Here is a 56,313-nt window from a genome sequence, read left to right on the forward strand (position 1 = left end):
AGCGGCGGCAGCAATCTGCTCGGCGGCACTGACCAGCATCTGAACACCAACCTGCAGCTGTACACCGGCGGCGTCAAATATCAGATCACGCCGAACTGGTCGTTCAATACGTCGGTGAGCTACAGCAAGTCGACGCGCGACCGTAACGAGAGCACGCTGACGCTGCTGAACCAGGCGGGCGACTACTCGGACAGCCGCTGGAACGGCGACGAAGGCCATCAGGACATCTACTGGCAGGGCATGTTCGAAGGCAAGGCGAAGACCGGCATTTTCAGGCACGACCTCGTGTTCGGCGCGTCGTATCAGCGTCAGACCAACGACTACAGCGCCGTTTCGCACTTCTTCACATTGGGCGACGGCAACCTGTATCAGCCGAACCCATGGCGCTACTACTCGGGCGCGGGTCTGGACAAATACCGCGACAGCCAGATCACGCAGAAGTCGCTATTCGCCAGCGACACGATCCAGTTGACCGAGCGCTGGTCGGTGCTCGCGGGTCTGCGCTACTCGAACTACGATCAGGAGAGCTACAACCTGAGCGGCGGGCGCGTGTCGCAGTACAGTCAGAATGGCGTGCTGACGCCGACCGCCGCGCTGATGTACAAGCTCGAACCGCATACGACGCTGTACGCGAGCTATGTGGAAGCGCTGGAGCAGGGCACGATTGTCGACCAGATCTATGCGAACGGCGGCGCGTTGCTGCGTCCGCTGCGCTCGCGTCAGTACGAGATCGGCATCAAGAGCGAACAGGAGCGCTGGAGCGCGACGGCCGCGCTGTTCCGCATCGAACGCGGGGCCGCTTACGCGAACGAACAGAACGTCTATGTGCAGGACGGCAACTCGATCTATCAGGGTCTCGAAACCGCCGGCAGCGTGCGGCTCGGCCGCAACTGGCAGGTGGCCGGCTCGATGTTGCTGCTCGACTCGTGGTACGCGAAGGGGCAGGCGTATAACGGCAATCGCGTCGCGGGTGCGCCGCAGTTCGTCGCCGCCGGTCGGGTGACTTACGACGTGCCGCAAGTGCCTGGACTGCAAGTCGGCGCGGCCGCGAAATTCACCGGCAGCACCAAGGTGCGCCCGGCGGGCGACCTGGAAACGGGCGGCTACATGATCGTGAACGTCGGCGCGAACTATCTGACCCGTGTGGGCGGCCACGATGTGACGCTGCGCGCGGCGATCGACAACATCACGAACCGCCGCTACTGGATGTATCAGTACGCGAGCTACATTGGGCCGGGCGAGCCGCGCATGGTCAGTGTGAACGCGAAGATCGATTTCTGACCGCAGTGGGGTCGGTCCGCCGGCCCGCTGACACTACTCGTTGATGAGCCGATGACCGAACGGACCGCGACGGGTCGAACCGTCGCCGCTCCGGACGGCACCGGCGAGTCGAGCGAAGCGGCACCCGCAGCGGTCCGCTTTGCACCGACGTTATCCGACCAACCGCACTTAAGCCGCCACCAACGCCGACAACTTGCTCACCGTGTCAGCGCAAGCGCGCGCCGCTTCCGCGCCCTTTACGAGGAAGTGCTCGCGGAAGTACTTCACATGTTCTTCACCATGGAAATGGTGCGGCGTCAGCACCGCCGAGAAAACCGGTGTGCCGGTTTCGAGCTGTACCTGCATCAGTCCGTTGATGACCGCCTGCGCGACGAATTCGTGCCGGTAAATCCCGCCGTCGACTACCAGACCCGCAGCGACGATGCCCGCATAACGGCCGCTTTGCGCGAGACGCTTTGCGTGCAGCGGAATTTCGAAAGCGCCTGGCACTTCGAACAGATCGATATCGCCGGCGCTATAGCCGTACTCCTTGATCGCATCGAGGAACGAGACCTTGCACTGATCGACGATGTCGCGATGCCAGCATGCCTGAATGAATGCGAGACGCGGACGCTCGTTGGAGGAAACCGCACCTGCCGGTGCGTTGGAAAAGAGAGGTTTGTTCATGGACTTCAGCCTGTTTTGTGTGAACAGGGCGTAGAACGGCCGCGTTCCCGCCGAAGCGAGATGCTGGACGTCCTGTTCTCTTTCATCCGGACTATGACCGTCGGCCCCGGAATCCAACCGGGTCTGCTGACCTCTGCTCGACTGCCGTAAAGGCTGCTCAAACAGAGCGCTCGCGGGCTACGTCTTGCGAAAAGACGATTACCGCCGGTGGGGAGTTGCACCCCGCCCCGAGAACGTGTTCGTTGACGAACGGGCCGTACGTTACCACGAATGCCGGCAGTTTGTCGGGTAGCCGCTCAGCCGTCGTGGTCACTCGTCAACGCGGCCGCGACCCGCTCGCGTAGTGTCGGCAGCATCTCGCTTTCGAACCACGGATTGCGTTTGAACCACGCGATATTGCGCGGCGACGGATGCGGCAGCGGCATCACCCGCGGGCCGAATTCGGCCCAGCGCACAAGCGTATCGGTCAGCGTCGGGCCGAATGCGTCGCCGAGTCCGAAGCGTTGCGCGTACTGGCCGATCAGCAGCGTGAGCCGCACCGACTTCGAATGCGCGAGCAACTCGCGATGCCAGCGGCTCGCGCATTCGGGCCGCGGCGGCAAATCTCCGCTCGCTCCGCGGCCCGGAAACAGAAGCCGACTGGCACGATCGCAAATTTCGACGGGTCGTAAAACGTCGCGTCGTCGACGCCGAGCCATGTGCGCAGCCGCGCGCCGCTCGCGTCGCTCCACGGCACGCCCGACGCATGCACCTTGGCGCCCGGCGCCTGGCCGACGATCAGAATGCGCGCCTGGGTTGAGGCCACCAGCACCGGACGAGGCGCATGCGGCAGCAGCGGCGCGCATAGCGTGCACGCGCGGATCTCGCGAAGCAGCAGGTCGAGCGACGCGGGGGAGTTGGAGCGTTTGTTCGTAACAGCCATACGGGGCAGGGTGACGGTCCGCGCGACGTGCATCGGATTGTGTCGTAAATGATGGGTCGTAAGCGGTGGGTCGTAAGTCGTGGGGCGTGGATCGCAAATTGGCTCACGCCGATTCCGCAGCCAGGTAGATCAGCGTGCCGTCGGCTTGCGGCTCGGCGCCGGGCGTCATCGTGGCAGCGGTAGTGTGCTGCGCATCCATGATGTGCAGCACGGTTTCGCCGTGCATCAGCAGATAGTCGGTGATGATACGCCGGTGACAGCGCCACCAGACCGCCTCCGAACACATGATCGCGCAGCGTTGCCGGTGGCCGAGCGTCAGCAACTCCGACAAGCCGTCGCGAAACGTGTCGCTCAGCGCGTAGTCCGCGTAGTTGCGAAACGCCGGGTGCGTCCAGTACGTATTCGGCGACGGCATGTCGTCCTTGCGCTTGCCGCGTCGTCCGCCGAGCGCCGCGAGATGCACGTAATCGATTTGCGCCGGTGCGAGCGAGGCCGGCAGCGTATCGCGATTGAACTGCGGATTGGTGCGCGAGCGCGGAATGCTGCGCACGTCGACCAGCAGTTCGATCCGCTCGCCTTGCAGCAGCGCGATGAATTCCTGCAACGCGCGGGTGGAGTGGCCAATCGTGTAAAAAGCTGGGGTCATCGGTGACCTCGCCGGAGAGTTAAGGCGACGCACGGCACCGGCTTGCTGCACTTGCCGCGCATGAATAGCACGGTCCGCGCAGATGCGGGTGCAGACGCGCGGCGCAGCGAGGACGGTGCCGGTCGTACCGAAACACCGCGCAAGAATCGTGCTGCCCCGTGCGGCCCGCTTGCGTTCATGTTGCGCTCACGTTGCATCCAGGTCCCGCTCAGCCGCGCACGCACAAAGCAGCGGTGTTCAGCTCGGCGGCGCTGGTCAGCGCCGGCGTCAACTAACGATAGATCGCCGCGCCAGCCGCGTAAACGCGAGATTGCCGCGTGCCCATAAGCGACGCGGCAATCAAAACTGCAATCAAAGCTGAAGCCTCAAACCCTCAAACCCAAACCCTCAAAGCCAGGTCCCCCCCTGACGCTCATTCGGCTCCTCCGACAACGCGTCGAAATCGTGAATCCAGTCGAGGTGGTGCAGCACCTTCTCGCGTGAGCCGAGCCGCGCATTGCGCTCGGTCGCCGCGGGACCGTCCGGCAGATGCAGCACGTCGGCGGTCGAAATTGACGCGTACTGAACCTTGCGAGTGCGCCCGCGACGCAGACGTTCGTAGGATTCCTGCGCTTCGCGCCAGTTGCCCGGACCTGCCTTCGCGAGTTGATCGGCCAGCACCACCGCGTCTTCGATTGACTGATTCGCGCCCTGCCCGTGATGCGGCACTAGCGCATGCGCGGCATCGCCGATCAGCGTCACGCGGCCCTTGCTCCAGCGGCCGAGCGGCGGACGGTGGAACAGACCCCAGCGCTGGCTGATCGGTACCGCGCTGATCATCTGCACGACGGCCGGATGCCAGTTCCTGAACTGACGCAACTGCTCGCCTTCGTTAGCCGGCATCACCCAGTCGCGCGACGGCCACGGCGACGGATGCCGTTCGACCAGCAGGAAGTTCTGATCGCCGTTGTCGCCGATCGGGTAGTGCAGCAGGTGGCCGCCCGGCCCGACCCAGAACTGGATCGTTTCGGGATCGGGCAACAGATCCATGCGCTCGGCCGGCACCACGCCGCGAAAGCCCGAGCAACCGGAATACAACACGTCGTCATAGCCGAGCATCCAGCGGCGCGTCAGCGAACGCGCGCCGTCGGCGCCGATCACCAGATCTGCGCTCGCGCGTCCGCCGTTCTGGAACGTCAGTTCGACATGGTCGGCATGCTGGGTCAGATCGACGAGCCGATGGCTGAGCTTGATATGTTCGAGGCCGACCGCGCTCGACAGAATCGCCTGCAGATCGGCGCGATGAATGCCCCAGTACGAGCCGCCGAATTGCCCGCGATAGTCGGGCGTGCCGCGATGATGACCGATCACCTCGCCGCTGCGGCCGTCGCGATAGACGAGGCCGGGCACTTCGGCGACCACCTTCTCGAATTGCGCGCGCAGACCCATCCGGTCGTAGAAGCGCGTCGCGTTGGCCGACAGCGCGACGGCCGCGCCGACTTCGCGCAGCTCGTCGGTCTGTTCGTACAGTTGTGCGTCGATCCCATGCTCGCGCAGCGCGAGCGCGAGTGTCAGACCGCCGATACCGGCGCCGACGATGGCGATTTTCAGGTCGTGGTGCTTCATGACTATGTCTCCGAGATTCAGATTTATAAGCGACGAGGGGCCGGCGCGTGCCGCCGGGGCGTCGAATGCTTGCGCCGTGAGGTGAAGCCATTCTCGGTGGCCGGGTCTCATTCCACAATAAAATGGATGGAATCTGCTTCATCACTAATTTGAATGATCGATTTCAACGATCGACGGAAGGCCTGAATCATGGAACTGAGCGAGATCGACCTTAATCTGCTGTTGCTGTTTCACCGCCTGATGCAGGAGCGGCGCGTAGCGAGCGTGGCCGAGCAGATGAACATGAGCCAGCCCGGCGTCAGCAATGCGCTCGCGAAGCTGCGGCGCCGGCTCGGCGATCCGTTGTTCGTGCGCGGGCCGGGCGGCGTGGTGCCGACGCCGTTCGCGCTGCGTCTCGCGGACCCGGTCGCGCAGGCGCTCGCGACGCTGCGCGCCGCGCTCAATCCGGTGACCGGTTTCGATCCGTTGCGCGCGAGTCGCACGATCACGCTCGGCATGACCGATATCGGCGAAGTGGTGTTTTTGCCCGCGCTGCTCGAGCGGCTGGCGCGCGAGGCGCCGGGCGTCGTGTTAAACACGGTGCGCAATACCGGCGTGAACCTGGGCGAACAGATGGCCGACGGCCGCGTCGATCTCGCGATCGGTTTGCTGCCGCAACTGAAGGGCGGTTTCTATCAGCGCCGCCTGTTCGATCAGCGCTACGTGTGCCTGTTCCGGCGCGGCCATCCGCTCGAACAGGCGCCGCTCACGCTCGCGCGCTGGCGCGACGCCGAGCATCTGGTGGTGGTGTCGGCCGGCACCGGCCACGGTCAGGTCGAGGAGTCGTTGAAGCGGCGCGGCGTGCGGCGGCAAGTGCGGCTGACCGTGCCGCATTTCATGAGCGTCGGCTATATCCTGCAACGTACCGATCTGATCGCGACCGTGCCGGAGCGGCTTGCGTTGCAGCTCGCCGAGCCGTTTTCATTGAGCATGTGCGGTCTGCCGGTGTCGCTGCCGGGCGCGCCGATTCATCTGCTGTGGCACGAGCGGGTCCAGCAGGATGAAGGCAATCGCTGGCTGCGCGGCGTCGTCGCCGAGCTGTTCGCCGATTCGCGCAAGCCGGCGCGAGCGGTGAAGGCTGCGCAGGCGTAGAGAGCCGCCTGCCTCTAGTGTGACTGCTGCCAGCTCAGAACCGGATGGGTCGCGCCGGCCGGCATCGTCCAGACACCGCCCGGGCCGAAGTCCCAGCCGACGAAGCTGGCCGGATCGCTCATCTGCGCGGTCGTCAGGCCGTTCGATGCCGGCAGTTGCGGGCCCGTCCCGGCGCTGACGCTGCGCGTGGTCGTGTCCTTGTCCCAATAGACGTTGCTCGCGATTCCCGCGTTGCCCTCCGGCGCGTTGTACCCGGCGATGCCGCCGAAACTGGTGGGCGTATCCGGCGGCGAGCAGCAATAGCCCTGCACCAGTCCGGCCGCGAACGATTGCTCGATCGTACCGGCGTTGGTGAAAGCGATGCCGCCGGTGCTCAAGCCGCCATACGAGACGCCCGTTGCATACGATTGCGAAATCGTGCCGCCGTTGTGGCCCACGAGCGCACCGGCGTCGCCATGGTTGCCTGCGCTGACCGGGCCGGTTGAATAGGATTGCGCGATGGTGCCGAAATTGGCACCGACCAGTCCGCCCAGCAAACCGGCCGAGCCAACCGACGCGCTGCTCGACGAGCGTTCGATCAATCCGTCGTTGCGTCCGACCAGCCCGCCGAGATACGCGCCTTCGAACGACGCGGAAAAGCGGCCGCCGCTGGTATAGGCATACGTAATCAACCCCTGGTTCTGGCCGGCAAGAATGCCGAGCGGAAGTCCTTGCGGATAGTAGGAATTGGTGCCGACCGTTGCATTGGTCATTCCGACGTTGCGCACGACGCCGCTCGGACCGATCACCCCGAACAGTCCATACGCCGGCGTCGTCGAAGTCTGCGTCGATTGATCGAACTGAGTGAAGCGGTCGATCACGTGGCCCATCCCGTCGAATTGGCCGGAGAACGGCGTGTCCGCGTTGCCGAGCGAGGCGAACGGGCCCGACGGGCTCGCCGCGCCGGCGTCGAGATCCCTGCCGAGCGCGTAAGCGCCGCTGAGATCGAGCGCGACGTTCTGCAAATCGGTGACCGAATTGACCAGCTTGTAGGCGGTCACCTGAGTGACGAGGCCGCTATATGGCGCAGCGGTCCACGCGCTGTTCGCGACGATCGTGCCGGGGCTGTAGCTGCCGTTCATGTCATAGAACGCGCTGACGATTCCGGTGCTGCCCGACCAGTCGATGCTGCCCTGGTTGGTCACGCTGCCGTTGTTGTCGATCCCCGCCGCATCGGCGCGCAAGCTCAGATTGCCACTGCCGGTGTTGCGCACGGTCGCGCCGGCGGCGATCGCGACGTTGTGCGCGGCCGCGAGTACCAAGGATGCCGAACCGTTCCAGCTCAGATTCGACGCCACCGTCAGATCGCCGCTCGCACCGTTCGTGCCGGTCGCGCTGGCATCGACCGAGGTGCCGGCGTTCAGACTGCGCATCAACGCGCGCGAGGCCGCGCGATCGATCGTGAAGGCCGGCGTCGATACGTTCCACAGTCCGGCTTTGACCGCCGCGTCATGGGCGAAGCTCAGCGATGCGGCGAGCGTATCGACGGTGCCGCCGCTGCCGTCGCGATTGGTTGCCGTTACGGTTCCCTGCTGGGTGACGCGGCCCTCGTCGGCGACCAGCCAGATGTGGCCGTCGCGGGTCGCGGTGCCGGTCGCGCGGATTCGCGAGCCGTTGCCGGCGAGCGCGTAGATATTGCCGTCTGCTGCCGCGAGCGCGATCTGCGCGGCTTGGGTCGCGCCGCTGTCGATCACGCTGCCTTTGCTGCCGGTCTGCACGAGTATCTGTCTGCCGCTCGCCCAATCGGCCAGCACCACCTGCTGGCCGACTGCGTATTCGGCAGTGCCGTTCGGCGCGTCGACGGAGCCGCGGTTCAGCACGACATTGCGTGAGATCAGAAACACGTCGCCGCCGCTCGAACTGATCCTGCCGAGATTCACCACATCGCCGGTCGAGGTGCCCGCGAACGTCAGCGTCCCGCCATTGATGAACGCGGTGTCGGGCACGTCGAGCGTCGAGGCGAGAAAGCGCCCGCCGGTACTGACTACTCCGCTGCGCCCGATAACGATGCCTTGCGGATTGATCAGATACACGTCGCCGGTGGCGGTGAGGGTGCCGAGGATCGTCGACGGTGCGCAGCCGCTCACGCGATTGAGCGTCGCGCCCGAACCGTTGTTGAATGTGACGGTATTGCCGTTGCCGATCGAGAAGCTGTGCCAGTCGATCACGCCGCGCGTCGAGCCGGGCTGCGTGACGACGAGCGAATTACCCTGGCTCGCGATGCCGCCGCTGCCGGCGACGTAGTGGCCGCCTTGCGGCAGTGCGCCGCCGGCGAAACCTGGCTGCGCGACGGCAAAGCCGGCGAGCGCGACCCCGGACCAAAGCGTGATGCGCGGTCGCGAATGTGGATCGTGGGGGGCGGGCAGAGATGGGCGAGGTGAGGGCGAGAGCGACATACATCCTCCCTTTGCGCGCAGCGCGGAACGCACGCCGACGCGCCGGGTTCGGACCGGAGCCGGCTGCGCCATGGCTCAATCAGTGAGCGAATATTAGTTACGTTGTCCTTGCTATGCCAATAGATGTAATCGCGGGTCGGCGCGTATCGATTTAGGGTTGGCTATCGAATGGAAGGCGCGCGCAGGCGCAGCAAGCGGTGGGCCCGAGGCGTGTGAGGCAGGCGGCATTGCGTAGCGCTCGCGGCATCCTGCGAGCGCATCGATAGTCAACCCACGAATCACGCGTTGAACCGAACACTCACGAGCGGTAGACGTTCTCGCAGAATCCGGCGCTCGCCCCGAGCTTCCGCGATAGATCAGCGGCCGTATCCAGTTGCGGGCGATCCAGTTCGCCCGACGCATGTGCCGCGTTCAGCCGGGACGCCGGGCCCGAAAGCGTGAGTGCCGCCATGAACTGGTCGCCAGCGCCGAAAACCGGTACCGCGAACGCGGCTGTATGCACGTCGCGTGCGCCTGCCGTGAAGAGCGGCAGCGCAGGCGGCTTGTCGTATATCGGCTCGCCGAGTCCCCAGTAACGGATGACCTGGGCGATAGCCGTGTCGTCGAGCGGCAGCGTCGTTCCGGCGAGCCGGGTTTCGCGCAGGCCCTCCGAAGGCTCGACCCTGAACAGGCAAAGCCGCCGACCGTTGTCGTGCACGTAGTACGATGCGCTTTCTTTCGTCAGCGCCGCCAGCGCGTGCAGCGCGGGCTCGACGACCGACGACAGATGGAACGACTGCTCGAACAGTTTGCCCAGATACAAAAGCCGGTGTCCGAGCGAATAGTTGCCCGCCTGCGAGCGCACCACATAACCCATGCGTTCGAGCGAGTTCATCAGTCGATAGACGGTCGTTTTGTGCATGCCGGACGTTTGCGCGAGCATCGCAAGCGATTGCGACTCAGCGCCCGGCTTGAAACAGTCCAACAGCGACAACGCCTTTTCGACCGCGGCCACACCGTCGTTTCCCATCTTCCCCTCCCGTCTTCCATTGGTAGGCATTGTACACAGTAAAACGGCGTTTCATACCGTAAAAGGGTAAACGCCGATGTGCCGATTTCGCGCCGTTCGCTATAGTGATTTCACTCCGTACACCACTGTTGTACATAGTACAACGCTCCAGACCGAGGTGAAACTCATGAGCACGACATCCGCAAGTACTTCATTGATCAATCGCAACATCGAACGCGTCACGCCGGAACTGGTCGAGGCGGCTGCCCGCTTTCAGGCCGCGATCCTCGCCGACGTCGCCGGACGTCGCGGCACGGTGCACGGCCGCGTGCAACCCCTCGCGCGGACCATGAAAGTCGCGGGTCCCGCGGTGACGGTCGAAGTGCGCGTCGGCGACAACCTCGCGATCCACGCCGCGCTCGCGATCGCGAAGCCGGGCGATGTGATCGTGGTGGACGGCAAGGGCGATATCTCCTGCGCGCTGCTTGGCGAGATCATGGCGGCACAGGCGAAGGCGAGCGGCATCGCCGGGATCATCATCGATGGCGCGGTGCGCGATGCGCACGAACTGGCCAACGGCGACTACCCGATCTTCTCGGCCGGCCTCAATCCGTGCGGCCCGACCAAAAGCGTCGCGGGTCGCGTGAATGCGCCGATCTCGATGGGCGGTGCGCCCGTCAACCCGGGCGATCTGGTGGTCGGCGACGCGGATGGCGTGGTCGTGATTGCACGCCACGACGTCGCCCGCATCATCGATCTCGCACAGAAGAAGCTCGACATGGAAACCGCGCGGATCGCCGCGATTCACAAAGGCGACGTGCGTCCGGGCTGGGTCGAAAAAGAGTTGCGCGCAGCGGGGATGCTGGCCGAAGGCGAGGCGCTGTGATGCAGACCCGTTCGCAAAAACCCGTCGTCCTCGTGACGGCCGCCGACCTCGCGCCGCAAGCGCTCGAGATGCTGAGCCAGTTCGAAGTCGTGTTCGCGGGCAAGCAGCCCACCGAAGAAGACCTCGTGCAATTGTGCGCGGCGACCCGGCCGGTGGCGATCATCGTCCGCTACGGCAAGGTGAACGCGCGGATCATGGATGCCGCCGGGAACCTGCAGGTCATTTCCAAGCACGGCAGCGGCATCGACGTGATCGATCAGGCAGCCGCGGCCGAGCGCGGCATTGCGGTGAAAGCGGCGGTCGGCGCGAACGCCGCGGCGGTTGCCGAGCACACGTGGGCGTTGATCCTCGCGTGCGCGAAGTCGGTCACGCAGCTCGACCAGCGCATGCGCGCAGGCCACTGGGACAAATCCACCCATAAGTCGATCGAACTGGACGGGCGCACGCTCGGCCTCGTCGGACTGGGCGCGATCGGCCGGCGCGTTGCCGCGATCGGCGCGGCGTTCGGCATGCGCGTGCTCGCGTGCGATCCGTACGCGCAACAAGCGCCCGCCGGAGTGGATCTGGTGCCGCTCGACACGCTGTATGCGACGTCGGACGTGGTCTCGCTGCACTGTCCGCTGACCGCCGAGAACCGCCGGATGCTGAACCGCGACACGCTCGCCCGCTTCAAGCGCGGCGCGATTCTCGTCAACACCGCGCGCGGCGGGCTGATCGATGAAGCGGCGCTGTCGGACGCACTCCTGAGCGGTCAATTGCACGCGGCCGGACTGGACAGCTTCGATGTCGAGCCGATGACCCATCCGCACCCGTTCCAGCAGATCCCGAACGCGATTCTGTCGCCGCATGTCGGTGGCGTCAGCGATGCCGCCTACGTGAACATGGGCACGGGCGCCGCCGCCAATGTGCTCGCGGTCATCGGCGAACACGCGCGCAACGCAGCCTGAAGTACGCAACGCAAGGTCCACCATGTTCTATCTCATCTCGCCCGAAGTGCGCACAGCCGAAGTGTTCACGCGCATGCCGGAGAAATTCCGCAGACCCGAGGTCCAGACCGAATGGGCGCGCGCCAATCGCGGCGGCCTCGCGACCGATTCGTTCCTCGAGGGGCCGGTGTGGGACCCGGACGGTTATCTGTTCGTCACCGACATTCCTCACGGCCGCGTATTCCGGATTTCCGCTTCGGGCGAGTGGGAACTCGTCGTCCAGTACGAAGGCGAGCCGAACGGGATGAAGCGCTTCGACGATACGCATCTGCTGATCACCGACTATCGCAACGGCCTGATGCTGCTCGACATCGTGCGCGGCGAAGTGCGGCCGTTTCTCGAGCGCCGCAACAGCGAGCGCTTCAGGGGCGTGAACGACCTCACGTTCGATTCGAACGGCAACCTGTACTTCACGGACCAGGGGCAATCGGGCCTGCACGATCCGACCGGCCGGGTCTACCGGCTGTCGCCCGACGGCAAGCTGGACATGCTGCTCGGCAATTGCCCGAGCCCGAACGGGCTGGTGCTGTCGCCGGACGAGAAAGTGCTGTTCGTCGGCATGACGCGCGGCAATAGCGTGTGGCGGGTGCCGCTGCAGGCGGACGGCTCGGTCAGCAAGGTCGGGCAGTTCTTCACGTCGTACGGCCCGAGCGGCCCGGACGGCCTGACCATCGATTGCGAAGGACGCCTGCTGGTCGCGAACCCCGGGCTCGGTCGCGCGTGGGTGCTCAATCATCGCGCCGAGCCGGTCGAAATTCTGACCAGCCCCGAAGGCGCGTCGCTCACGAACCTGTGCTTCGGCGGCGCCGACATGAAGACGCTGTACATGACCGAATCGGTATCGGGAACGGTGCTCAAAGCCGCGATGACGGTTGCCGGAGCGTTGCCGAAGCGGGCGAAGCAGAGCGCTTGACGCGCGACGCGTGACGGGCCACGCGCCCGTCCTATATCAACGCATCGCGTCGACAGAAGCGCGATGGAGGAGGCAAGCATGACCATTTCGCACACCTTGCGTGGCACGAGCGGCGACAGCGCCGCACAGCCCGCCGACGCACCGCCCGTCCAGCGCATCTCGGCCGAAGACTATGCGGCCAGCGAGCGCACGCTCGCGAAAGCATTCCGGCGCATTCTGCCGTTCATCTTCATCTGTTATGTGATCAGCTATCTCGACCGGACCAACGTCGGCTTTGCCGCGCTGACGATGAACAAGGACCTCGGCCTGACGGCCGAGCAGTTCGGGTTCGGTGCGGGGATGTTTTTCATCGGGTACTTCCTGTTCGAGATTCCCAGCAATCTGATCATGCAAAAGGTCGGCGCGCGCGTGTGGATCGCTCGCATCATGATCACGTGGGGTCTGTTTTCGATGGCGACCGCGTTCGTCGTCGGCCCGAAAAGTTTTGCGGCCGCGCGCTTTCTGCTCGGCGTCGCGGAGGCCGGCTTTACGCCCGGCATCTACCTGTATTTCACGCACTGGTTTCCGGGCAAATGGCGCGCCAAGGTGACCGCCGCGTTCCTCGTCGGCATTCCTGTCGCGAACATGGTCGGCTCGCCGGTTTCAGGCGCGCTGCTCGAACTCGGCGGCCTGCACGGTTTGCGTAGCTGGCAGTGGCTGCTGCTGGTCGAAGGGGTGCCCGCGGTGATTCTCGGCATTGCCTGTCTGTTCGTGCTGGCCGACCGTCCCGAGAAAGCGAAGTGGCTCAGCGACGAAGAGAAGTCGTCGCTCGCACGGCGTCTCGCGCTCGAACAGCGCGACATCGGCGCGAAGCACGGCAGCAATCTGCGCGATGCGATGACCAACTGGCGCGTGTTCGTGCTCGCGTTCATCAACTTCTGCGGGATCGTCGGCTCGCTCGGCGTCGGTTTGTGGATGCCGCAAATCATCAAGCAGTTCGGCGTCGAACATTCGGTGGTGGGCTGGCTCACCGCGATTCCGTACGCGCTCGGCGCGGTGGTGATGCTGTGGTGGGCGCGCGTTGCCAATCGCTCGCAAAACCGCATCCCGTATGTGGCGGGCGCGCTGGTCGTCGCCGCGCTCGCGCTGTGTGCCAGCACGTTCATCGATACGCCGGCGCTCAAGCTGATTGCACTGTGCTTCACGGTCAGCGGCATTCTCGCGTTCCAGGCCACCTACTGGGCGATTCCGTCAGGCTTCCTGACGGGCCGCGCGGCGGCCGGCGGCCTCGCGCTGATCGTCTCGGTCGGCAACCTCGGCGGTTTCGTGGGGCCGTCGATGATCGGCGCGCTCAAACAGCTTTCCGGCGGCTTCGCCGTGCCGCTGCTCGCGGTGTCGGGTGTGCTGCTGCTCGGCGCGTTGACCATCGCGTGGCTCGGCGATCCGGGCGCGAACGCGGGTGAAGCGCGCTCCGCTCGCGGCGCCTGATTTGTTCTCTACCAAAACCAAACCATAAACGTTCTTCGGAGACTCCATGTCGTTCAATAAAAACAGCCAGCACGTCAACTCGAAATCCCGCTCGATGCTCGGAGCTGTCGCAGCCGCGGGCGTGAGCCTCTTGTGCGGCGCCGCGCACGCGCAAAGCAGCGTCACGCTGTACGGCATTGCCGACGTCGGCATCGAGTACACCAACAATACAAGTGCTGGCGGCTCACAGACGCGCATGGTGTCGGGCAACCTGTCGGGTTCGCGCTGGGGGCTCAAGGGCGCCGAAGACCTTGGCGGCGGAATGAAGGCGATTTTCCAGTTGGAGAGCGGCTTCAATATCAACGACGGCACGACCGCGCAATCGACCCGCGGTCTCGGCACGAATCCGGCCACGACTTCCAGACTGTTCGGCAGGCAGGCATGGGTCGGCCTGTCGTATCGCGGCCAGCAGTTGACGTTGGGCCGGCAGAACGCGCTGCTCTATGAACAGGCGGTCGCTTTCGATCCGATGGGCGCTTCGTCGCGCTACTCGGTGCTGTCGCTCGACTACGCGACGGCCGCCCGTATCGACAACTCGGCGAAGTACACCGGCGTGTTCGGCCCGGTGACCGCGCAGGCGATGTACAGCACGCGCTACGACACCGGCTACGGCACCGAAGTGCCGGGCGCGCAAATCACCGGGCGTTTCTTCAGCGGCGCGCTCACTTTCGCGCAAGGTCCGCTCGCGGCGAGCGTGTCGTACGAGCAGCGCAACAGCAACACCGTCGCGACGAACACCGCCACCGAGCGTCGCGCGACGGCCGCCGCGTCCTATGTGTTCGGACCGGTCAAGGGCTTCGCCGGCTATCGCTATCTGCGCGCGTCGAATGCGTTCCTGCCGGTCAATCCGATCCGCGTCGCGAACGGTTCCGACGCGAGCGCAGCGAACCTGTACTGGGCTGGCGCGCAATATTCGATCACGCCCGCGTTCGTGCTGACCGCAACCGGCTATTACCAGGACGTTCATTCGACCGGCGCGGACCCGTGGCTGGCGGTGCTGAGCGCGGATTATCTGCTGTCCAAGCGCACCGACCTGTACGCGACCGCGGCCTTCGCGCGCAACAAGAACAACTCCACGCTCGGCGTGAACGGTTACGGCACGGTCGCGCCCGGCTATAACCAGACCGGCGTGGTGATCGGCATGCGCCAGAAGTTCTGACGGGCGACCCGATGCAGATCGTTCACGCGCCCCATTTGCCGATCCGGCCCGACTGGCTCGCGTTACGCGACGAGCCGGTGCTCGAACCGGAACTCGCGATCGTCGATGCGCATCACCACCTGTGGGACCGTCAGAGCGGGCGCTATCTCGCCGACGAGTTTCGCAACGATGTGAGCAGCGGTCACCGGGTCGTGTCGACGGTCTACGTGCAGTGCCGCTCGATGTTGCGCGAGCACGGTCCGGATGCGCTGAAGCCGCTGGGCGAAGTCGAGTTCGCCAACGGGATCGCCGCGATGTTTGCTAGCGGCGCATACGGACCGGCGCGCTGCTGCGAGGCGATCGTCGGCGGCGCGGATCTGACGCTGGGCGCGCAACTGCAGGCTGTGCTCGAAGCGATGCTGGCGGTGTCCGGCGGCCGTCTGCGCGGCATCCGCAATCCGCTCGCGTGGCATGCGGATCCGGCGGTGAGTTCGAGCCCGGTCACGCCGCCGCGCGATCTGATGACGAATCCGGCGTTTCGCGACGGCGTCGCAATGCTCGGCCGCTACGACCTCGCGCTCGACGCGTGGGTGTATCACACGCAACTCGATGAACTGTACGAGCTGGCGCGCGTGGTGCCCGACGTGACCGTCGTCATCGACCATTTCGGCGGCCCGTTGGGCGTGGCGGCGTACGCGAAGCAGCGCCCGGGCGTGCTCGCCGAGTGGAAGCACAAGCTTGCGCGTCTCGCCACTTTGCCGAACACGCGTATCAAACTCGGCGGCGCGGGCATGAACGTGTTCGGCTTCGATTTCGCCACGCGCGAGCTGCCGCCGTCGTCGGAGCAACTCGCCGCGGCGTGGCAGCCGTACTTCGAAACCTGCGTCGAACTTTTCGGCACGAATCGCTGCATGTTCGAAAGCAATTTCCCGGTCGATAAGGGAATGTTCAGCTACCGCGTGCTATGGAACGCATTCAAACGACTGGCGTCGGCGATGTCCGCCGATGAAAAGGCCGCGTTGTTCCACCGGACCGCGGCTTCGACCTATCGCCTCGCTATTGCGGGAGACAACAGATGAAAACGAGCGGAACTGCGGCGGCAGCCGAATTCGACACGACTAAACAAGCAAGCGGATTCAGAAGCATCACCGGCGTCGAGTGGCGCTCGCTTTCTCTCGCGGGACTCGGCTGGACCTTCGAAAGCTACGACTCGTTCCTGCTGTCGCTGCTGCTGCCGACACTCGCGCTGCAGTTCGGCCTGAGCAAGGCGCAGCTCGGATTGTTCACGAGCATTACCGCGGCGGGTCAGATCGTCGGCGGCATCCTGTTCGGCTACGTGTCGGACCGGCTGGGACGCGTGCGGACCGCGCTGCTTTGCATCGGTATTTACTCGCTGTTCTCCGGCCTGATCGCGTTCGCGCCCAACGAGCACTGGTTCGCGACGTTGCGCTTTTTCGGCGCGCTCGGCATGGGCGGCACCTGGACCGCGGGCGCCGCGCTGATTGCGGAGACCTGGCACGCGAGCCGGCGCGGCAAGGGCGGCGCGCTGATGCAGATGGGCTTGCCGGTCGGCGCGATTCTCGCGATCACGCTGGCGGGCATCGTCAGTGGTGCGAATGATGGGCTGGCCGGACATGGCTGGCGACTGCTGTTTCTGATCGGCGCGTCGCCTTTCTTCATCCTGTTCTGGGTCGCCCGCAAGACGCCCGAATCGCCGATCTGGCTGGAACGCCAGCGCGCCGTCGCAAACCCTGAAAAGCGCGCCGTGGCGAACGGCGACAAGCTGAACGTGCGTGGCCTGCTGACCGCGTTCGGCTTCATCTTCTTTTTGCAATACCTGTACTGGGGTGTTTTCACGTGGACGCCGACGTTTCTCGTCACGGTCAAGCATCTCGACTTCGTGCATAGCCTGAAGTTCGTGCTGGCGCTGCAATTCGGCGCGATCTGCGGGTTCCTGCTGTTCTCGGCGTGGGTGGACCGGCTCGGCCGGCGTCCGATGTTCCTTGCGTATCTGCTGGTCGGCGCGGCGGCGGTGGGCGTGTATATCGTGTCGACGAATGCGTGGCTGTTGACGGCGGCGATCTTTCTGACCGGCTTCAGCGTGAACGGCATCTTTGCGGGAGCGGGGCCGTTCCTCGCGGAGATCATCGGCAATACGGCATCGCGCGGTTTCTACATGGGTCTCGCCTACAACGGCGGACGGCTCGGCGGCTTCCTCGCGCCGCTGGTGATCGGTGCGCTGGCGTCGACCTCGGGCGGTTTCGTGCTGGGCCTCGCGACGACGATCGTCGCGTTCATCGCCGCGGCGGTAGTGGTGTGCTTCGCGCCGGAAACGCGCGGCAAGGCGCTCGCATGAGTGCGATACCGCAAACGGGACTGGTCGGCAGGTTGTTTCCGGCGCTCGCGGAAGCTTCGCTGCGGCGCTATCTGAGCGGGCAGGTCGCGTCCGTGCTCGGCAGTTGGACCCAGAACGTCACGCTGAATCTGCTGATCTATCACCTGTCCGGCTCGGCGGCGATTCTCGCGTTGCTGAACTTTTTACTGTACGGGCCGCAGTTGATCGTCGCGCCGGTGGCCGGCTCGCGCATCAGTTCGGCCAATGCCAAACGCGCGACGCTGTGCGTACTGACGGCGTCGCTGCTGCTCACTAGCAGTCTTTTCACGCTATCGCTGTTCGGCGTGCTCGGCGTGAAACTGATCCTCGCCCACGCGCTCGCGATCGGCGTGTCGAGCGCGATCGAGACGCCGGCGCGCCAGGTGCTGCTGCTCACGAGCCTGCAGGATGCGGCGCATACGTCCAACGCGGTCGCGATGAACACGATGGTCTACAACGTGGGGCGCATGGTCGGCCCGACGATTGCTGGTTTCGTTTATCCGACGCTCGGCGCCAGAGCCTCCTTCGTCATTTACGCGCTCGCGCTTTGCTTCATGGCGACGTGTGTGCGCTCGATCGCCACGGCCTCGACGCGCCGGCTCGCGCGCGCGGAGAGCAGCCTGCGCGATGCGGTCGGCTACGTGATGTCCGACGCGTTTTCCGCGCGCTATCTGCCGATCCTCGCATGCATCGGTTTGTTCGCCGGCAGCTATCAGACACTCGTGCCGCTGCTCGCGGACAAGGGCTTTCACGACGCGGCCCGTTTTACCGGCGTGTTTTTCGCGTGTGCCGGAGCCGGTTCGCTGAGCGCGGCGCTGTTGCTGTCGTCGGCGTTCGGCCCGCCCGCGTCGCGGCGCTTCATTGCGTGGGCGCCGTGGTCGGCCGTCGTCGCGCTCGCGGCGCTCGCGGCGACCACGCGCGCGGCCGGATCGATCCCGGCCTTCTTCATGCTCGGCTTCAGCCTCACATTCGCGGCCACGTCGACCAACGCGACGATCCAGCGGCAGTGTCCGGATCACGTGCGCGGCGGCCTCGTCGGCATGTACGGGATGGCCTACAACGGCACGATGCCATTCGGCTACCTGCTCGTCGGGACTGCTTCGGAGGCGCTCGGCGTGCGGCACACGTTCGCGGCGATGGCGGTGATTCTCGCGTGCGGTGTAACCGCCGTGATCGGCTGGCAACGATTCAGGAATTCGCGCTTCGGCGCATAGTAAACGGAGACAACAATGCACACTGAATCCATGGAAAAGTCCGCGCTCGAGCGCCGGACCATCCGCAAGGTAGTCTGGCGACTGATTCCTTTTCTGATGGTCTGCTACCTGCTCGCTTTTATCGACCGGGGCAACGTCGGCATGGCGTCGCTGCAGATGAATCACGACCTCGGCATGTCGCCGAGAGTGTTCGGCTTCGGCAGCAGCCTGTTCTTCATTTCGTACTTCCTGTGCGAAGTGCCGAGCAACCTCGCGCTACAGAAGTACGGCGCGCGGCTCTGGATCGGCCGGATCATGTTCACGTGGGGCCTCGTGTCGGCGGCGACCGCGCTGGTGCACAACGCGACGACGTTTTACGTGCTGCGGTTTCTGCTGGGCGCGGCCGAGGCCGGCTTCTTCCCCGGCGTGCTGCTGTACCTGTCGTACTGGATTCCGGCGTCGTATCGCGCCCGCATCGTCGCCACCTTCATGGTCGCGATTCCGGCCGCGAGCTTCATCGGCTCGCCGATCTCGGCACTGCTGTTGCAGATGGACGGGGTGTGGGGTTTGCGCGGCTGGCAGTGGCTGTTCCTTCTCGAAGGCATTCCGACCGTGCTGCTCGGCATTGCGTGTCTGTTCATGCTGACGAATAAGCCCACCGACGCGAAGTGGCTCGCGGACGACGAACGCAGTTGGCTCGTGAATGCGCTCGAAACCTCGCAGCAGACGCCGAAAAAGGTGCCGTCGCTGCCGCTCACCAAGCTGTTCCGCAACCGCTATGTGCTGTGTCTCGCGCTCGTCAATACCTGTGCGTCCGCGGCCGGCAGCACGCTGGCGGTGTGGCAGCCGCAACTGCTCAAGTCGTTCGGCTTGTCGGTGATGCAGACCGGTCTGCTCAATTCGGTGCCGTACGCGGCCGCCTCGGTGCTGATGGTTTACTGGGGCCGGCGCTCGGACCGCGTTGGCGAACGCCGCTGGCATACCGCCGTGCCGATGCTGCTGATCGGTCTGGGCCTGTTCGCGACGTCGCTGAGCGGCTCGCTGCTGCCGACGGTCTGCATGCTCACCGCGGTGCTGGTCGGCGCGTATTCGTTCAAGGGACCGTTCTGGGCGCTCGCCACCGGCATGTTGTCCAACAGCACGGTGGCCGCGGGGCTCGCGACGGTCAATGCAATCGCGAACCTGCTTGGCGGCGGCTTGATGGTGAACGTGTACGGATGGGTGAAAGAGGCGACGGGCAGCTACGCGCTGGCGTTGATGCCGCTGGCGGTCCTCACGCTCGTGAGCGTCGCGACGCTGTTGCTGCTGACCCGCCGCGCACACGCGGGCGCGGTCGGCGGTACGACGGAGACCGTCTGACGATGCGGCCGATAGCCCGACGTGAATTCCTGCGGGTCGCCGGCGCCGCGCTGGCGAGTGCCGCGTTGCCCGCGCTGGCCGGCGCGGAGCAAACGTGGTCGAGCGGCACGCAGCAGCCCGCGTTCAGGTTGCCCGAAGGGGCGATCGACTGTCACATGCACATCTATGACGACCGCTTTCCGGTCGCGCCGGGCACCGCGCTGCGTCCGCCGAATGCGACGGTCGCGCAGTACCGGCTGTTGCAGGCACGGCTGGGTGTGACGCGCAATGTGGTGGTGACGCCATCGACGTATGGAACGGACAACCGCTGCACGCTGGAAGCGCTCAGGCAGTTCGGCAACAATGCGCGCGGCGTTGCCGTGGTCGACAATTCGGTGAGCGATGCGCAATTGCACGAACTCGATAGCGGCGGCATCCGGGCGATTCGCTTCAACCTCAGCTATCCGGGCGCGACCACGCTCGACATGCTCGCGCCGCTCGCCGCGCGTGTTGCGAATCTCGGCTGGCACATCGAACTGGTGGTGCAGGGCGCGCGGCTGCCCGAGCTGGAGTCCCACCTGTCGGCGCTGCCGTGTCCGCTCGTGATCGACCATATCGCGCACGTTCCGCAACCGGGCGGGCTGTCGTCGGATGCATTGCGTACCGCGCAGCGCCTCGTCGATAAGGGCAATACGTGGGTCACATTGTCGGGGCCGTACGTCGATAGCAAGACGGGCACGCCTGGCTACGAAGACGTTGCGCCCGTCGCCAAAGCGCTGATCGAGAGGGCGCCGGAGCGCATGCTATGGGGTACCGACTGGCCTCATCCGACGCAGAAGACTCAAAAGCCGGACGATGCGAGCCTGCTGGATGTCATCGCGGGTTGGATCGGAAGGGCGGACTGGCAGCAACGCATCTTTGTCGACAACCCGGTGAAGCTGTACCGGTTCGCGTAGCGTTGCAAGCGAGCGGCCCGCGCAACCCTCTCACGCGTCGTTGCGTTCGGCAAGCCACGCGCGCCAGCCGCCCAGCGTGGAAATGTCCTCGCCGGACTCGACGCCGTACGGCTCGCACAGAAAGCCGCTGACCCACGCACCGTCGGACAGTTCGACTTTGCCGAGCGCAAGCGGCGACGGTATCGTCGCGAGAAACGAGCCGAATTCCGCACTCGGCATGTCCCACACTTCGACGGCAATGCGCACGCCTTGCGCTTCGCTTCGCCACAGGCCGGGGCGGCGCGTGCCGTCGGCCGACGCGGGCAGCGCGCACAAACGGTAAGCGGGCGCGGTCTGCGTCTTTTGCACGAGATGAGCGCGGCGCGAAACGAGGTCGCGGTTCAACGGCAGCCCTTGCATATGCGCACCGCACACGGCGACACGCATTCGATCGTGGCTGGCGGCGTTGCGCTGGCTCACCTCGATCGCGTTGCCGCCGACGCATTCGATGCCGCTCGCGCGCTGCAGCAGCTCGGCGACCCCGAGCAGATATTGATCGGTGAACGCTCGCCCGAACACCGTCACGCCCCACGGCAGACCGTTCTGCATGAATCCGGTCGGCGTGGCGACAGCCGCATAGTCCAGCAGATTCATGAAGTTCGTGTAATAGCCGAGTAGCGAGTTCGGCGCGATCGGGTCGCGCGCCAGTTCGGCCAGTGTCACCGGGCGCGGATAAGCCGGCGTCAACACGAAGTCGAGCGGGTCGAGCGCTGCGTCGCAGACCGCTTTCAGATGCTGCAACCGATATTGCGCGCGAAAGAGTTCGACCGCGCGCGCGGCGGGCGCCTTCTCGAGTACATCGCGGATCACCGGCAGGACCGCGTCCGGCCGGCTCGTCATCAATTCGCCGGCCACGCTGTAGCGCTCCGCGACCCATGGACCCTGATACAGCAATTGCGCGGCTTCGACGAACGGCGCGAAGTCGATCTCGACCGCTTCGCCGCCGGCCGCCTCCAGCAGCGCGCGCGCCTTTGCGAACAACGCCGGGCTTTCCGCGCAGCCGGCGAATTCGAGCTGCGCCGGCACGCCGAAGCGAAATGCGCGCGGCGTGCCGAACGCGGACGCGCCGTTCCATTGCGGATTGTTGCGGCTGTACGCGTCGCGCGGATCGGCCTGCGCGGTCAGCGCGAACAGTTCGCTGGCTTCGGCGGCCGTCGCCGTGAAAAAGGTCACGCAATCGAGCGTGCGGCACGCCGGCACCACGCCGGCGGTCGACAGCACGCCGCGGGTCGGCTTCAGACCGACGAGATTGTTCAGCGCGGCGGGCACGCGTCCGGAGCCGGCGGTGTCGGTGCCGAGCGCGAAGCTCGCGACGCCGAGCGCGACCGCGAGCGACGAGCCCGCGCTGGACCCGCCCGACGGATAGTCCGGATGCACGCTGTTGCGGCACTTGCCGTACGGCGAGCGCGTGCCGTTCAGGCCCGTCGCGAACTGATCCAGATTGGTCTTGCCGAGCGGTATTGCGCCCAGGCCGATCAACTGCGCGACCAGCGTCGCCGATTCGGCCGGCGTGTACGCGAACGCGGGACAGGCGGCGGTGGTCTCGATACCGGCGAGGTCGATGTTGTCCTTGATCGCGAACGGAATGCCGTAGAGCGGCAGGCTCGCCGCGCCGGGTTCGTCGAGCCGCGCGAGGAAAGGCTCGATCTCGCTGTCGGTCAGCAGATGAATGAACAGATTGAACTCGGGATTGAGCGCCGCGGCCTTCTCGCGCAACTGCGCGATCAGCTGGCGCGGTGTGAGCGTGCGTTCGCGATAGGCGCGGCGAAGCGTCGGCAGACGCAGATCGAATGACGGCATGATGGTCCGTTAAGTGAATTTAGTGGCGTTCAATGACTGCAACACGTTGTCCCGCGCGCACCGGCGAGCCCGGCGCGACATGGATCGCGCCGACCGTGCCGGCGCAGGGCGCGCAAACCGCGATTTCCATCTTCATCGATTCGATCACGAGCAGTACGTCGCCGGCGGCCACCGTGTCGCCCTCGGCGACCTTCACTTGCCACAGACTGCCGGCGATCTCGCTGTCGACCGCGATCTCGCCGTCCTTCAGCGCGGCAAGCTGTACTTCCTCGGCGACGGGCGCGTCGATGCTGTCCTCGACTGCCCCCGCTGCGCGCCAACGCTCGCGCTCCGCGTTGAACGCCGCCTGCTGGCGCGCGCGGAATGCGTCGATGCTCGCGGCTTCGCGAGCGAGAAACGCCTGATAGTCGGGCAACGACAGTTGCGTTTCTTCGATCCGCAGCGGATAGCGGCCGAGCGGGAAGTCCGCGCGAATGCGCAGCAGTTCGTCGGCAGTGACTTCGTAGAAGCGGATCTGATCGAAAAAGCGCAGCAGATAGTGCTGTCCGCCGAAATCGGCGACCTGACGATAACGATTCCACATCTGCAACGTGCGGCCGACGAACTGATAGCCGCCCGGACCTTCCATCCCGTACACGCACAGGTACGCGCCGCCGATCCCGACCGAGTTTTCCGCGGTCCACGTGCGCGCCGGGTTGTACTTGGTCGTGACGAGGCGATGACGCGGATCGAGCGGCGTCGCGACTGGCGCGCCGAGGTAGACGTCGCCCAGACCCATCACGAGATAGCTCGCCTCGAACACGATCCGCCTGACCGCGTCGAGCGACTCCATATCGTTGATGCGGCGAATGAACTCCAGATTGCTCGGGCACCACGGCGCGTCCTTGCGCACGGTGGTCATGTACTTTTCGATCGCGAGGCGGCACGCGGGGTCGTCCCACGACAGCGGCAGATGGACCACGCGCGACGGCACGCGCAGGTCGCCCTGCAACAGCACGCGTTGCCAGCTTTGCGCGACGACTTCGAGCAGGCGGGCGAGCGGCAATTCGTCGGGGCGATAGTGAATCTGCAGCGAGCGGATGCCCGGCGTCAGATCGATCACGCCGGCCAGCGCCTGGGCTTGCAGCGACTGCATCAGCGCATGGCCGCGAAAGCGCGCGACGAGGTCGAGCTGCGCCGGTCCGATTTCGAGCAGCAGATGCGTGTCGCCCGACAGACGCGCGACGAGCCGGTCCTGGTCCGAGCCGGTATCGAGCACGATCGGCGACGCGAGCGCCGTGGCCGCTAGCAGCGGCCGCTCGCGTTCGATGTCGAGGCTGTCGATTTCGTCGCGACGCCGGCGCGCGGCGTCACGCGCCGCGTCGATCGAGACCGGCACGAAGCGGACCTTGTCGCCCGCCTTCAACTGACCGATCTGCCACAGGTCCGCTTCGATGATCGTCACCGGACACACGAAGCCGCCCAGGCTCGGGCCGTCCGGCCCGAGAATCACCGGCATGTCGCCGGTGAAATCGATTGCGCCGACCGCGTAGGGATTGTCGTGAATGTTGGATGGATGCAGACCCGCTTCGCCACCGTCCTCGCGCGCCCACTCCGGCTTCGGTCCGATCAGGCGCACGCCGGTGCGGCTGGAATTGAAGTGGATTTCCCATTCGGTGTCGAGAAAGCGCTCGATGTAGCGTGCGCTGAAGTATTCGGGCGCGCCGTGCGGGCCGTAGATCACGCGGATCGTCCGAACCTTGTCGAGCTTCGGGACCTCGATGAGCGCATCGCCGGCGAGCGCATCGTCGAGCGGATACAGATGCAGCACGTCGCCCGCGCGGAGCGCGCGGCCGCCGTGCCCGCCGAACTGGCCGAGCGTGAAAGTGCTGCGGCTGCCCAGATAGCTCGCCACGTCGATCCCGCCGCGCACGCACAGATACGCGCGCGCGCCCGCGCCGCCGATCGTGCCGAGCGCGAGCGTCGAGCCGGCCGCGATGTGGAGCGTCGTGTGCATCGGTTGCGCGACGCCGTCGAGCAGGACCGGCAGCGGCGCGCCGGTGACCGCGATCACCGCGTCGGTATTGAAGCGCAGCGTGGGGCCGCTCATCGTCACTTCGAGCGCGGCGGCGTCGGCGGCATTGCCGAGCAGGCGATTGCCCAGGCGCATCGAGCGCTCGTCCATCGGCCCCGAAGGCGGAATGCCGACTGCCCAATAACCGAGCCGGCCCGGATAGTCCTGGACGGTGGTCAGCGTTCCGCCGCTGAGCACTTCGACCGTGCACGCGCGATAGCGAAGCGTCTCGAGGCAGCGCGTCCACGGCTCGCCGGAAGCGAACGGCGCGTCGGCGAGAATCTGGCGCAGATAGTCGCGGTTCGTCTCCACGCCGTACAGACGCGTATCGGCAAGCGCGCGGTCGAGCGCGTGGCGTGCTTCGTCGCGCTCCGGCGCCCACGCGATCAGTTTCGCGAGCATCGGGTCGAAGTACGGCGGCACCTCGCAGCCGGCTTCGATCCACGTGTCGATGCGCAGCCCGTTGCCGTCGGCCGGCGGAAACGCGACGTCGGTCAGCAGACCGGGGCTCGGTTTGAAATCGCGGCCGGGGTCTTCCGCATAGAGGCGCGCCTGGATCGCATGGCCGCGCGGCGCGAGCTGCGCGGCGAGCGTTGCCAGCGGCGCCAGCGTGCCGGCGGCCAGTTCGATCATCCAGCGCACCAGATCGACGCCCCACACCTGTTCGGTGACGCCGTGCTCGACCTGCAGACGCGTGTTGACTTCGAGGAAATAAAACTGCTGCGCGGCGCTGTCGTAGACGAATTCGACGGTGCCCGCCGAGCGATAGTCGACCGCTTTGGCGAGCTTGATCGCGGCCGCGCACAGTGCGTCCGCGATCCCGTCGGGCAACGACGGCGCCGGGGTTTCCTCGAGCACTTTCTGGTTGCGCCGCTGCACCGAGCAGTCGCGCACGCCGAGCGCGATCGCGTCGCCGCGGCCATCGCCGAACACCTGCACTTCGAGGTGCCGCGCTCGCTCGATGTACTTTTCGAGGAACACGCCGGCATCGCTGAAGTTGTTTTCGCCGAGTCGCCTGACCGCGTCGAAATGCGTGCCGAGTTCGGCGGCGTTCCAGCACACGCGCATCCCGATGCCGCCGCCGCCGGCCGTGCTTTTCAGCATCACCGGATAGCCGATCGTGGCGGCCGCTGCGAGCGCCGCGGGCAGATCCGCGAGCAAGCCGGTGCCTTCCAACATCGGCACGTTTTGTTGCGCGGCGATTTCCCGCGCGGTGTGCTTCAGGCCGAACGCGCGCAACTGGGCGGGCGTCGGTCCGATGAACGCGATCCCGGCCGCTTCGCACGCTTCGCCGAACGCGGCGTTCTCCGACAGGAAGCCGTAGCCCGGATGAATCGCCTGCACCTGTTCGCGCCGGGCGATCTCGAGAATCTTCGCGGTGTCGAGGTAGGTGCTCGACGCGGGGCCGTCGCCCAACGCGTGCGCGATCGGCGCTTCGCTGACGTGCCGGCTCGCGCGGTCGGCTTCGGCATAGACGGCGACGCCGGTCACATCGAGCGCGCGCAACGTTCTGAGGATGCGGCACGCGATCGCGCCGCGATTGGCAATCAGGATCTTCTCGAACATGGAAGGAAGGGTGATCCGGAGGCGGGCCGTCCCGCCGTGAACAGGGCGAGCCGCGGTCGTCCGCGGCTGCGGTCGCATCAGCGACCGGTTTGATTCAGTTGATCGCGCGTGAGCGTGCAGCAACGTCCCGCGCGCACCAGCATCAGCCGGTAGAGCCAGCTGCGAATGCGCGTCAGTTCCATATGAGCAGCTCGGCGGGCGTCGGGTTGTACGCGTTGCACGGGTTATTCAGTTGCGGGCAGTTCGAGATCAGCACGATCACGTCCATCTCGGCGCGCAACTCGACGTATTTGCCGGGCGCGGAAATGCCGTCTTCGAACGTCAGACCACCTTCGGCCGTTACCGGCACGTTCATGAAGAAGTTCACGTTCGCGCCGATGTCGCGCTTCGCGAGCCGGCCGTCGTGCGCGCAGGCGCGCAGGAAGTTGTCGCGGCAGCTGTGCATGTAGCGCTTCTCCAATGCATAGCGCACCGTGTTGCTCTCCTGCGCGCACGCGCCGCCGAGCGTGTCGTGACGGCCGCAGGTGTCGGCGACGATGGTCAGCAGCGGATTGCCGAGGTTCGAATACAGCACCGAACCGGTGCTCAGGTACAGGCGCTTTTGGCGGCGCAACGTGCGTTGCGGATCGAAGCGCTCGCGCGGATTCGCGGCACTGTAGAAGAGCGTGTCCACCGCCTGGTTGCCTTCCAGATCGACGATGCGCAGCGTCTGTCCGGCCTTGACTTCATGGAGCCACGGTTCGCCCGCGGCGAGCGTTTCGCGATGGACCGCGTGGTCCGGATGTTTGTCGCTGACGGTAAGCGTGCTGGTCATGGGGGCTCCGCTCAGAGAAAGAAGCGTTCGGTGTTGATGAAACCGCGCACGTTTTCTGCGCAGGCGGTACGGCAGACTTCGGCCACTTCGGGGTGCGCGTCGCGCAGTTCGAGCTTCACGCGCCGGGGCGCATATTCGGGATACGGGTCGAGCGGATGCTGGATCGACGTGAGCACGACCAGCGTGTTCATCGGCGCATACAACTCGACGTAATCGCCGGCCTTCGAATTGCCGGGCACGAACGCGAGCGCGCCTTCGTCGCTGACGTCGACGCGGCTGAAGAAATTGAGCGTCATCAGCAGGTCGGACACGTCGAGTCCCCACTTGCTCATTTCGACGAGCAGGTTGTCGGTGCCGTTGCGATAGAAGCCGTTGCGCAACTCCTGATAGCGGCCCGCGCCGTAGCGTTCGAGGACTTCATCCGCGTTCGATAAGCCGCCGATGCTGTCGTGCCAGCCGCACGTGTCCGCGACGATCGCGGCGAGCACGCGGCCCATGTCGGAGTACAGACAATGCCCGGCGGTGAGTTTCGCGGTGTGCTGACACTTCAGCGAATCGGGCAGGTTCAGGCGTTCGCTTTTCTCGCTCGCATTGACCATCATCGCGCTGACGTTCGCGCCGCCGACCAGATCGGTGATGCGCAGCGATTGCCCGCGTTTGACGATGAGCGACGTGTGTCCGCCGCCGGGAACGATTTCTTCGAGTAGTACGGTCATGGGATCGAGCTTCCTGTCAGTCGGAGACCAGTTCGATATGGGTTGCGCGTTGCACGGCGGCCTGCGCAAGATGAATCGCCGACGCGCGCTCGCGCGTGCGCTCCAGCGGAATGTCGTAAGTGATGCGCGCGCCGTACGCGCCGGGCGCTTGCGGATCGACGCGGACCTTGTCGAACACCAGCACGCGGCTGCCCAGCGTGAAGCCTTCTTTCAGGTCGTGCGTGACCATGAAGATGGTCAGGTTCGCTTCGCGCCACAGCTCCGCCAGCAACGCGTGCATGTCTTTGCGGATGCCCGGATCCAGCGCGCCGAACGGTTCGTCGAGCAGCAGCACGCGCGGCTTCATCATCAGTGCCTGGGCGATCGCGAGCCGTTGCTGCATGCCGCCCGACAGTTGCGCCGGATACTTGTCCAACGCCGCGCCGAGGCCGACGCGCGCGAGCATCGCGGCGGCGGCGTCGCGGGCCGCGCGGCGGCGCGCGCCGAATAGCCGGCCGGCGAAGCGCGCCTGCGACAGCTCGGGGCCGAGCATCACGTTGCGCAGCACGCTCAGGTGCTCGAACACGGAATAACGTTGAAACACGACGCCACGGTGCGCATCCGGTTCGGCCGGCAGCGCTTTGCCGTCGAGCAGGATCTCGCCGCGCGTCGCCCGTTCCTGGCCGAGCAGCAGCCGCAGGAACGTCGACTTGCCGCAGCCGGACGCGCCGACCAGCGAGCAGAATTCGCCTTCCTTGACGGTGAGATTCAGGCGCTCCAGCACGACCTGATCATCGTATTGCTTCCACACGTTGCGCACTTCGATCATCGCGTGTTTCCTCCGAACCATGGGAAGCACCATTGAGTGACGCGCCTTAGCAACTCGTCGGTGAGCCACGCGAGCAGCGTGATCCACGCGACGTACGGCAGGATCAGGTCCATCGACAGATAACGCCGCACCAGAAAGATCCGGTAGCCGAGGCCGTCGGTCGATGCGATCGCTTCGGCGGCGATCAGAAACAGCCATGCGGCGCCGAGCGACAGCCGTAGCGCGACGAGCAGACGCGGCAACAGTTGCGGCAGCACCAGACGCAGGATCAGCGTCCAGCTATTGGCGCCGAGCGTTTGCGCTTTCACCCACAACTCCGCCGGAATGTCGCGAGCGCGGGCGTGCAGATCGCGAATGATCATCGGCGTGATGCCGACCACGATCAGCACCACCTTCGATAATTCATCGAGACCGAACACGATGAACAGAATCGGCAGCACCGCGAGCGGTGGCACCATCGAGATCACGGTGATGAATGGCGACAGCGTCGCGCTCGCGAGTGGAAACGAACCGGTCGCGAGCGCGACGACGAGTGCGATCGCCGCGCTGACGACGAGGCCGATGCCGAGCCGGCGCAGGCTCGACGCGGTATCGGTCCACAGCAGATATTCGCCGGTGCGCCGGTCTTCGCTGAACGCGGCCGACTTCATCGCATCGCTCATCTGCGCCGCGCTCGGCAGCAGCTTGTCGTCGGGGTTCTGCGCGAGGCGCAAGGAAGAGCCGCTGAAATAGACCACGAGCAGCACGACGAACGGCAGCAGGAGCAGCATGAGCCCGCCGGTCCTGCCCGGATGTCGATTGATGAGTCGCATGGTGACTGCCTCGTTTGTCGAGCGTGCAAACAGGAATGTCAGAGCTTGCCGGCTGCGGCCATCTCGACGTAGGTCGGATCGAAGCGCAGCTTCACGTTGTTGCCGCTGCCGACCAGCACGCCCTTGTCGAATGCCATGCCGACGGCGTCCGCGCTTTTCGCGTCCTGGCCGAGCAGACCGTGGTCGAAAGAGAACTTCGCGACGCGCGACATGATCTTCGGCATCTCGGGGCTGGTGACGAAATCGAGCGCGGCCTTCGGCGTGTAGAAGAGGGCGGTCGTCGACAGTTGACCGCGGAAGTTGGCGAGGTCGGTCCCCGAGGCCTTCGCCATCGCGGTGAGCGCGCTGGTGGACTCGGCGGAATTGCCGTGCATCAGCGCGACCATCTCGAACCAGGCGCCGGTCAACGCCTTGCCGAGCGCGGGGTTGTCTTTCAGCGTCTTCGTGTTGACGACCATCATGTCCATGATCTCGCCGGGGATCTTGCTCGAATCGAACACCTCGGTGACGTTCGGCTGCGCCTTCAGGTCGGCGAGCATCGGATTCCACGTGACTGTGTTGCGCACGGAGGGCGTCGCGAATGCGCCGGAGATGTCGGCATCGGACGTGTTGACGACCTTCAGATCGCGCTCGCTCATGTGCGCGCTTTCGAGGGCGCGCGCGAGCAGATAGTGGGAGACGGAGAACTGCACGAGGTTGACCTGCTGGCCTTTCAGGTCGGCGATCTGTTTGCCTTTGCCCTTCATCAGCACGCCGTCGTTGCCGTTCGAGTAGTCGCTGACGATCAGCGCCGTCGAATCGACGCCGCCCGAAGCCGGAATGGTGAGCGCGTCCATGTTGGTCATCGCGCAGCCGTCGAACTTGCCGGCCGTGTACTGATTGATCGACTCGACGTAGTCGTTCAACTGCACGACATCGACGTTGATGCCGTACTTCTTCGCCCACTTCGACACGATGCCTTGCGTTTTGGCCTGACCCCACGGCATCCAGCCCGCGTAGATGGTCCAGCACACCTTGAAGTCGTTGCGAGGCGCGGCGAACGCGGCGCTGGAAGCGAAAGTGGCGAGTGAAACCGCGGCGATGCCGAGACAGCGAACGAGCTTGCGCATGAGGTAGACCCCGGAGGTGACAGTTGGCGACGGATAGGGAGCAGCGCAAACATCGCGTTCTCTCCCGGGCTTTTATCCCGCCGTGTAACCTCACCGAGGTCGACGGCTCTCGGACCAGCATCTGCTTCGAGCAGATCGGAACCCTAGCCGTCCATTACCAGATTGTTTGTGAACCGGAGAATGCGCCGGCTCCCTGCGTGCTTCTCTAAGCGGGAAGCGTGCCAGGGGTGTGCGCGGGGTGTGCGGCGATGTTGCGGGGATTTTTTGCCCTGCGGCGGTGAAACCCGTGCACTCGAACGTATCTGCGTGCACCCGAACGAGGCATCGGCTGGCGCGACGGTGCACGATCCGCGAGATTCACGTTGGGCGTCGAAAATCAGTCAAGTCCACTGGAAAATCGAAATCGCCTCGCGCATTTCGTTGGCCAAAGTTTTCATCAGTTCGGCGGCGGGCAGCACGCGAGACAACCCGACTCCCTGACCGGCCCAATGTGCCGCATACTGCGTGCTACCCGCGGCGGTCGCCGCTGCAAGACAGCGTTAGATTGCCTGACTCAGTTTGGGCCAGAAATCGCCATTCGACATTAGCGGGCCAGGTCGTTCAGCCGACTGCTATCGCATTGATCGCACCCTTCGCAACAGCAGTATCTTTAATCGATCAGCCTTTCAAGCAAATGAGCCGCCGCCTTCAGCAGCCGGCGCTCTTCCGGGCTCGTCTTAACGAGCAGCCGCTCGGTTAGCCAGTGCTCGCGCGCGGCTCTCTCTCGGGCCATTTGGCGCTGCCCGGCGTCGGACAGGTACACGAGGTAGGCGCGACGATCGTCGGAGTTCTGTTTCAAGGTCAAAAGATTTTGCTCGACCAGTTTCATCACGATCAGCCGCATCGTTTGATGCGTCACATTCCTACGTTCGGCCAGCGTCGCAATGCTTACCGGCCCCGTGCGCTCCAAGGCGGCGAGGGTTTCGTTCTGGGCGTTGGAGCCCGTGCCGCTTTGTTCCCTGGCACTTTTGACGAAACGGCTCACCACCTCGCGGAGGGACTCAGCAAGAAGCGCAGCCTCAGTGGCGTCGGACGGTTGTGTTGTCGCCCGCTTTGACTGACTCATGTCGCGAGACCTCCCGCTTGCCGGAGTTGGGCCACAACCGCGGCGAGCGTATTGACACCCCAGTGCTCGAAGTAGCGCCCATCGCGGATGTGAACGATGTCGATCACGTCGATCGCAACATCCTTACCGGTTGCTTCGATGCCAAGCAGAGATCCGACGTGTTTTCCAAGGATGGTCTTTCGCGTGATCACTTTTTCGCCATCGCAGAGTTGCTCGTGAATGCGCACTTGCAGACCTCCGATGGCAGGACGCAACACGGTGGCAAAGGTCCTCCACATCGTTTCGGCATCGCGTTGTGCTTCAGTCGGTGCTGACCAGTTGACAAAATCCGGCGCCATGAGTGCTTCGAAGGACTCACGATTGCCGTCTTGGATAACCTCGCGATTGAATCGCTTGACGATGGTTTTCAAGATCGTTGCTGTTCATACCTCGTCCGGTCGTCTTGACGCAAATGGGCGGAGACGCATCATCGGATGCTATACAGCATAGCTGTATATATCAAGGTGGGGGCTTCCTTTGCGATATGGGGGGCGGCGATGGATGGGCGGACGGTAACACGCCGGAAAGCAGTCATCCGGATTCGCCCGCAGGAAGACAGCTGGGTCTTGGACCATCTTTATGTTCTGCCGGAACACCAACGGAAAGGAATTGGGGCGGCTGTCTTGCGGGATGTCTTCGCGCAAGCCGACGCGAAACGCGTGCCAATCCACTTAGGGGCCTTGCGCGGCAGTGATTCAAACCGCTTCTACCAGCGGCACGGTTTCATACAGACGGACGAAGCAGAATGGGACATCTATTACCTGCGTCAGCCACGTCGGACTAATGTAGAAAACTAGTTTGGCGCGGCATTCGGCGGCCCTGGCCAGTCGTTGGTGTCGGCTAGAAGTTCAGGCATCGCCAAGACCGACCGCGTGCTGCCGCGTTCAGCCATGGGCGATCATCCGAACTCCAGAATTGGAATCGGTGACAATTGGGTCGCGGGGCTTACAGTGCTTATTAATTGAACGTCGCCGCCACGCGTCGTCTTTCAGAGTTGCCCGCGCCGGGAACAGATCGCGTTGATCTGCATTATTGCGAATTGCTCCCTCGCTCCAGGCATGTTGTGGATGATGCACTCGTGATAGGCCTTCTCACGCGGCAGCAGCATTTCGCTGTTGCGATACAGTGCATAGCATGATCGCTGAATATAGCTCGACGCAACTTGATTGCGCGCGTCGCGCAAGCCGACGAGTAAACAATCGTCATATGACGACCCGCTATCCGCCAATGCAGGGCGCATTGTTATTAATCCGGACACGCATATTGCGGCCGGGAAGATAAAAGTTCTTATTATGCTCATCGGCATTGCGCATTTCTCAATTCATGTGATTTGCCCGGAATGGGCATACATCGAACCGGTTTAGACAAAAGTTTATCAAAGTAACGCGTATCCGATCTGACCATGCTTGAATGCCTTTCTTGCTCGATGCGATTGCCGGTCGACCGATCCCGCCAATCAAGCGGGCTTCCGGGTCCGGCCACAAACTGTCGACCGGCAACGTGAGCCGTCTGGAATCGCACGCGTTTGTGCGAACGGAGCGTCAAGATCGTCTGCGCGGCATCAGGCTGCCGAAAACCCACGCGCGCCGGCGCGTGAACCATCGGCGCAGTATGCGATGACGCTCGACGTGCGGGCTCGTGACCGACACTTCAGCGGATGCATCGTCCTCGACGCTTAGCCAAATACGCTCGCCGCGTTCCAGCCTGATCGTTTCGCCGGGCTGCAGCCAGTAGTCGTAGGGAGACCGGTGGCGGGTCAGCCATAGGCGCGCGTTGCCGTGCACACGCAATTCAGAGTCGGCGCAGATACGCCACGTCACGGTCGTCGCGGGGTCCACCGCGAAGTAGATCACCACACGCGGCAGCGAAATCGCAGTGCGCGCGCCGTCTTGAGTCGAACGGGAATACAGGAACTGCTGGCTGGCTTCTTCCATCTTCTTCTCCGTCAGTGAAGCCGGTAGACGGAGGTGCCATCCAGGCAAGAAAGAAAAAGCCCCGTCCGTTTCCGGCGGGGCTTTGTGACTTTTTGCGTTGACGCTCTTCGCTAAAGTGCACACCACCCCGACGCTGCGTGATTCCACGCATGCATTGGGCGGTAATTCGTGGTCGCGAAAGAAAAGGGCGTTTGCAAGCGGATGAGTATCTATCGGCTCTGCAAAGCCCGTCAATAAGAAATTGAGATTTTTTAAAGCGCTCGCTTGCGTAATGCACCTTTCAGAATTGCAAGCTCTGAAGGCCGTCGACATATGCATCCCGCGTTCGTCACGCCTGAAGCCTCGCCCTCATATGCTTCGTATCCCGCCTCGGCGGCGCACCAAACATGCGCGCATATTCGCGACTGAATTGCGATGCGCTCTCGTAGCCGACTGCAAATGCGGCCGCTTCGACCGCTATCGATTGCGACGACATCAATCGTCGGGCTTCAAGAAGACGAAGTTGCTTCTGATACTGAACAGGTGTGAGCGAAGTCAGTGCCTTGAACTGGCGGTGAAAGGCGGAGCGACTAAGCTGCGCGACCGAAGCGAGCTCGTCGACGTGGACAGGTTCGGCATAGCGTTGCCGCAGCAATCGGATTGCTTGCATGACGCGCTGCGATGGACTGTCTGCGAGTGCGAATCGCGCCATTTCACCGCCATGAGGCCCGGCAAGAAGCCAGTAGCCGATCTCGCGGATGACCAGAGGCGCGATCGTCGGGATCGCGTTTGGCGTGTCGAGCAGGCGAACGAGTCGCAGCGCGCAGTCCGCCAGCGGTCCATCGAAATCGGTCACGAAAACGCCGCGACAGTTCCCCGCAACGGCTTTGGGTGGATTTGCCATCTGTTCGACGACACTGCGCATCATGCCCACATCGAGTTCGACAATCAGTACGAGGCACGGCTTGTCAGGCCGCGCTTCGAACACGCGCCCGAGCGAAGGCGCTTCCACACTGACGACAAGCGCCTGACCTGCCCTGTATTCGAGTCGACTCCCACCGAATGTCGCCCACTTTGCGCCTTGAGCGACGATACATAACGCCGGGCTCGCGAATCGGTAGGACGGCGGCTTCGGATTGTCGGAACGCAGGATCTGGACGCCGTCGATTTCCGTCGCGTAGGGACTCGGGCCCGGTTGACGTCGTGTGTAACGCAGAATTGCCTCGGCAAGCGGATCCGACATAGGTCTGGCACTTTCAGGTGAGCTCGGCCGAGCATACTCCGCCGGAGCACGATTAGGCAGAAACCAGCCCGGTTTCGGCATTCAACATGTCACCTCCGGATCCATACAATCGGTTCATATCCACCATGTTGTGAGAGGCAAACATGTCACGAACCAATCAGGACGTTGCCAGCAGGGTAGCGATCGTCACCGGCGGAAGTCGCGGTATCGGCCGCGATGCCGTGTTACGACTTGCGGCCCGAGGCGTGCGCACGATTCTCACTTTCAAGTCGAACCGGGCAGAAGCGGATTCGGTTGTCGCGCTGACCGCCGAGGCGGGTGCGCCCGGCATCGCGCTTGAACTCGACACCGGCGTCGCCAGTTCCTTCGACGGCTTTGTTGCGCGCGTACGTGAAGCACTCGGCACGATGGGCGTGGAGCGTTTCGACTTTCTGGTCAACAACGCCGGCATCTCGTCCACCGCCAGCTTCGTCGAGGGTACGGAAGACGAACTCGACGCTCAGTTTGCCGTGCATTTCAAGGGGGTCTTCCTGCTGTCGCAGAAGCTGCTTCCGCTCATCCGCGACGGTGGACGGATCGTGAACGTCTCGTCCGGACTGGCCCGATTTGCCTTCCCGAACAGAGCGGTCTATGGTCCGATGAAGGCCGCCGTCGAAGCGCTCACGCGTTATATGGCGCTCGAGTTGGGACCCCGCCGCATCGCAGTCAATGTCGTCGCGCCCGGTGCGATTGCCACTGATTTCAGCGGCGGTATCGTCCGCGACAATCCGCAGGTCAACAAGGCGGTCGCCGACCACACGGCGCTTGGTCGTGCCGGTCTTCCTGGGGACGTGGGTCCCGTCATTGCCGCGCTGCTTTCGGATGATTTCGGGTGGGTCAACGCGCAGCGCATCGAGGTCGCGGGCGGTATTCACATCTGATGCGCCACTAACAGCGGACATCGCTGATGCGGGGCATCTGCGGACGCGAGCGAGTCGCGCGCGCTTCGCTGATTCCTTAGGGAACCTACGGATACGTCCTCCACCCCTCATGCGCCGGCGCGACCCTGGATGTGTAGCGGATGCAACGGTCAGAGACGGGCACCACCCGTTGCGTCGATCACCTGTCCCGTGGTCCAACGTGCGTCATCCGATGCAAGGAAAGTGATCACGTCAGCCACATCGCCAGGTTGACCCACTCGCGAGAACACCGACATAGCCTCCGCGCCGGCGCGTGCGTCCGGTATCGTTATCCACGCCGCGTTCATGTCAGTCTCTGTCACGCCGGGCATGACCGCATTCACCGTGATGCCACGAGAACCAAACTGTGGGGCAAGAGCCAGTGTCAAGGTTTCAAGGGCGCCTTTCGACGCGGCATACGCAGGATGCGTTGGAGCCGCCACACGTGTAAAGCCCGTCGAAATATTAATGATTCGTCCATTGTCGCGGATGTGATCTGCGACAGCCTGAATCAGGAAGAACGGCGCCTTGAAGTTGACCGTCAGTACCTCGTCGAAGTCGGACTCACTGGTCCCGGACAGGGGAATCGCCGGTGCGACGCCAGCATTGTTGACGAGAATGTCGAGCCGAGGTTCTCCCGTTTCGGCGATCGCGGCTGCCTTGAACTGCTCCCAGATACCATCCGTTGCTTCTTTGCCGCGATTCAGGTCCGCTTTGATCGCGACGGCTTTTGCTCCAAGCGCCTCGATCTCGCGGACGGTGGCGTGAGCAGCATCGGCGTTGCTGGCATAGTGCACCCCGATCAGCGCGGCACCTTCCCTTGCAAAGGCCAGTGATACGGCACGGCCGATACCACGCGAACTTCCTGTTATGAGGGCAACCTTGCCTGAAAGTTTTGAACCCATCACCACTCCTTTTCGATTCAATTTAATAGTGATCGCTATAATAGTTACGCCGACAGGCCTATGTCAACGAATTTTATAGGGATCGATATAAAATGAATCAACCCGTCCGCAAACGTGGCAGACCAAGGCTGCTGCAACACGACGTCGGGCTTGACGTCGCGGCGCGGCTGTTCTGGCAGCACGGATATGAAGGAACATCGATAGCCGACCTGACCGAGGCCATGGGTATTCCGGCGCCGTCTCTGTATGCGGCATATGGCTCGAAGGAGGAGCTTTACAGGCAGGCGCTCGACCACATCAGTGAGCGGGAGAACAAGCAGTGGCTCGAAGCGCTGCAAGGAAAGATGCCGGCCTACGACGCGATAGCGTTCTACCTGCACGATGCCGCGGCGCGCTTTACCGACCAGGGAAGGCCGCGCGGCTGCGTGATTTCGACTGCCGTTCTTCAACATGCGGAAAAGAACGGGTCTGTCGCCCATGCCGTCGCCGCGCGGCGAGAGCTTGGGCTGCAGACCATCAAGGCACGCTTCGATCGTGCCGTTGCAGAGGGCGAGCTTGCCCCTGAGACCGATACCGACGCTCTCGCACGCTTTTATGGCGCAGTTGTGCAAGGCATGTCGGCGCAAGCCTGTGACGGTGCGAGCAGGGCAACCCTGACGCGGCTGGCTGATGTTGCGTTGTCGGCATGGCCCCGGTCTCGACGTCATCGCCGGAACCAGGTTCCGTGAGCGCGTTGCGGCCCCCGGCAGTCGTTCGTTATTGCGGTAAATCCGATCCGACAATCTCCGCGATCCAGTCGACGAACGTCCTCATTGCGGCAGTGGCGCGTGCATGCGGGTAGACGATCGAGATCGGTACGGGCACACACCTCGCACTGGCGAGCACCTCTTTGAGGCGGCCGCTGCGAAGGTACGCAGACGCCGCAAATTCCGAAAGTTGAATCAGCCCGAGCCCTTCCAGACCGCACTGCAGGTAGGCCTCCGTCTCGTTCACGGCGAACCGGCTGCGCATCGATAGCGTCACATCCTCGCCGTTTACGCGAAAGCGCCAGTCGAGAGGCCGGCCGGTGGCATTGGACAGGTAATTGACGACGCGGTGTGCGGCGAGCGCGGCGATTGAATCCGGCTCACCGTACTGCTTAAGGTATCGCGGCGATGCGCAGGTCAGCCAGTTGAGCTGCCCGAGTCGACGGGCTATCAGCGTCGAATCTTCGAGTACGCCGGTGCGAATCACGCAATCGATACCTTCATGGATGAGATCCGTTGGTCGATCGCTGAGACCGAGAACCAGTTCGATGTCGGGATACCGAGCCTCGAATTCGCGCAATCTCGGCACGATGATCGACCGGCCGATCACGCCGGGCACATCGACGCGAATCCGTCCACGCGGTGTGTTGGTCCGCTCGGATACGTCACTTTCCGCGCGCTCGATATCGGAGAGTATGGCCTGACAGGATGCGAAATAGCGCGCCCCCGCCTCGGTGAGGCTAAGGCTTCGCGTGCTTCTCCTGAGCAGCGGCGTGCCTAGCTGCGCCTCCAGGTTCTTGATCGTCGTGGTCACGGAAGAGCGGGGCATCGACAAGGTCTGGGCAGCCTTACTGAAGCTTCGCGCCTCGACGACCCGCACGAATGTTGTCATCGCTTGAAGTTTGTCCATGAGCGCTGCGTGTAATCGATGTGGTTGGCTTGCCTGGCCGAAGGGCCCCCATGTTACCAACCCGATGGCACCGGCGTGTCCGGCATAGCCGCTCAAGCATGCCGCCTGGTTCGCGCGTTGCGCGTTGTGTATTCAGGCTCCGCGAACAATGCGCAGCGTTTGGGGACCTACACTGCCAACCGTTGGCTCCACTTCGGCCTTCGCAAGATCGGCCCGCAAGGGCGCCTCTTTTTATCATCTATGTCCCGGACGGAGGGCGTGCATGTTGAACGACAACGATAACGACAACCACAAGGCAATACTGGTTTTAGGCGCGGGAGAACTCGGCATGGCTGTGCTGCGCAACCTGGCCCGGCATCCGAGGCGTGCTGCCGGCGTGCCCATCGCGGTACTGCTTCGCCCGTCGGCGCTACGCTCCGTCGATCAGGCAAAACGCAAGGAATTGGCCGAGCTGCGCGAACTCGGCATCGAATTCGTCGAGGGCGACCTCGCCCGGCAATCATGCATCGAACTCGCGGCCACCTTCCGGCGATTCGATACCGTCATATCGTGCACAGGCTTCGTCGGCGGTCCGGGCGTGCAACTCAAGATTGCGCAAGCCGCGCTGGAGGCCGGAATCAGGCGGTATTTTCCGTGGCAGTTCGGGGTGGACTATGACGTCATCGGCAGGGGCAGCGCGCAGGACCTTTTTGACGAACAGCTCGATGTGCGCGACCTTCTGCGGGCGCAGTCGCGTACCGAATGGGTGATCGTATCGACCGGCATGTTCACGAGTTTTCTGTTCGAGCCGACGTTCGGCGTCGTCGACCTCGCGATGAACAGGGTCAATGCGTTGGGCAACCTGGATACCGCGGTGACAGTGACGACGGCCGAGGACATTGGCGTCATGACGGCCGAGGTACTTTTCGAAGAACCGCGAATCGCGAATCGGGTCGTGCACATTGCCGGAGACACGGTGACGTATCGCGAAGTGGCCGATACGCTCGATCGCGCGCTCGGTATACGAGTCGAGCGCGCCGAATGGAGTGTGCCCGAACTGGAGCGGCAGCTCGCCGAAGCGCCCGGCGACGCGTTGCGCAAATATCGGGTGGTGTTCGCTGAAGGACGCGGCGTTGCGTGGGACAAGGCGCAGACGTTCAATGCTCGGAAGGGTATTCGTTTGTGTGGGATTGAAAGTTGGGTGCGGGATAACCTCGCGCGCTTGCGCAGCAATATCGGAGAGCGCTGATCCGATTTCAGCCCTGTGCGGTTGGCCGGATGACGATGCTGCCGACATCCACCTCGGGCGGCTGATCGATCGCGAAGAGGATGCCCCGCGCGATCGCATCGGGCGAAATTGCAATGGCTTTCAAACGATCTTCGACCTCGGCCTTCGCTGCCTGATCGGTGATTGAATCTCCGAAGTGGGTGTCGATGACGCCTGGCGAAACCTCGGTGACACGGAGCGTGGGTCCTGCTTCCTGTCGCAGCGCCTCGGTGGCGGTGCGCACCGCGTTCTTGGTTGCGGCATACACGCCCATTGTCGGCAAAATCTTCAGGCCAGCTGTAGATATCACGTTGATCACATGGCCGCTTTCCTGCCTCGCGAACACGGGCAGAGCCGCGGCAATGCCATATAACGTGCCGCGCAAATTCACGTCGATCATCGCGTCCCAATCGTCGACGCACAGCGCGTCGAAGCGCGAGATCGGACCAATCCCCGCGTTGTTCACGATCACGTCGAGGCGTCCGAACTGAGCGACCGCGTGAGCGACCAATGCCTCGAGATCAGCGCGCCGTCTCACGTCGGTCACGCAGTGGCTCGCTCGTCCCCCGGCTTCGTTAAGTTCTGCAGCCAGCGCAACCAGCGCGGCCTCGCGCCGGGCGCCGAGCACAACGGCGTGACCTTGCTTCGCCAGCAACCGTGCGCTTGCGCGCCCGATGCCGCTGCTCGCGCCCGTGATCGCAATAACCTTCGTGTGATTCATCTCTTTCTCCTTTGATGTCGAAGTTAAACATGGACATCAAAAGATGGTCTATGCTCGGGTCACCATGAGTTTGTCGCGATCGTCCAAATCCCCCCACGACCCGTTCTCCGATGCGCTGGCACTGCTCGATGCGCGGGCCACCCGTCCGACGCGCCTCGAAGCCGCAGGCGATTGGGCACTTGCGTTTCCCGAGCGGGAGCGCCTGAAATTTGTCGCCGTTTTGAAGGGGGCATGCTGGATAGAACGGCCGGGCCACGTTGGAGAGTTCCTGAACGCGGGCGACGTCTGCCTGATCGGTCGCACGTCCTATACCGTGGCCAGCCATCCCGGCGTGCCATCCATCGACGGTATGCAGTTCTACGAACCGATGGCGCAAAGCAGTCTGCGTCTTAACGGCGACGACACGATCATGCTGGGTGGAGGAATCGCCGTAGCGCGGGAAAATGCCGGCTTCCTGCTCGATATGCTTCAGCCTTTGCGGTAGTCCCACGTTCGCCTGGAGGCGCGGCAAGTGTTGCAGCCGTACTCAAGTTGCTCGATGCCGAACTCGTGCGCAATGCGATTGGATCGGATACGGTGGTCACCCGGCTTTCGGAAGTGCTGATGATCGAGGCGATCCGGGCACGCCCCGTCAGCCCGGTCCCTGGCGGCTGGCTGGACGCGCTGGCCGAGCCGCGTCTGGGGCGCGCCCTTACCCTTATCCATAACGACATCGCCGAGCCTTGGACGGTCGCGCGCCTTGCGGCCGCGGCCGGCATGTCGCGCTCGGCGTTCGCGTCTCTTTTCACGCGGACGGTGGGTCGGCCACCTCTCGATTACCTCAGGTCCTGGCGACTTGCGCGTGCACGCGCGCTGCTCGCCAACGGAGAGGACAACGTCGCGCGAGTGGCAAGCGCCGTCGGCTATGCATCGCAAAGCGCGTTCACGCATGCCTATCGGCGCGCGTTCGCCACTACGCCGCGTAGTGCTGGTAAGCCGTCAGATTAAAGAGCCCCAACACCTGGCAGCGCGGTTCCGCTGGCGGCGCACTTGCCGATGCGGCGAATCCGGGGCTCACACCGGTGTAGATCGAGGCAGGCATGCAGAAATAGCTGCGCGCGGCGCGCTCCGCACTACGTTCGTCATGACGCCGCTTCCGCAGTTTGCGGAGCGGCCGCGGTGGCGTTCGCCGGCTGCGAGCGAAACGCGCTGACCAGCGTGCGCAGCGCTGCTTTGAGTTGCCGGTCCGAGGTCGATGAATACAACACCACCTCGCGCGACGGCAGAGGGGGCAAGCCCAGGCGCGGGCCGACATCGATTGTGCCTGGCGGAGCTACCCGCAACGCGAGCGCCGCGATCGCGAGACCTGCCTGCACGGCCGCGCCGATCGTCGCGACGCCGCCGCCGACGAACACTTCGACCCACGGCACGCGCGCTTCGTCGAGCGCGCCGACGGCCATTGCCCGCACCCGGCACGGGTGGGCCTGCGTGGCAAGCCTGAGCGGCTCATCCGCGTGATGGATCCAGTCGGGGACGGCCATCCAGCCGAACGGTTCGACGAGCAGCGAGTCGCCGTCGCGACGGCTGTCGTCGTGGCGCAGCACCAGTGCGGCGTCGAGCGCACCGCGATCGAACTGAGCCTCGAGCTCGCGTGAGCTTGCCACCCGCATCTCCACCAGCAGCCCGGGGTCGGCGCTATGGATGTGCCGCAGCAGCACCGGCAATTCACCACCGACGATGTGATGAGAGATCCCAACCTTCAGTGTCGCGCGTTTGCGTTCGAGCGACCCGAGTGCGTCGTCGTGCGCGCCGAGTAGATTTCGAGCGGCCTGCAGAAAGATCTCGCCCTTCGGCGATAGCCGCACCATGCGCGGCGTGCGTTCGATCAGCCGATGGCCTAAACGTTCTTCGAGCCGTTTGAGCTTCAGGCTGATCGCGGATTGCGTGCTGTTTAGCGCATCGGCGGCTCTCGTGAAGCTGCGTAGATCCGCTACCAGCACAAATGCCTGTACTGCTTCGAAGTCGAGTGTCTTCATGAGCGTCCCATTCGATTCCGTCATCACTGAAATATGTGCCAGCCGGTTCAAGCGCGCCGTGTCTTATGACACGCTAATCGCATCCGCTGCATCGAGCAAGCAGGCGTCGCGATCACGTTTAACGTGCGACGCGAACATCAAATCATTTCTGATCCATCGAGTATCGACGTCATGTCCGACATCGCGCAAGCCCTCGCCGAGCATACCGCTGAGCCGCCGAATCACTCCTCTGCGCGGTATGCGTCCTATCTGCCGGAGCACGAACGCGATCCGCTCGACGCGCGGCAGATCGTGCTCGCCCATCTGCTTGGCCTGTGCACCGGCGCTGCGATCATCGCCGCTGCGACGGGAGCCGTGTGTGTGGCGCTTCGCGTGCTTTGAGCGCAAACGCCGTGAGCTGTGTTCTGTCCATCAGCGATGCGCGCGAGCTTATTCCGTTGCAAAAGAGCGCTGCACTCATCGCTGCAGCCATGCACGAGCGAAGCTCGCTGCGGTGCGGTTCGGCGACGCGACGCCAGCGTCGACGATTCGACTTCGTCATCACAGTTATATGGGCCGCAGCATTGAGAGCATGGACGGGCACTGGCAAGCTCTCAACTCCTGCCTTGTGAGTCTTCGTCATGCTGATTAAACAATACGAGAACCGTCTGCCATCCGACTATGACATGGCGGTAATCCGCGAACGGGGCCGTAATCGCGGCGTCCTCTGGGATAAAACGGAAGGACTTGCATTCAAAGCCTTCGCACTGCGCGAACGTGGACGACACGGCGCGCAGCATAACGCTTATACGTCGATTTATTTATGGTTGGAGGAGGGCGCGGTTGCGCAATTCGTGACCGGACCGCGTTTCAAGCCGGTACTCGAATCGTTCGGCCGTCCGCCAATCCAGACCTGGTTGCCGATTGACGTGCGGGTCGGTCATTCAGGCGCGGCGCTGTCGATCTATCGCGAAGATCTACCGGTCCCCGAACGGACCGATCTGGTGTCGTTACGTGTGAGTGAAACGGCGCGCAATGCGGAGGTTGCGGCGCATGCGGACACTATCGCCGCGGTCGTCGGGCTCGACGTTCAGAACTGGCGGTTGGCACGCTTCATCTTGAGCTCGCAGCCATTGCATGAGGTCGAGCAAGGTGTGGGGTACGAGATTGCGCATCTGGCTGCGCCGGGCCTCGTGCGGCTTTCACGTGTGGCCGCAGACGAGGCGGCGCTTGTGACGCGGGGCATGGTTTGAGCTTTGGGCATGGGACAAGAGTGGGACGTTCAATCAACGCCACGCCATTGCGGTCACCGATGTGGCGTCGTGGATCAATGCAAACCTTACTTTGGGTCGCAGCGAGTAGAGATTCCCACCACTATTTCGTCAACTACTATTAAAGGCTTGATCTTCCGCAAACTTCAGAGCGATTCCAATTGCGGGGGCCACGTGACATCGGCAAAACTTAACGGTACGCATAATGAGCGGAGACCTCAATGACAGTTACCGGTAAGTTTCTGGTGGATAACAAACACCTATATCCCTTGGCTATTAATGGCGCGGGGACACCGCTCATAGCGAATGGTTTGCGCTGATTCCGGCCGCATCGTTAGCCACAACAACCATCCCGGCGCGCAATTCAGGGCTGAACGCATACGGAAGAATTGAGGTCATTACGTATGGCAACACTTGTCCGTAGGCTATCTAAGCTTGCGCTGTTTGTCGGCCTGTTTTTTCTTTCATTTCGTTATGTCAGGCCCTTCCGCGAGTGGACGACGAGCGAGGCGACCGCGTGGTGGCGTGCGGCGGATTGGCGGAAAACCGCGATCCCGAAGATTTGTATATCGCCGTGTGGCTGACGATCGAAGTGATTGTTGCGGCAGCTGTCTATGTTGCGATCGTCAAGTTGTGGCAGCATTACAAGTCCTGCCGCTCGCGGGCCTGATTCGCACCCGTTGCGCGTACAGGACAATCGAGGTCGTCACATATGGCAAAACTTGTCCGTAGGCTACTCAAGCTCGCGCTGTTCATCGGACTGCTTCGTCTTTCGATCCGTTTTATACCGCTGTCCAATGAATGGTCTTTAGCCGAGACCCGTGCATGGATTCGTGCTTCGGACTGGCTCGGCGTCGACGACCCCGACGACTTGTATTTCGCTGTGTGGCTAACGATCGAAGCGATCGTTGCGGCGGTTGCCTATGTCGCGATCGTCAAGTTATGGCGGTACTATCGCGCCCGGCGAAGCGCGAGGTTATAGTGCCAGGCTTCGCTGATTTACCGTCGCGCGAGAAAATTGAGGGCAGTGCGGTCACTGCTCTGCCATACGAAGCTGGAGAGCACGGTTCGATACCTCGGGATGAGGTCGATGATGCGCTAGAGATGGCTGGGCAAGCAGAAGATTCCTCCGATTGCTTAGGCGATCATGAAGTGATGGCAGTCCAGGTTAGACCGTGGTTGGCAAAGCTCGACAATGACCGAGCACCTTTTAGTGCGTCAAACTGACGGGGATCCGACCAGCGAAACCCATCAGGAACAGCGGCGCAGCCGCAGCGAAAGTCCGAATGTACGGTTGCAATCTACCTTCCAGTCATCGCGTACTGAAAGCCTGGCAAAACCGGGGGCGTCCATGTACGGCCAGCGGCTCGACCTACGCCTCTCGCTTGCTTCGCCCATACAGAAGGAGCATCGCAGCAATCACCACGCCGTAGATGATCTGACGCCCCGCCTCCGGTATCTGCGCGACCGAGAGGATCGACTGCAGCAGTGTGATGAGGATCGCACCGGCCACCGTGCCCAGGTATGAACCGCGTCCGCCCAAAATCGACGTTCCGCCGAGCACGACCGCCGCAATCGCCGGCAACAGGTAAGCATCGCCCATAGACTGCGCGGCCTTCGACGCATAGGCCGCGAGCAATACGCCGCCGAACGCGGCGAACGCGCTGCACACGGCGAAGGCGGTCACCGTGACGAGCCGCGTATCGATGCCAGAAAGATACGCCGCGCGCTCGGTATTGCCGATCGCGTAAAGCGCGCGGCCGAAGGTCGTGCGCGACAGCAGGAACATCGTGACGCCGCCGATCACCACCCATAACGCGACGGCATTCGGCACGCCCGGTAGGAGCCAGCCCGCCGCGAGCCAGCGCATCACCTCCGGCGCGGAATCCTGCGGCGATGATCCGCCCGTATAGACGATCATGATGCCCTGCGCGACTGCATTGGTTGCAAGCGTCGCGATCATCGACGGAATGCGCAGCAGTGCGACGAGGATGCCGTTGACGATGCCGACCAGCACGCCGCAACCGATGCCGACCGGAATCGCGAGGACGCGCCCGAGATCGCCTTGCCCCGCGACCGCGCACGCCATCATCGCGCCGACGGTGATCGTCCACGGCAGCGACAGGTCGATGTGGCCGAGCAGGATCACCATCATCAGGCCGGTCGCAATGATGCCGAGGAATGCGCCGACCTTCAGTTGCAGCAGGATGTATTCAGGCGACGTGAAGTTGCGCGAAAACATCCCGCCGACGAGCAGCAACGCGCCGATGCACGCGAATGCGATCACGATCGGTTTGTCGATTCTGCGGGCGAGCCGCGACACGAACGTGGTACGGCCGGTCGCGGAAGCGTGGCTCATTGAAACCACTCCAGACGGTTGCGCACCCTGAACAATCCGCACGCGCCGATCGCGACAGCAAGCAGAAGAATCATGCCCTGAAATAGCGGCTGCCACAGCGCATCGACGTTGAACACAAACAGCAGATCGCCGATGCAACGGAATGCGAATGCGCCGAAGATCGCGCCGATCGCGCTGCCCTTGCCGCCGAGCAGCGACACGCCGCCGATCACGACTGCGGCGATCGAAAACAGCGTGTATGAGTTCGCGCTGCCGAGGCTCGCTTCGCCGGTGTCCGTGAAGAACGTCAGAAACAGGCCGCCGACTGCCGCGAGGAGGCCAGCCAGCGTATAGCTCGCGAACTTCGCGCGTCGGATCGGCATACCGGACAGGAAGGCCGCGGGTTCGGACGACCCGGTCGCGTATGCCGCTCGCCCGATTGCCGTGCGTTTGAAAGGAATCCAGACGACCACGATCGCGGCGAGCAGAATCACCAGGCTCGCTGGCAGAACGCCGGCGACCTTGCCCGTCAGTGCGTCGGCGAGGTCCTCGTTGATCGACCCGCCTGGCACTGGGCGCAGCAACAGCGCCAATCCGTAGTAGACGGCGCCCGTCGCAATCGTCGTCACGATCGGCTGCAGTCGGCCGAAAATGACGATCACGCCGTTCAGCGCGCCGCACAGTGCCCCCGCCCCCAGCACACCGGCGATGCCGAGCGCGCTGTGCAGCGAGTCGCCCGTGACGATCCACGATCCAATGCAATTGGTCAGCACCAGCATCATGCCGATCGACAGGTCGATGCCGGCGGTCAGCACGACGAGCGCCTGCCCCATCGAGACGAGCGCAAGTAGTACCGCTTTGTTCGCTGCCGTCTGAAATACGTTGGCCGACAACGCCGACGGATAGTTGACGAGATAGATCGCGAACATCACCACGAACAGGCCGAACGCGAACAGCGCTCCGCGATTATCCGCATACCAGTAACGCAGCCCGCTCATCGCGCCACCCCCGTGGAAGGCACAATCTGTCCGACGGGCAGGTCGAGAGCACTGGCAATCAGGTTCTGCTCGGTGATCGCCGAGCCAACGAGTTCCATCTTGATCCTGCCTTCGTACAGTACGAGCACGCGGTCGCAGCAGCCGATCAGCTCGTCATAGTCGGTCGAATAGAAGACGATCGCGGCGCCTTGGTCGGCAAGACGCCTGAGCAGCTGGTAGAGCTCCTGCTTGGTGCCGACGTCGATACCGCGCGTCGGGTCGCTGAGCAGCAGGATTCTCGGCTGCCGCATCAGCCACTTCGCGATGACGACCTTCTGCTGATTGCCGCCCGACAGCGAGCCCACGGGCGCGTCGACGCTGAACGACTTGATCGCAAGGAGCTCTATCATCTGCTCGACGAGCGACTGCTGGCGGCCGCGATCGATTATGCCCAAGGTGGACATGCGGTCGAGTGCGGCAAACGACAGATTCTCGCGTACCGACATCGGCAGCATCAAGCCTTCGGTCTTGCGGTCCTCGGGTATCAGCGCCATGCCGATTTCGTTGGCGCGCGCGGCCGTCGGGCTCCCGATCGACACGGCTTTGCCGTTGATCTCGATCTTGCCAGCGCAGCCGCGCAACACGCCAAACAGCGCGAGCAGCAGTTCGCGCTGGCCTTGTCCTTCGAGGCCGCCCAGTCCGAGGATTTCACCGGGCTGCAACGAAAAGCTGATGCCCCGCAGCGTATCGCTCCATGCGAGATCATGACAGGCGAGAACCGACGCGGTGCTGCGGGCGTCCGCGGGCTGGTCCGCCGGTTTGGCCTCGGGTTTGGCAGGAAACACATGCTGGTACTTCCGGCCGATCATCATTTCGACAACCTCGTTGTCGGAGCGCGTGCCAGCTTCGAAGCTCATCACATGGCGACCGTTCCGGTAGACCGTGCATTCGTCGGCGAGCGCCTTGACCTCGTGCATGCGGTGCGAGATGAACAGCAGCGCGAGCCCCTCTTCGCGCAGACGTTTCAGCACCTCGATCACGCGCGCGACGTCGGCCGCGGTCAGCGCAGAGGTGGCTTCGTCGAGGATCAAAATGCGCGGCGCCTGTGCCAGCGCCTTCGCGAGCTCGACCATCTGCTGACGCGACAGCGGCAGGTCCCGGACTTTCGTAAGCGGATTGATGTCGGCGGCGCCCGCTTGCGCGAGCGCCTCCTCGGCCTGGCGGCGTTGGGCCCGCCGGTCGATCATTCCGAAACGTCGCGGCGGGTTCGCAGCGTAGATGTTATCCGCCACGCTCAAGTCGGGGATCAGCGACAGTTCCTGATACACGCAGAAGATACCGGCCGCGTTCGCCTCGGCTGGCGACCCGAAGGAGACCTCCCGGCCATCGAAATGCATCGTGCCCTCGTCCGGCTGCACGACGCCGGACATCACTTTCAGCAACGTGGACTTGCCCGCGCCGTTCTCGCCGAGGATCGCGTGAATGCGGCTTTTGCGCACCGTGAGTTCGGCGCAATCCAGCGCGACGGCGCCGCCGTAGCTTTTAGACACGCCAGACATCTGAAAGAACGGCTGCTCTGCATCCTGCAGCATGCTTCGTCTCCGGTCACAGCGCGGGCCATCATCCGGTCACTGGTTGCCCTGGTTCTGCTTCATGATTTCCTGCGCAGAGAAATTGATGCCGCATGTCGGAAACGAGTTGCCGACGAAAAAGTTGTCGGAGTCGTTCGGAAAATAGTTGACGCCCGACTTCAGCATCGAATCGTCGGTGACGTCGAGCGGCAGCTTGATCGCCACGGGAATCGTCTGGCCATCCAGTGCAGCGAGTGCCGTCTTGATCGCCACGGCCACCTGCGCGGGCCCGGTGCCCGCCGACGTACATTTCAGGCCCTGGCTCCCATACTGCGCGCAGAACTTGCGAAAGCCGTTCTCCGTCTCGCCGCCGAAAGGCACGAACGGGTGTTTCGCATCGATCATCGCGCGCACGACGCCCGTGTCGCCGCCTTGCGCCGATATGCCATCGAAATGACCCTGCACGGCAATCGCGTCGGCGGCGGCTTTTTGCGCGACCCCGTCGTCCCACTTGCCGTAGACCTGGACGACGTTCCACTTCTTGCCGGTGTCGTCCAGCGTTTTTGTGAAACCATTGTGCCGGTCCGTGTCAACCGACGTGCCCGCCACCCCGCGAACTTCGAGCACCTTGCCTCCGTTCGGCAGGTGGCTCGCGAGCCATTTGGCCCACAGCGCGCCGAGCCCATACTGGTCGACGTTGACGTTGATCGCGTCTGCGCTGTCGAGCGTGTTGTCGAAAGCGACCAGCACCACACCGGCGTTCTTCGCGCGGCGGATCGCGGGGCCGAATGAGGAGGGATTCTGCGCGTTCACAATGACGGCGTCGTAGCCGGCATCGATGAAGTTGTTGACGGCCGAGATCTGCGCCGGAACGTCCTCGCCGGTCGAGACGACCTTGAATTCCTTGAGCTTGGCGGCAACGGCAGGTTGCGCAGTGTAGGCCTTGGCCGTCCTGATCATCTGGATTCGCCAGGTGTTCGCGATATAGCCGTTCACGAGTGCAATCCGGTAAGGCGCGTTCTTCTTCGGATACTTGATGAATTTCGTGTCGCTCTTCCAGGGGACCATGCAGGTGGGATCGCTGGACGGCCCTGAAACGATCGAAGCCTGCGCGAAAGCCCCGCTTGCGCAGAGCGCCAATGCGGCGCTCGCCGCCGCTCGAAGCGAATGGATTCCTGAAAGCATGTTGCCTCCTTTTTGTTCGACCGGACGTACCGATGGCCTGCGCACATGGCTGGTCGTGGACTGCCGGCACGGTGTGCGTGAAGCACGGAACCTTGCGGAGTTGCTATGGCGGGACTGGATCGGACATGCAGGAGGAGCTTTTCAACGGCGCCTCCTCGAACGGAAAAGAAGGGCGTGCGCATACGCGTTCCCGTCTGACAGTACTGGCATACCAATCCACGCGCGATAGTGGTTTACCAGTGAGTCGAACGCACCGGGCGACCGGGGCTGACACCTTCGCTGGGTAAGGACTGTGCTGCCGTGAACGGAGGCGGCGCTGCACGGAGACGGGGGTGCCATTTTGACGAAGTTCAGCGGTCGCCACCCTGGCTTCGACCATTTCGAGCGCCGCAGATGGGCGATCTTTCGCACGCATCAACTGACCCAGCCGCCGACGCGGTCGCGGCCGACCGGGCCCGGCTATCGACCCAAAGATCGCGATCGTCTACTTGTTCACCTTCAATCATCTGGCGAGCTTCGGAGCGAACCGGCCGTTGGAGTGACGCATTCGCATATTGCGTCGAGGGCAGCCGATGGCCGATAAGGTGAGGCCGCCAACGGCCGCTCACTGGCACCCCAGTTGCAAAATCTGGATCTGGCTGACTGACCGGTTTGGAGAAAGTTGTCTGGCCGGAGCAGGTCGGTTTAAAAAACAGTGCCCGAAGTGATAATCGCAATCAGTCGTCGGGCGCTAGTCGGGCCAGGAAGCGACGCTCGCGTCTGTAAGTTAAATTGTCAACAATCGGCTCCAGTTTTGATGGCCGTTCCCATTTCGAGAGAAGCAGCTATGAAGGTAACGATCGCGTACATCGAGGAACCTCCGTTCGGTTGGACGACAGCCGACCGTATCGCAACTGGCGCGGACATTGAACTGGCCGAAGTGGTTCTTCGGGCGATCGGAATCACCCGGATCGAGCATCGCCTGACGACATTCAGTGAATTGTTGCCCGGCGTTGAAGCCGGCCGCTGGGATGTGAATGTTCCGTTGTTCGTTACGCCTGAACGTGCCAATCGGGTCGCGTTCAGCGTGCCCGTATGGGCGGTAGGGGACGGGTTTCTGGTTCGGGCCGGAAATCCGAAAGCGCTCAACAGCTATGCGTCACTCGCCAAACGCGACGATGCGCGCCTCGGCATCATTGCCAGTCAGGTGCAGCACGATTCGGCGAGAGCGTCAGGCGTAAGTGAAGATCAGATAGAAATCTTCGAGCATCAGGCCGATGCTATCGACGCCCTTCGCTCGGGGGCGATCGATGCGTACGCGAGCACGGCCTTGGGAAACCGCATACTGGCGGATCGTATCGGCGGTTCGGTGCTCGAGGCCGCGGAGCACAAGCCGGGAACAAATCGCCAGCAACGAGAGCTTCCGTTCGGAGCGTTTTCGTTTAACAGAGGAAACAGCGCTCTGCTCAATGCTGTAAACGCACAGCTTCGTTCATATCTCGGCTCGCCAGACCATCGCGCTCGCATGGCGAAATTCGGCCTGACACGCAATGAGATTGATCCCGTCCTCGCTCGATGAGTGTGGGACGGACTTTGGCCATGAAGTGTAATGGCCGCGGCTCCGGGGTCGATCAATACGGACCGCCGCCGCACATCAGCGTCCCCCAGCATCCCTCCGCGAACACTTGACAACGCAAATTTGTCCTGAGACGGTATACAAAATACTGCAAAGTGAACGCCCCATGTCCAATCTCGCAGAGAACGTCGCCCGCCTCGAAACGGGACAGCCCGCGCAAGCGTGGCGCTATGCGTCGGCTGCGCGCGCAGCGGCCGCGCTGCGCTGTCACGAAGTCAGTTCCCAGGAGCTGGTTGCCGCGTGCGAAGCTGCGTGGCGCGAGGCTAACCCGCGGGTCAATGCCGTCGTGCTGAACGACTTCGAGCGCGCGCACGCGATTGCGAGGCAGCGCGACGAAGAACTCGCGGCGGGCCGCCCGCGCGGTCCATTGCACGGCGTGCCGTTCACGATCAAGGAGTCGTTCGACGTCGCCGGCTGGCCGACCACGGTGGGCGATCCCGCGTTCCGCGACAACATCGCCGCGCGCGATGCCGCCGTCGTGCAGCGTCTGAGCGATGCCGGCGCGGTGCTGCTCGGCAAGACTAATGTGCCGTTATGGCTGCGCGACTGGCAAAGCTACAACGACATCTACGGCACCACGCGCAATCCGCATGATCTCGCGCGCACGCCGGGCGGCTCGTCCGGCGGCAGCGCGGCGGCGGTGAGTACCGGCATGGCGTTTTTCGATGTGGGCTCCGACATCGGCTCGTCGATCCGCAACCCCGCGCACTATTGCGGCATCTACTCTCACAAGAGCACGCACGGCCTCGTGTCGCTCGATGGACATGGCTTGCCGGGCGGCGTCACGTGTCCCGACATCAACGTTGCCGGACCGCTTGCGCGCAGCGCGAACGATCTCGCGCTCGTGCTCGAAGCGATCATGGGCCCGCCGCCCGATGCCGCATGCGCGGTGCGTTTCGAGCTGCCGCGCTGCGCTGCGAAGAATCTCGATCAGATCCGCTTCGGCATACTGAGCAACCATCCGGTCGCGCCGGTGGATGCCGAAGTCGAGCGCTGCATCGTCGAGCTTGGCCGCGCGCTGGAGCGGCGCGGTGCGCAAGTGCTGTGGGATGCGCGTCCGCAACTGGACGCCGTGGAGTTGCTGCGCACGTACACGCTGCTGCTGCGCGCATCGACGTGCGGCTATCTCGGCGACGAAGCCTTCGCGAGCGCGCTCGCCGCCGCGGACGCCGCTGATCCCGCCGACACGAGCTACGCGTCGCTGCAATACACGGGCGCGGCGATGCGTCATCGCGACTGGCTGAAATTGCAGCCGCTGCGCGAGAAATACGCGGCGGCGTGGCGCGCGCTTTTCACGCGCGTCGATGTGTTGCTATGTCCGGTAGCGGCGACGGCAGCATTCACGCTCAACGAAGAGGGCGCGCCGTGGCAGCGCACGCTCGATGTGAACGGCGAGCAGCAGCCGCTCACCACGCAGTTGTTCTGGGCCGGGCACTCGGGTCTGTGCGGTTTGCCGTCGACGGTCGCGCCAGCAGGACGCACCGCGAGCGGCTTGCCGGTGGGCGTGCAGATCGTCGCGCCGCTGTATCACGACTTACGCTCGATTCAGGTGGCCAGTCTGCTCGAAGCCGAGGGCTACGCCGCCTACGCACCGCCCGCCGCACTGTAAACAAACCTGTTTAGCGCCGATCCCGCGCGCCCAACCCGACTCACTCGATCGCACCCGGAGCCCACGCTCATGTCCTGGTTCACCTCATTGTCGAAAAACGAAAAGAAGACGTTTGCCGGCGCGTTCGTCGGTCACGCGGTAGACGTCTACGATTTCATGATCTATTCGTTCCTCATCCCGGTTCTGATGCAGACCTGGCAGATGAGCAAGGCGACGGCGGGCAGCATCGTCACGTGGACCTTGATCGCGTCGCTGGTCGGCGCGGTCGGCGCCGGTCTGCTCGCCGACCGGTACGGCCGCGTGCGCATCCTGCGCTGGACCATCGCGCTGTTCGCGCTGTCGTGCTTCGCGGCCGGATTCGCGAATTCGCCGACCCAGTTCGCGGTGCTGCGCGCGGTGCAGGGGCTCGGGTTCGGCGGCGAGTCGTCGCTGTGCATGGTGCTGGTCACGGAGATGATCCGCAATCCCGCGCATCGCGGGAAATTCTCCGGCTTCACGGCGAGCAGCTATTCGTTCGGCTGGGCCGGCGCCGCGCTCGCGTATAGCGTGCTGTTCAACTGGCTGCCGCCGCAGTGGGCGTGGCGCGCGTGTCTGTTCGTCGGCATTCTGCCCGCGCTGCTGGTGGTGTGGCTGCGCCGCAATCTGCGCGAGCCGGAATCGTTCGACCGCACGGTCGCGGCGCGCCGCAACACCAGCGCGGGCGAGGCGTTGCGCGCGGTGTTCGGCGGCCGGCTCGCCGCGCGCACGTTGTGGTGCAGCCTGTTGTCGGGCGGCATGCTCGGCTCCTACTACGCGATCGCGACGTGGATGCCGATGTGGCTCAAGTCGGAGCGCGGCCTTTCCGTGACGGGCACCGGCGTGTGGCTCGCGGTGACGATCGGCGGCTCGCTGGCCGGTTACGCGCTGGGCGCATGGGCGACCGACCGTTTCGGACGACGCCCCACGTACATCCTCTTCGCGGCGGGCGCGTTCGCGATGAGCATCGCGTACATGATGATCGACGCGCCCACGCCGGTCATGCTGCTACTCGGTTTTCTGCTCGGCGTGCTGATGCAGGGGACGTTCTCCGGCGTGGCCGCGACCATCGCCGAGACCTATCCGAACGCGATCCGCGCGACCGGCTACGGCGTCGCATACAACGTGGGTCGGGTGATCGGCTCGGTGTTCCCGTTCGCGGCGGGCTGGCTCGCGAGCGGCCATCTCACGCTGACGTTCGCGATTCCGCTCGTGGCTGGCGTCGGCTATTGCTTCGTGGTGCTCGCCGCGCTGATGTTGCCTGAAACCAATGGCATCGCGCTCGACGCCGTCGAAGCCGACGCCGCTACCGGCGCGTCCGCGCATAGCGCCGCTGGGAGCCACGCAATCATCGCGAAGGGCACTTCGCGTTGATCCAATCTCAGCGAAGCGCAGCAATAACCCCGAAGTTTTTTATTGTCTGTTTTTTTTTACTTATTACTGTATACAACATACTAAATCGAACGGTGCGGCCGGAGAGGGTCTCGGGAGCACGGTCCCCGGAGTGGCAGGTCTTTCAATGAAAAAATCAAGGAACCCTTGGATGAACAAGACTTTCTGGTGCGCGGCAGGCCTTGCCTGCCTTTCGGCCACGGTACACGCGCAAAGCAGCGTCACGCTGTACGGCCTGATCGATGCGGCGGTGATTTACACGAGCAATCAGGATGGTGGCCGCTCGTATGCGATGGCGAGCGGCTCGACGCGCGGTAGCCGCGTCGGCTTTCTGGGCACGGAAGATCTCGGCGGCGGCTCGCGGGCGATTTTCCGGCTTGAAAACGGCTTCGACGTGACGGACGGCTCGCTGGGTCAGGGCGGCCTGATGTTCGGCCGCCAGGCCTACGTGGGCCTCGAAAACGACCGCTGGGGCCGCATCACGCTCGGCCGTCAGTACGAGTCGATGGTCGATTACGTCGCGCAACTCACCGCGGCGGACTGGTCGGTCTACATGGAGCACCCCGGCGACATGGACTTGACCAACCGCGGCGTGCGCGTGAACAACGCTGTGCGCTACGCCAACAGTTTCGGTGGCTTCACCGGCAGCGCGATGTACAGCTTCGGCGGCCAGCCCGGCAGCTTCGGCAGCCGCAGCATGTGGAGCCTGGGCGGCAGCTACGAAAACGGCCCGCTGTATACCGGCTTCGGCATGACTTACGCGCGCCAGCCGGGCGAACTGTCGCCGGGCACGTTCTGGAAGGACACCAATTCGGCGGTAGGCGAATATGCGCTCGCCGCGCATTCATTCCTCACCGTGGGCGGCGGCGCGTCGTACAGGATCGGCAAGGCGAAAATCAGCGCCGACGTCACGCACGTCGAATACCAGCAGGGCTTCGAAGGGCAGGACGTCAATTTCATGAACTATGAAGTGAACGGCATGTACTACTTCACGCCGGCGCTGTCGGCGGGCCTGGGCGTCACGTACACGGACGGCTCCGTCGATGCCAACGACGCCGACCCGCGCTACATCCAGTACAACGCGGTGGTCAATTACTCGCTGTCCAAGCGCACGCAGCTTTACGCGTTCGCGACACTGCAACGCGCGCTCGGCGATGCGCAGGTTGCGCAGGTCTCGCAGTTCATCTCGGCGTCGAGCAGCAATACGCAGTCGGCGGCGGGCATCGGTTTGCGTCATTCGTTCTAGGCGCACATCAGGATTTATGCGGAGTTGGCTTCTCCGCAGTTGATGTATACAGTGTACTGAGATTGATCTCCGTCACGGTTGACGGGCAATTCACCCCAAAAAGGAGTCGGACATGGCAGAACTGATGGACCGCGAAACTTTCCGCGCGGCACTCGAAGAAGCGATCAAGGGAAAGAGCGCGAACAAGGCGCCGTTCAGCATCGCGTGGGCGAGCGGCAAGCTGACGCGCGCGCATCTCGCGCGCTGGGCCGAGAACCACTATCACTATGTCGGGCCGTTCGCCGACTACCTCGGCTATCTGTACGCGCGCACGCCGGACCACATGACCGAGGCCAAAGATTTCCTGCTCGCGAACATGTACGAAGAGGAAATTGGCGGTGACCGGCATACGGATCTGCTGATCCGCTTCGCCGAAGCGTGCGGCACGACGCGCGAACGCGTGGTCGATCCCGACAACATGTCGCCGACCACGCGCGGCCTGCAAGGGTGGTGCTATTCGGTGGCGATGCGCGAAGACCCGGTGGTCGCGGTCGCGGCGCTGGTGGTCGGCCTCGAATCGCAGGTGCCGTCGATCTACCGCAAGCAGACGCCGACGCTGCGCGATCTTTATAAGTTCACGGATGAGGAGGTCGAGTTCTTCGACCTTCACATCG

52 protein-coding genes, 3 pseudogenes and 2 riboswitches (2 of these 57 only partly in view) are annotated in these 56,313 nt (G+C 63.8%); of the genes and pseudogenes, 29 read left to right on the forward strand and 26 right to left on the reverse strand.

Annotated features, from left to right (window positions below; translation table 11 throughout):
• On the forward strand, positions 1 to 1,281 hold the 3' portion of the coding sequence (locus tag LJ656_RS23440) for a TonB-dependent siderophore receptor (RefSeq protein WP_230511899.1). Its footprint begins 957 nt before the window's first position; the window shows 1,281 of its 2,238 coding nt (coding positions 958–2,238); its start codon lies off the left edge, out of view; it ends in the stop codon at positions 1,279 to 1,281.
• A 168-nt stretch (positions 1,282 to 1,449) separates the two neighbouring features.
• Here LJ656_RS23440 and LJ656_RS23445 read toward each other — a convergent pair whose 3' ends face one another.
• From LJ656_RS23445 to LJ656_RS23460, 4 genes and pseudogenes are all read right to left on the reverse strand, one after another.
• The gene (locus LJ656_RS23445) at positions 1,450 to 1,947 is read right to left on the reverse strand and encodes a 6,7-dimethyl-8-ribityllumazine synthase (RefSeq protein ID WP_230511900.1); all 498 of its coding nucleotides are present in this window, start codon (positions 1,945 to 1,947) and stop codon (positions 1,450 to 1,452) included.
• A 70-nt stretch (positions 1,948 to 2,017) separates the two neighbouring features.
• Positions 2,018 to 2,186, reverse strand: a riboswitch (FMN riboswitch).
• A gap of 57 nt (positions 2,187 to 2,243) precedes the next feature.
• Positions 2,244 to 2,869: pseudogene (locus LJ656_RS23450) on the reverse strand (uracil-DNA glycosylase family protein).
• A gap of 103 nt (positions 2,870 to 2,972) precedes the next feature.
• Positions 2,973 to 3,515: a DUF488 domain-containing protein gene (locus LJ656_RS23455; protein WP_230511901.1), complete on the reverse strand. Its 543-nt coding sequence runs from the start codon at positions 3,513 to 3,515 to the stop codon at positions 2,973 to 2,975.
• A gap of 387 nt (positions 3,516 to 3,902) precedes the next feature.
• The gene (locus tag LJ656_RS23460) at positions 3,903 to 5,120 is read right to left on the reverse strand and encodes an FAD-dependent oxidoreductase (RefSeq protein ID WP_230511902.1); all 1,218 of its coding nucleotides are present in this window, start codon (positions 5,118 to 5,120) and stop codon (positions 3,903 to 3,905) included.
• A 189-nt stretch (positions 5,121 to 5,309) separates the two neighbouring features.
• On the opposite strand from LJ656_RS23460, the gene LJ656_RS23465 reads away from it, so the two are divergent.
• Entirely contained in the window at positions 5,310 to 6,251 is a 942-nt protein-coding gene (locus tag LJ656_RS23465; RefSeq protein WP_230511903.1) for a LysR family transcriptional regulator, read from the forward strand.
• Positions 6,252 to 6,265: 14 nt separating this feature from the next.
• On the opposite strand, the gene LJ656_RS23470 is transcribed toward LJ656_RS23465, so the two are convergent.
• The gene (locus LJ656_RS23470; protein ID WP_230511904.1) at positions 6,266 to 8,686 is read right to left on the reverse strand and encodes a two-partner secretion domain-containing protein; all 2,421 of its coding nucleotides are present in this window, start codon (positions 8,684 to 8,686) and stop codon (positions 6,266 to 6,268) included.
• Positions 8,687 to 8,984: 298 nt separating this feature from the next.
• Positions 8,985 to 9,695: an IclR family transcriptional regulator gene (locus tag LJ656_RS23475; protein ID WP_230511905.1), complete on the reverse strand. Its 711-nt coding sequence runs from the start codon at positions 9,693 to 9,695 to the stop codon at positions 8,985 to 8,987.
• Positions 9,696 to 9,861: 166 nt separating this feature from the next.
• Here LJ656_RS23475 and LJ656_RS23480 point away from each other — a divergent pair, with 166 nt between their 5' ends.
• The 10 genes from LJ656_RS23480 to LJ656_RS23525 all read left to right on the forward strand — a co-directional run bounded on the left by LJ656_RS23480 (position 9,862) and on the right by LJ656_RS23525 (position 20,964).
• Positions 9,862 to 10,560, forward strand: a complete 699-nt coding sequence (locus tag LJ656_RS23480; protein ID WP_230511906.1) for an RraA family protein — start codon at positions 9,862 to 9,864, stop codon at positions 10,558 to 10,560.
• Positions 10,560 to 11,507, forward strand: a complete 948-nt coding sequence (locus LJ656_RS23485; RefSeq protein WP_230511907.1) for a hydroxyacid dehydrogenase — start codon at positions 10,560 to 10,562, stop codon at positions 11,505 to 11,507. The genes LJ656_RS23480 and LJ656_RS23485 overlap by 1 nt, the downstream gene beginning before the upstream one ends.
• Before the next feature lie 22 nt (positions 11,508 to 11,529).
• Positions 11,530 to 12,459, forward strand: a complete 930-nt coding sequence (locus tag LJ656_RS23490; RefSeq protein ID WP_230511908.1) for an SMP-30/gluconolactonase/LRE family protein — start codon at positions 11,530 to 11,532, stop codon at positions 12,457 to 12,459.
• A gap of 78 nt (positions 12,460 to 12,537) precedes the next feature.
• Positions 12,538 to 13,926 (forward strand): MFS transporter, encoded by a 1,389-nt coding sequence (locus LJ656_RS23495; RefSeq protein WP_230511909.1) that lies wholly within the window; start codon positions 12,538 to 12,540, stop codon positions 13,924 to 13,926.
• A gap of 46 nt (positions 13,927 to 13,972) precedes the next feature.
• Positions 13,973 to 15,124 carry a porin gene (locus tag LJ656_RS23500; RefSeq protein ID WP_230511910.1) on the forward strand — a complete coding sequence of 384 codons (1,152 nt, stop codon included), beginning with the start codon at positions 13,973 to 13,975 and terminating at the stop codon, positions 15,122 to 15,124.
• 11 nt (positions 15,125 to 15,135) lie between these two features.
• Positions 15,136 to 16,182: an amidohydrolase family protein gene (locus LJ656_RS23505; RefSeq protein WP_230511911.1), complete on the forward strand. Its 1,047-nt coding sequence runs from the start codon at positions 15,136 to 15,138 to the stop codon at positions 16,180 to 16,182.
• Positions 16,179 to 17,459 carry an MFS transporter gene (locus LJ656_RS23510; RefSeq protein WP_230511912.1) on the forward strand — a complete coding sequence of 427 codons (1,281 nt, stop codon included), beginning with the start codon at positions 16,179 to 16,181 and terminating at the stop codon, positions 17,457 to 17,459. Before LJ656_RS23505 ends, LJ656_RS23510 begins: the two co-directional genes overlap by 4 nt.
• Positions 17,456 to 18,691 carry an MFS transporter gene (locus tag LJ656_RS23515; protein WP_230511913.1) on the forward strand — a complete coding sequence of 412 codons (1,236 nt, stop codon included), beginning with the start codon at positions 17,456 to 17,458 and terminating at the stop codon, positions 18,689 to 18,691. The genes LJ656_RS23510 and LJ656_RS23515 overlap by 4 nt, the downstream gene beginning before the upstream one ends.
• Positions 18,692 to 18,706: 15 nt before the next feature.
• Positions 18,707 to 20,029 (forward strand): MFS transporter, encoded by a 1,323-nt coding sequence (locus LJ656_RS23520; protein ID WP_230511914.1) that lies wholly within the window; start codon positions 18,707 to 18,709, stop codon positions 20,027 to 20,029.
• 2 nt (positions 20,030 to 20,031) lie between these two features.
• Positions 20,032 to 20,964, forward strand: coding sequence for an amidohydrolase family protein (locus LJ656_RS23525; protein WP_230511915.1), 933 nt, complete (start codon positions 20,032 to 20,034; stop codon positions 20,962 to 20,964).
• Between the two features lie 30 nt (positions 20,965 to 20,994).
• Here the strand turns inward: LJ656_RS23525 and atzF are convergent, their stop codons facing one another.
• From atzF to LJ656_RS23570, 9 genes are all read right to left on the reverse strand, one after another.
• The gene (gene atzF, locus LJ656_RS23530) at positions 20,995 to 22,803 is read right to left on the reverse strand and encodes an allophanate hydrolase (RefSeq protein WP_230511916.1); all 1,809 of its coding nucleotides are present in this window, start codon (positions 22,801 to 22,803) and stop codon (positions 20,995 to 20,997) included.
• A gap of 19 nt (positions 22,804 to 22,822) precedes the next feature.
• A complete protein-coding gene (gene uca / locus LJ656_RS23535; RefSeq protein ID WP_230511917.1) occupies positions 22,823 to 26,422 on the reverse strand; it encodes an urea carboxylase in 3,600 nt (1,199 codons plus the stop codon).
• Between the two features lie 172 nt (positions 26,423 to 26,594).
• Positions 26,595 to 27,236 carry an urea amidolyase associated protein UAAP2 gene (locus LJ656_RS23540; protein WP_230511918.1) on the reverse strand — a complete coding sequence of 214 codons (642 nt, stop codon included), beginning with the start codon at positions 27,234 to 27,236 and terminating at the stop codon, positions 26,595 to 26,597.
• 11 nt (positions 27,237 to 27,247) lie between these two features.
• A complete protein-coding gene (locus LJ656_RS23545; protein WP_230511919.1) occupies positions 27,248 to 27,952 on the reverse strand; it encodes an urea amidolyase associated protein UAAP1 in 705 nt (234 codons plus the stop codon).
• 16 nt (positions 27,953 to 27,968) lie between these two features.
• Positions 27,969 to 28,760 carry an ATP-binding cassette domain-containing protein gene (locus LJ656_RS23550; RefSeq protein ID WP_230511969.1) on the reverse strand — a complete coding sequence of 264 codons (792 nt, stop codon included), beginning with the start codon at positions 28,758 to 28,760 and terminating at the stop codon, positions 27,969 to 27,971.
• On the reverse strand, positions 28,757 to 29,572 hold the full coding sequence (locus LJ656_RS23555; protein WP_230511920.1) for an ABC transporter permease: 816 nt from the start codon (positions 29,570 to 29,572) through the stop codon (positions 28,757 to 28,759). Before LJ656_RS23555 ends, LJ656_RS23550 begins: the two co-directional genes overlap by 4 nt.
• 38 nt (positions 29,573 to 29,610) lie before the next feature.
• Positions 29,611 to 30,681: a putative urea ABC transporter substrate-binding protein gene (locus LJ656_RS23560; RefSeq protein ID WP_230511921.1), complete on the reverse strand. Its 1,071-nt coding sequence runs from the start codon at positions 30,679 to 30,681 to the stop codon at positions 29,611 to 29,613.
• 59 nt (positions 30,682 to 30,740) lie between these two features.
• Positions 30,741 to 30,839, reverse strand: a riboswitch (guanidine-I (ykkC/yxkD leader).
• Positions 30,840 to 31,330: 491 nt separating this feature from the next.
• The gene (locus LJ656_RS23565; RefSeq protein WP_230511922.1) at positions 31,331 to 31,786 is read right to left on the reverse strand and encodes a MarR family winged helix-turn-helix transcriptional regulator; all 456 of its coding nucleotides are present in this window, start codon (positions 31,784 to 31,786) and stop codon (positions 31,331 to 31,333) included.
• Positions 31,783 to 32,196, reverse strand: coding sequence for an ester cyclase (locus LJ656_RS23570; protein ID WP_230511923.1), 414 nt, complete (start codon positions 32,194 to 32,196; stop codon positions 31,783 to 31,785). The genes LJ656_RS23565 and LJ656_RS23570 overlap by 4 nt, the downstream gene beginning before the upstream one ends.
• Positions 32,197 to 32,259: 63 nt before the next feature.
• Between LJ656_RS23570 and LJ656_RS23575 the strand changes: the two genes are divergently transcribed.
• A complete protein-coding gene (locus LJ656_RS23575) occupies positions 32,260 to 32,622 on the forward strand; it encodes a GNAT family N-acetyltransferase (protein ID WP_268998748.1) in 363 nt (120 codons plus the stop codon).
• A gap of 191 nt (positions 32,623 to 32,813) precedes the next feature.
• Here LJ656_RS23575 and LJ656_RS34975 read toward each other — a convergent pair whose 3' ends face one another.
• The 3 genes from LJ656_RS34975 to LJ656_RS23585 all read right to left on the reverse strand — a co-directional run bounded on the left by LJ656_RS34975 (position 32,814) and on the right by LJ656_RS23585 (position 34,981).
• Positions 32,814 to 33,131: a VF_A0006 family four-cysteine protein gene (locus tag LJ656_RS34975; protein WP_329958896.1), complete on the reverse strand. Its 318-nt coding sequence runs from the start codon at positions 33,129 to 33,131 to the stop codon at positions 32,814 to 32,816.
• Between the two features lie 235 nt (positions 33,132 to 33,366).
• Entirely contained in the window at positions 33,367 to 33,759 is a 393-nt protein-coding gene (locus LJ656_RS23580) for a DUF2917 domain-containing protein (RefSeq protein WP_230511924.1), read from the reverse strand.
• Positions 33,760 to 34,087: 328 nt separating this feature from the next.
• A complete protein-coding gene (locus LJ656_RS23585) occupies positions 34,088 to 34,981 on the reverse strand; it encodes an AraC family transcriptional regulator (protein WP_230511925.1) in 894 nt (297 codons plus the stop codon).
• Positions 34,982 to 35,124: 143 nt separating this feature from the next.
• Between LJ656_RS23585 and LJ656_RS23590 the strand changes: the two genes are divergently transcribed.
• Positions 35,125 to 35,901 (forward strand): SDR family NAD(P)-dependent oxidoreductase, encoded by a 777-nt coding sequence (locus tag LJ656_RS23590; protein WP_230511926.1) that lies wholly within the window; start codon positions 35,125 to 35,127, stop codon positions 35,899 to 35,901.
• Between the two features lie 149 nt (positions 35,902 to 36,050).
• On the opposite strand, the gene LJ656_RS23595 is transcribed toward LJ656_RS23590, so the two are convergent.
• Entirely contained in the window at positions 36,051 to 36,824 is a 774-nt protein-coding gene (locus tag LJ656_RS23595; RefSeq protein ID WP_230511927.1) for an SDR family oxidoreductase, read from the reverse strand.
• 92 nt (positions 36,825 to 36,916) lie between these two features.
• Here LJ656_RS23595 and LJ656_RS23600 point away from each other — a divergent pair, with 92 nt between their 5' ends.
• A complete protein-coding gene (locus LJ656_RS23600) occupies positions 36,917 to 37,552 on the forward strand; it encodes a TetR/AcrR family transcriptional regulator (RefSeq protein WP_230511928.1) in 636 nt (211 codons plus the stop codon).
• Positions 37,553 to 37,580: 28 nt separating this feature from the next.
• Here LJ656_RS23600 and LJ656_RS23605 read toward each other — a convergent pair whose 3' ends face one another.
• Positions 37,581 to 38,480, reverse strand: coding sequence for a LysR family transcriptional regulator (locus tag LJ656_RS23605; protein WP_230511929.1), 900 nt, complete (start codon positions 38,478 to 38,480; stop codon positions 37,581 to 37,583).
• Positions 38,481 to 38,742: 262 nt separating this feature from the next.
• Here LJ656_RS23605 and LJ656_RS23610 point away from each other — a divergent pair, with 262 nt between their 5' ends.
• A complete protein-coding gene (locus LJ656_RS23610) occupies positions 38,743 to 39,708 on the forward strand; it encodes an aromatic alcohol reductase (RefSeq protein WP_230511930.1) in 966 nt (321 codons plus the stop codon).
• Positions 39,709 to 39,715: 7 nt separating this feature from the next.
• On the opposite strand, the gene LJ656_RS23615 is transcribed toward LJ656_RS23610, so the two are convergent.
• The gene (locus LJ656_RS23615; protein WP_230511931.1) at positions 39,716 to 40,447 is read right to left on the reverse strand and encodes an SDR family oxidoreductase; all 732 of its coding nucleotides are present in this window, start codon (positions 40,445 to 40,447) and stop codon (positions 39,716 to 39,718) included.
• Positions 40,448 to 40,490: 43 nt separating this feature from the next.
• Between LJ656_RS23615 and LJ656_RS23620 the strand changes: the two genes are divergently transcribed.
• Both LJ656_RS23620 and LJ656_RS34900 read left to right on the forward strand, forming a co-directional pair.
• Positions 40,491 to 40,931: a cupin domain-containing protein gene (locus LJ656_RS23620; protein WP_268998749.1), complete on the forward strand. Its 441-nt coding sequence runs from the start codon at positions 40,491 to 40,493 to the stop codon at positions 40,929 to 40,931.
• Positions 40,932 to 40,978: 47 nt separating this feature from the next.
• Positions 40,979 to 41,434, forward strand: coding sequence for a helix-turn-helix transcriptional regulator (locus LJ656_RS34900; protein WP_268998750.1), 456 nt, complete (start codon positions 40,979 to 40,981; stop codon positions 41,432 to 41,434).
• A 134-nt stretch (positions 41,435 to 41,568) separates the two neighbouring features.
• Here LJ656_RS34900 and LJ656_RS23630 read toward each other — a convergent pair whose 3' ends face one another.
• Positions 41,569 to 42,462: a LysR family transcriptional regulator gene (locus tag LJ656_RS23630; RefSeq protein ID WP_230511932.1), complete on the reverse strand. Its 894-nt coding sequence runs from the start codon at positions 42,460 to 42,462 to the stop codon at positions 41,569 to 41,571.
• A 171-nt stretch (positions 42,463 to 42,633) separates the two neighbouring features.
• On the opposite strand from LJ656_RS23630, the gene LJ656_RS23635 reads away from it, so the two are divergent.
• The 6 genes and pseudogenes from LJ656_RS23635 to LJ656_RS23665 all read left to right on the forward strand — a co-directional run.
• The gene (locus LJ656_RS23635) at positions 42,634 to 42,843 is read left to right on the forward strand and encodes a hypothetical protein (RefSeq protein ID WP_230511933.1); all 210 of its coding nucleotides are present in this window, start codon (positions 42,634 to 42,636) and stop codon (positions 42,841 to 42,843) included.
• Between the two features lie 239 nt (positions 42,844 to 43,082).
• Complete coding sequence (locus LJ656_RS23640; protein ID WP_230511934.1) at positions 43,083 to 43,694, forward strand: DUF4865 family protein; 612 nt, start codon at positions 43,083 to 43,085, stop codon at positions 43,692 to 43,694.
• A 7-nt stretch (positions 43,695 to 43,701) separates the two neighbouring features.
• Positions 43,702 to 43,803 (forward strand): annotated as a pseudogene (locus tag LJ656_RS23645) (aromatic alcohol reductase); the annotation flags it as partial.
• Positions 43,804 to 44,205: 402 nt separating this feature from the next.
• On the forward strand, positions 44,206 to 44,382 hold the full coding sequence (locus tag LJ656_RS23655; protein ID WP_329958897.1) for a hypothetical protein: 177 nt from the start codon (positions 44,206 to 44,208) through the stop codon (positions 44,380 to 44,382).
• A gap of 42 nt (positions 44,383 to 44,424) precedes the next feature.
• Positions 44,425 to 44,694: a hypothetical protein gene (locus LJ656_RS23660; protein ID WP_230511935.1), complete on the forward strand. Its 270-nt coding sequence runs from the start codon at positions 44,425 to 44,427 to the stop codon at positions 44,692 to 44,694.
• Between the two features lie 3 nt (positions 44,695 to 44,697).
• Positions 44,698 to 44,834 (forward strand): annotated as a pseudogene (locus tag LJ656_RS23665) (integrase); the annotation flags it as partial.
• A 250-nt stretch (positions 44,835 to 45,084) separates the two neighbouring features.
• On the opposite strand, the gene LJ656_RS23670 reads toward LJ656_RS23665, so the two are convergent.
• From LJ656_RS23670 to LJ656_RS23685, 4 genes are read right to left on the reverse strand one after another with little or no spacing between them, the layout of a single operon-like run.
• A complete protein-coding gene (locus LJ656_RS23670) occupies positions 45,085 to 46,071 on the reverse strand; it encodes an ABC transporter permease (RefSeq protein ID WP_230511936.1) in 987 nt (328 codons plus the stop codon).
• On the reverse strand, positions 46,068 to 47,048 hold the full coding sequence (locus LJ656_RS23675) for an ABC transporter permease (protein ID WP_230511937.1): 981 nt from the start codon (positions 47,046 to 47,048) through the stop codon (positions 46,068 to 46,070). Before LJ656_RS23675 ends, LJ656_RS23670 begins: the two co-directional genes overlap by 4 nt.
• Positions 47,045 to 48,619, reverse strand: a complete 1,575-nt coding sequence (locus tag LJ656_RS23680) for a sugar ABC transporter ATP-binding protein (protein WP_230511938.1) — start codon at positions 48,617 to 48,619, stop codon at positions 47,045 to 47,047. The genes LJ656_RS23675 and LJ656_RS23680 overlap by 4 nt, the downstream gene beginning before the upstream one ends.
• Positions 48,620 to 48,655: 36 nt before the next feature.
• On the reverse strand, positions 48,656 to 49,783 hold the full coding sequence (locus LJ656_RS23685) for a sugar ABC transporter substrate-binding protein (protein WP_425605994.1): 1,128 nt from the start codon (positions 49,781 to 49,783) through the stop codon (positions 48,656 to 48,658).
• Positions 49,784 to 50,609: 826 nt separating this feature from the next.
• Between LJ656_RS23685 and LJ656_RS23690 the strand changes: the two genes are divergently transcribed.
• The 5 genes from LJ656_RS23690 to LJ656_RS23710 all read left to right on the forward strand — a co-directional run.
• On the forward strand, positions 50,610 to 51,341 hold the full coding sequence (locus tag LJ656_RS23690) for a transporter substrate-binding domain-containing protein (RefSeq protein WP_230511940.1): 732 nt from the start codon (positions 50,610 to 50,612) through the stop codon (positions 51,339 to 51,341).
• A 163-nt stretch (positions 51,342 to 51,504) separates the two neighbouring features.
• Positions 51,505 to 53,007, forward strand: a complete 1,503-nt coding sequence (locus LJ656_RS23695) for an amidase (protein WP_230511941.1) — start codon at positions 51,505 to 51,507, stop codon at positions 53,005 to 53,007.
• Positions 53,008 to 53,076: 69 nt separating this feature from the next.
• Complete coding sequence (locus LJ656_RS23700; protein WP_230511942.1) at positions 53,077 to 54,396, forward strand: MFS transporter; 1,320 nt, start codon at positions 53,077 to 53,079, stop codon at positions 54,394 to 54,396.
• 169 nt (positions 54,397 to 54,565) lie between these two features.
• Positions 54,566 to 55,660, forward strand: coding sequence for a porin (locus LJ656_RS23705; protein ID WP_230511943.1), 1,095 nt, complete (start codon positions 54,566 to 54,568; stop codon positions 55,658 to 55,660).
• Positions 55,661 to 55,772: 112 nt separating this feature from the next.
• Positions 55,773 to 56,313, forward strand: the 5' portion of a protein-coding gene (locus LJ656_RS23710) for an iron-containing redox enzyme family protein (RefSeq protein ID WP_116124107.1). Its footprint extends 191 nt past the window's final position; only the first 541 of its 732 coding nucleotides appear in the window; the start codon lies at positions 55,773 to 55,775; its stop codon lies off the right edge, out of view.

The organism is Paraburkholderia sejongensis, from assembly GCF_020880815.1.
In the GTDB taxonomy this organism is placed as follows: Bacteria; Pseudomonadota; Gammaproteobacteria; order Burkholderiales; family Burkholderiaceae; genus Paraburkholderia; species Paraburkholderia sejongensis.

Bases quoted from the DNA above. Each gene is read 5' to 3' on its own strand.
- LJ656_RS23445 (WP_230511900.1), bottom strand. From the start codon at position 1,947: ATGAACAAACCTCTCTTTTCCAACGCACCGGCAGGTGCGGTTTCCTCC.
- LJ656_RS23455 (WP_230511901.1), bottom strand. From the start codon at position 3,515: ATGACCCCAGCTTTTTACACGATTGGCCACTCCACCCGCGCGTTGCAG.
- LJ656_RS23460 (WP_230511902.1), bottom strand. From the start codon at position 5,120: ATGAAGCACCACGACCTGAAAATCGCCATCGTCGGCGCCGGTATCGGC.
- LJ656_RS23465 (WP_230511903.1), top strand. From the start codon at position 5,310: ATGGAACTGAGCGAGATCGACCTTAATCTGCTGTTGCTGTTTCACCGC.
- LJ656_RS23470 (WP_230511904.1), bottom strand. From the start codon at position 8,686: ATGTCGCTCTCGCCCTCACCTCGCCCATCTCTGCCCGCCCCCCACGAT.
- LJ656_RS23475 (WP_230511905.1), bottom strand. From the start codon at position 9,695: ATGGGAAACGACGGTGTGGCCGCGGTCGAAAAGGCGTTGTCGCTGTTG.
- LJ656_RS23480 (WP_230511906.1), top strand. From the start codon at position 9,862: ATGAGCACGACATCCGCAAGTACTTCATTGATCAATCGCAACATCGAA.
- LJ656_RS23485 (WP_230511907.1), top strand. From the start codon at position 10,560: ATGCAGACCCGTTCGCAAAAACCCGTCGTCCTCGTGACGGCCGCCGAC.
- LJ656_RS23490 (WP_230511908.1), top strand. From the start codon at position 11,530: ATGTTCTATCTCATCTCGCCCGAAGTGCGCACAGCCGAAGTGTTCACG.
- LJ656_RS23495 (WP_230511909.1), top strand. From the start codon at position 12,538: ATGACCATTTCGCACACCTTGCGTGGCACGAGCGGCGACAGCGCCGCA.
- LJ656_RS23500 (WP_230511910.1), top strand. From the start codon at position 13,973: ATGTCGTTCAATAAAAACAGCCAGCACGTCAACTCGAAATCCCGCTCG.
- LJ656_RS23505 (WP_230511911.1), top strand. From the start codon at position 15,136: ATGCAGATCGTTCACGCGCCCCATTTGCCGATCCGGCCCGACTGGCTC.
- LJ656_RS23510 (WP_230511912.1), top strand. From the start codon at position 16,179: ATGAAAACGAGCGGAACTGCGGCGGCAGCCGAATTCGACACGACTAAA.
- LJ656_RS23515 (WP_230511913.1), top strand. From the start codon at position 17,456: ATGAGTGCGATACCGCAAACGGGACTGGTCGGCAGGTTGTTTCCGGCG.
- LJ656_RS23520 (WP_230511914.1), top strand. From the start codon at position 18,707: ATGCACACTGAATCCATGGAAAAGTCCGCGCTCGAGCGCCGGACCATC.
- LJ656_RS23525 (WP_230511915.1), top strand. From the start codon at position 20,032: ATGCGGCCGATAGCCCGACGTGAATTCCTGCGGGTCGCCGGCGCCGCG.
- atzF (WP_230511916.1), bottom strand. From the start codon at position 22,803: ATGCCGTCATTCGATCTGCGTCTGCCGACGCTTCGCCGCGCCTATCGC.
- uca (WP_230511917.1), bottom strand. From the start codon at position 26,422: ATGTTCGAGAAGATCCTGATTGCCAATCGCGGCGCGATCGCGTGCCGC.
- LJ656_RS23540 (WP_230511918.1), bottom strand. From the start codon at position 27,236: ATGACCAGCACGCTTACCGTCAGCGACAAACATCCGGACCACGCGGTC.
- LJ656_RS23545 (WP_230511919.1), bottom strand. From the start codon at position 27,952: ATGACCGTACTACTCGAAGAAATCGTTCCCGGCGGCGGACACACGTCG.
- LJ656_RS23550 (WP_230511969.1), bottom strand. From the start codon at position 28,760: ATGATCGAAGTGCGCAACGTGTGGAAGCAATACGATGATCAGGTCGTG.
- LJ656_RS23555 (WP_230511920.1), bottom strand. From the start codon at position 29,572: ATGCGACTCATCAATCGACATCCGGGCAGGACCGGCGGGCTCATGCTG.
- LJ656_RS23560 (WP_230511921.1), bottom strand. From the start codon at position 30,681: ATGCGCAAGCTCGTTCGCTGTCTCGGCATCGCCGCGGTTTCACTCGCC.
- LJ656_RS23565 (WP_230511922.1), bottom strand. From the start codon at position 31,786: ATGAGTCAGTCAAAGCGGGCGACAACACAACCGTCCGACGCCACTGAG.
- LJ656_RS23575 (WP_268998748.1), top strand. From the start codon at position 32,260: ATGCTATACAGCATAGCTGTATATATCAAGGTGGGGGCTTCCTTTGCG.
- LJ656_RS34975 (WP_329958896.1), bottom strand. From the start codon at position 33,131: ATGCCGATGAGCATAATAAGAACTTTTATCTTCCCGGCCGCAATATGC.
- LJ656_RS23580 (WP_230511924.1), bottom strand. From the start codon at position 33,759: ATGGAAGAAGCCAGCCAGCAGTTCCTGTATTCCCGTTCGACTCAAGAC.
- LJ656_RS23585 (WP_230511925.1), bottom strand. From the start codon at position 34,981: ATGTCGGATCCGCTTGCCGAGGCAATTCTGCGTTACACACGACGTCAA.
- LJ656_RS23590 (WP_230511926.1), top strand. From the start codon at position 35,125: ATGTCACGAACCAATCAGGACGTTGCCAGCAGGGTAGCGATCGTCACC.
- LJ656_RS23595 (WP_230511927.1), bottom strand. From the start codon at position 36,824: ATGGGTTCAAAACTTTCAGGCAAGGTTGCCCTCATAACAGGAAGTTCG.
- LJ656_RS23600 (WP_230511928.1), top strand. From the start codon at position 36,917: ATGAATCAACCCGTCCGCAAACGTGGCAGACCAAGGCTGCTGCAACAC.
- LJ656_RS23605 (WP_230511929.1), bottom strand. From the start codon at position 38,480: ATGGACAAACTTCAAGCGATGACAACATTCGTGCGGGTCGTCGAGGCG.
- LJ656_RS23610 (WP_230511930.1), top strand. From the start codon at position 38,743: ATGTTGAACGACAACGATAACGACAACCACAAGGCAATACTGGTTTTA.
- LJ656_RS23615 (WP_230511931.1), bottom strand. From the start codon at position 40,447: ATGAATCACACGAAGGTTATTGCGATCACGGGCGCGAGCAGCGGCATC.
- LJ656_RS23620 (WP_268998749.1), top strand. From the start codon at position 40,491: ATGGTCTATGCTCGGGTCACCATGAGTTTGTCGCGATCGTCCAAATCC.
- LJ656_RS23630 (WP_230511932.1), bottom strand. From the start codon at position 42,462: ATGAAGACACTCGACTTCGAAGCAGTACAGGCATTTGTGCTGGTAGCG.
- LJ656_RS23635 (WP_230511933.1), top strand. From the start codon at position 42,634: ATGTCCGACATCGCGCAAGCCCTCGCCGAGCATACCGCTGAGCCGCCG.
- LJ656_RS23640 (WP_230511934.1), top strand. From the start codon at position 43,083: ATGCTGATTAAACAATACGAGAACCGTCTGCCATCCGACTATGACATG.
- LJ656_RS23660 (WP_230511935.1), top strand. From the start codon at position 44,425: ATGGCAAAACTTGTCCGTAGGCTACTCAAGCTCGCGCTGTTCATCGGA.
- LJ656_RS23670 (WP_230511936.1), bottom strand. From the start codon at position 46,071: ATGAGCCACGCTTCCGCGACCGGCCGTACCACGTTCGTGTCGCGGCTC.
- LJ656_RS23675 (WP_230511937.1), bottom strand. From the start codon at position 47,048: ATGAGCGGGCTGCGTTACTGGTATGCGGATAATCGCGGAGCGCTGTTC.
- LJ656_RS23680 (WP_230511938.1), bottom strand. From the start codon at position 48,619: ATGCTGCAGGATGCAGAGCAGCCGTTCTTTCAGATGTCTGGCGTGTCT.
- LJ656_RS23685 (WP_425605994.1), bottom strand. From the start codon at position 49,783: ATGCTTTCAGGAATCCATTCGCTTCGAGCGGCGGCGAGCGCCGCATTG.
- LJ656_RS23690 (WP_230511940.1), top strand. From the start codon at position 50,610: ATGAAGGTAACGATCGCGTACATCGAGGAACCTCCGTTCGGTTGGACG.
- LJ656_RS23695 (WP_230511941.1), top strand. From the start codon at position 51,505: ATGTCCAATCTCGCAGAGAACGTCGCCCGCCTCGAAACGGGACAGCCC.
- LJ656_RS23700 (WP_230511942.1), top strand. From the start codon at position 53,077: ATGTCCTGGTTCACCTCATTGTCGAAAAACGAAAAGAAGACGTTTGCC.
- LJ656_RS23705 (WP_230511943.1), top strand. From the start codon at position 54,566: ATGAACAAGACTTTCTGGTGCGCGGCAGGCCTTGCCTGCCTTTCGGCC.